The following is a 54496-nucleotide window of genomic DNA, read 5'->3' as shown; positions in this document are numbered from 1 at the left end:
CAAGCCGTTCCCTATTCGCCCCCGGCCAATTTCACGGTTCCGGGTGAGACAGCGATCGACCGCCTTGCCCTGGGGCTTCTGCAGGCCGAGACCGCCCTCCTACCGGCGACTGGCATCGTGCTGCATCCAACTGACTGGAGGCGCATTCTCGTCACCAAAGACGGGCAGGGTCGATACATTGTTGGCGACGTCTTTGGACAGAATGTTCCCATGTTGTGGGGTGTTCCAGTCGTAGCAACATTGGCGATGACTCCCAACAACTGGCTGGTCGGCGCATTCCAAGACGGGGCACAAATATTCGACCGGATGGAAGCCGAGCTCCAAATAGCTACAGAAAACGTGGACGATTTCGAGAATAACCTTCTGACAGTCCGCTGTGAGCGTCGCAGCGCGATGACGGTCCGCCGGCCGCAGGCGTTCGTCACCGGCATCTTCCCCTGATCGAGTTCCGCCGGAGTGCGCAACCATTGCGGCAGGATCCTCCGGGCGACCGGAGACCCGGCGGTCGGTGAGCATCTCATCGACGCGGCCGGCAGCATCGGATCCGCCGGTTTCCGCAGGAGACCGGTAGGGCAGTCGGGGCTCGTAACCCCGGCCGGGCCACTCGGCGGTGCCCGCATGAACACCGAGAGCCGGCGGACCCGTCATTTTCCCGGGGCGCGGCCGGCATTTTCTTCGGCGTCCGGTACTCAGGGCGTCCTGCCTCAGACGCCGGCCCCGACCGGTGACACCGCGGCGCCTGAGGCACCTTATCGCTAGCTCGGCAGGATCAGCGTGACCGCCATCAACGCCATAGCCTCTGGAGCCCGCGGCCGCCTGATGGTCGACGCCGCGGCCTACGATCGCGAAGGCGTCATGGTCGGCCTCGTCAACAAGGCTGTGGCCGTCCCGCATCTCGGTATGGCCTTCGCAACCCGGGGCGCGGTGGCCACGCGGCGGACCATGGCGGAGGAGCTTGAGGCCTACGTCAGCTTCGACGACGTTGTGGCCGGCGTTCCCGCGGCCCTGCGCGAGGCCTATGACGCTGGTGCGTTCTGGTCCGAAGACAGCGAGACCGAATTCGACTTGGTGCTGATGGGTTGGTCGACCGCCCGTCGATGCGTCGAGTTGCAGATCCTCTCGACGGTTGCCCATGGTGGCGTTCCACCATTCACGCTTCAGGCGATGGCCGTCACCCTGGCTCCCCTGCCGGACAATGAGGCTCTGCGCAGCATTGGCCTGAAGGTCGGCCGCACCTTCGATTTGAGCCGGCCGGCCGAGAAGCTGCTGGACGTCATCGAGCTGCAGCGGCGCACGCCCGGCCCGATCGGCACGCGGTCATCAGCGCCGACAGGCTTCGCGATTGGTGGAGCGGCCGTGCTCACCGAGGTGACCGAGGCCGGCATCGTGCAACGTGTGGTCCGCCGCTGGCCGGATCAGATCGGCACCAGGATCACGCCCGAGGGCGTCGAGGCGCCACGCCAGCCTCCGCAACTCCGCGTCGTCGCCTGAGAGGATCCCGCATGCCCGGACGATCGAACCTCGCCACCGCCGAGCCGCCCCGGCGCCAGCTGCCGCGCAATGCCTCCTGCCCCCTCGTGGGCGCGCTTGGAGGCGCTCTGACTGGCCTCATGACCGGCGATCCGCTCGGCGCCTGCATCGGCCGCGGTGGCCTGATGGGGCGGCCGACCACCGACGATGCCACCAAGGGAGATGAGCCGTGACCGCGATCAACACCATCCTGCAGCGCGACCGGGTGACGGTGATCACCGATACCGCCTTCTACGACGTCGGCGGCTACGTGCAGGGGTTCGCCCCCAAGGCCATGGTGATTCCGCATTGGCCCGGGATCGTGGCCATGCGCGGCGCCATCTTCGTGCACGCCCTCCTGGTGGCGAAGCTCAGCCTCCGGTTCGACAGCCTGGATGCCTTCGCGGACGAGGCCGAGACGTTCCTGGCCGAGTTCTGCGAGGAGCATTACGAGATGCTCCATTCCTCAGAGGCCGCGCCTGGGTTCCAGGTGACCGCGGCTGGTTGGTCTCACAAACGGGGCACCTGCCGCGCCTTCTCGATCGAGGCGGGCGATGTGGGGGACCTCAGCCTGTCGGACGGCGATACGTTCGGCGCCGAGGCAGTCGACATGCACAGCCGGGAATTGGTCGAGCTCCCGCTGAACCGCGCCATGATCCTGCCCCTACCGTCCGCCGAGGCGATGGAAGATGTCGGCCTCGATCCGCGCGTGAACATCGCGGCGCTGGACCTGCATGGAATTCGCCGGTTCGGAACACAGGTGCTTCGAGCACAGCGTCAGGTCTGCGATGTGCTGGCTGAGGACGAAGAGGCAACCTATGCCGTCGGGGGCCGGCCGGTGTTCCTGACCGTCACCAAGGACGGCGTCACTACCAGCACCGGCCCCGCGTGGCCGGACAAGATCGGCGAGCGGATCGACCCAACGCAGGATCTGCCGGTGGAACCCGGATCGGTCCCGGGCGGACTGAACCGCCAGGAGCGACGTGAGCTTGAACGTCAAAAGCGGCTCGCAGGGAAGCGCTCTGCAGCCTGAACTTGCAAAGCTCAACCATCGAACGAAAGCGCTGTGCCTCTCCGCGCTGCCGGTGGTCGATTGGTGCTCCTGACGTGCTTCAGTTCAGCAGATGAACGCTGTAGGCGCTTCCGCCAACCCTAGCCTAAACCAAGTCCCAACGGCGTCGAAGTTCCGCGAGTCGAGCATCTGAAGCCGTTTCAGGTGCTTGAGCGAGAAGCTCGAACGCTTGCTCAACTTGGTGCGGCCAAGTCGAGACATCCTCACCGAGAACGGCCCATAGCAGATCGAGGGTCGCCGCTGGGTAAGTTACCGCCGAATGCTCGCCTTCAGAACCAAATGTGCCTTCAAATCGCAACGGGGTGTCGCGGATCGGAACGAGACGAGGAAGTATCACCTCCAGTAGGTTTGGCATCAAATCCCCGCTAGCAAGGACAAAATTTGCCAGATGACCTGATAAATGCGAAGTGTGCAACGCCCTCTGTTTTGGCCAAACTTTAGTAAAAAATAGCAAAGTCCTCGCGCGCCACGGTCCTGCTTTATCCGATATCCACCGCTCCAACTGCCAGAGAAGGGCTACTCGTAGTTTATCGTCGGTTTGAATCAGGACCTCGCGGAGGTCCTCAGAAGAGAGAAGCCGATCGCCCTTCTCGTCTGCTCCCCAGCCTCCAAGAAGCATTTGAGCTAGGAAGCTGGTTCTTGGTCTGAGATCTTGAGGCAAAATAGATCGACTCAACAAGCTGGCCTTGATAAACGTAGCGAGCTCTTTTGATCGTACACCTCCTGGGAAACTCATTCCTTCCCAGATAGCTTCACCATCCGCACCCGCGTCGAGCAATGCTTCAATTAAGCGGCCTTTGACCCAAGCCGGAGCGACTTGAAAGAGCCAATTTATTTGCTGACCGAGCAAAGCTAGGACGTAGCGGCGCTGGTCACCTGTCAGCGAGAGCAGGTCGTCGAGTCGAGAAAGCCAAAGCGAAGGCAATTCGTCGTTAATCTTGCGGCCGGTTACCGAAGGATCTTTGACGAGTAGATCGAAGAGTCCCCCAACCGGCGCGTTCATGGCCCGGTCTGCCCATTTTCGACGTCGCGGGACTGCATCTTCGTCTTTCACAGCGCGCAGCGCTACAATCATCGCGGCCCATAGCTCCGGAAAAATCTCGGTTGCGTCGTCGTACAGACGTGCGCCGATACGATTCATCCATGCGGATACTGGGTAGGCGAGATCGCTCAGGCTGGCGGCCGGCAAACGCTGCAATCGCACAGCGATCGTCCGAATCATTCGCAACGGGTCGTTGGGTCGACGATCGGCGCGTAGAAAAACGGACCATGCTTCTTTCGGAGCTTCGCCGCTGCGTGCCGCGTGAGACAACGCCGCGAGCGCTCGCACGGGCTTCCGAGAAACTAAACCACTAAAAGGAGCGCGATCAATCAAGTTTCGTAGGTCTAAGCCTTCAATATTCTGAGAGTGCCGCAGGATCTCGGAAACAGGAATTGCAAGGAGTGGATCGTGACCATGATCCGATACTACGTCGAGAAATCCTCCCGACTTGGTGTCTGCAGCAGTCTCGCCGTCACGCGGCTCCCAACGCACCGCGACGGCACGCAGTGTTTCCATTGCCTGACCTAGGTCGAAACTGAAACTTACACCGGCATTGGATAGCCAATAAAGACGGTTAAGCCGCTCGTGAGCTACCAGTTCCTCGATCCGTTCAACCGCGTCGACTTCCCACGGATAAGACCCGTTTAGAAGTCTCTGTTCAATTCGCGTTCGATCTTCGTCATCAATTGTGCTCCAACGCGCAGCAAGAGAACGGAGTATGTCACTCTGATGCGCCGTTCCCCAAAAAATACGTTCCGATAGCCCCGCTAATAAAGATCCATTCTCAGTTGGCGTCAAATAACCAGATCCAGAAGCCCAAATTCTCAATCGGGCAAACACGTGCTCGTCATCTGCTGGCCAAGACCGAACTTGCTCGGCCGCACGATTTGGGTTGATAGCAGCAAATCTCTTGAAAAGCTTTTGAAATCTGACAATTAGTGAAACAATGCCATAATTATTATAAGAATCAGTCTCACCTTCCAGGCCGCCTGTAGAGCCGAGATGAATTGAGCTGTAGCCGCGAGTTTCAAATTCTAAGTCGATAGCGAGTTCGAGATGGGCTCGGAATTCGGCGATAGCCAACGCGACGAAGGTATCCGGGACATCAACTTCCTGATGAGGATTTGGATATTCGACATCCAGGCTAATTAGATCCGTAAGAGCATCATCAGGCGACCACAGCAGCGGATGCGAAAGAGCGAAGCCGGTCCTGACTATTATCTTTGGACGGTACACCTCTGCTAAGTCACGAATAAGCGATGCTGACCATCCTGATAGAGCCGCTTCCCGGCTCACTTCGTACACTTTTAGATCTGGATTAGGGCGCACGTCCGCCCACGCCTTAATGAGCATTCGCCACCCGCGCCGGATAGCTGAAGGGAAGCGGGTTGGTTCATGCTTGAGAACAGCTTCGAGTGCTCGCAATAGCTGCGGATGCAGCGCCGGTTGACGCGTTGCCCACCAGAGCGCGGTCGGCTGATGGGATATATTTGCGAGCCACCATCCAAGATCGCGCAAACGGGATGGGAGTTGGGCTTGGAACTCTTCTTCGCTTCCGTAAAGGGCAAGTAAAAAGGATGTGCGCGAGGAACTCTGGTCTAAAGCATTTGCTCTGAAGCCATTAAATATATTTGCAGGCACTTTCCGATTGTCTCGTATGTTCTCGGGATCGCCCGGATCAGGAAGCGGATCATTATCCAAATGGAGATGATCATATGGATCGAAGATAGCGGATGTACCATCGGTCGACGACGTGTTCTCTGGTTCATGGTAGCGCTGTGCCGGGTCGCACACGAGGATCCACTTAGCGTCGAGTAGATCCGACGAAGCGCTCAGGCGTCGCGCGCCTGCGCGCGTCGAAAGAATGTGGGCGACCTGGCCACGCTCGTGAGGAAGTAGGTGCTGTGGCCCTCGCCCGGCGCGCGCCAGAACCTCTCTGTGCCAGCCGTTGATGTCACGGGCACGCCGAGACCAGGCTGCTAGAGAATCCCAGAGCGGCGAGAAGCCGCTGCTGGCGTCAAACGGAATCGCTCTGACACCACGATGCTCCCATAAAGCAACTGCAGAGGCCTGCTCACCGTTCTGGAAGGCATATAACCGGTTGGGGGTGCCTGCCTTGAGATTCAATCCTTCCAAAAGGTACTGAACCGGTGGGTCGTCGGCACTGTAACCGACAAATACGATCTGGTATTTCGCAAGCAATTTTTGAATGAAATGAGTAGCCCACCCAAGTGAAAGATAAGCACGGCCGAAGTCAGCGCTTGAAATTACAAATTCTTCGTCTTGAGCTCGTCGATAAGTTGCGTCGACACGTCCGTGCAGATGTACAATGCCGCGAAATTCGCGATCGCTCCCTGGATCTGGCAAGTTGGGCGGCCCGGACTTTGAGAGTGACGGATCGCAGTTTTCAAACAGAAGATCAAAATTTGTAGTCACCAGCCGTGTGATTCCACGGGCGGTAGCTAAATCAAGTAGAACTCGATGCGCGCCCAAACCAGCATTGCTTTTCGGCTCAATAGCTTCGGCAACAGCCGAACGTACATCGGCAACTTCAAATTCGCGTTCTAGCAGCCCAAAGACCCTGTCGGCCGCGATGAGACCGCCGACACCAGGCATCGGACCGATATGCTTCATTCGTGATAGCAAGGACCGGGCGCGGCTGTCCTGTGCCGATCCCAGAATTTCGATGACGCTTTCCGCTAGTTCCACGAAATTGGGCAGATCTGCTTCGTGTTGGCTCACCCCGGCGCCACAGAAGAAGATGACGTTTCCGGCATCCCGCGCGACGAGGAGCTCATCCGGAATGTCGGGGCCGTTCGCTAGGAATCTCATGGTGCTGCGGCACTATCCTCGTTCGCTCTGCGTCCCAGCGCCAGCGTGGCACGACTAAGTTCGGGGGCTAAGCTCAAAGTCTTACAGAGCGTCGATTTTGAATTCGCTTCGTACGCATGTCACAGCACCTCCAAAGTGCGTGCAAGTTCATAAATCGATCTCCCCAGCCTGGATCAACGCCCGGCCGTCCGGATCCAGATCGCCGCGATCGAACTTCCCAGCGGCGCAGAGCAGGATCTTCCGGCGATAATGATCGAACACCTCGACCGGATCCTGATCCGCCGTGTCGCCGATCCCAATCGCTTCATACCTAACGAAGCCGGTCAGACGTTCGCCCTTATAGTCGAACGCGAAGGCTACCCACCGTCGGTGGTCGACGTCATCCCTACGAAACAGGCGGACGAATCGTGGCACAGGACGAATGAAGCGAGCGCCGTCGCCGCCGCCATTCTGCTCGATCAGCTCAACTCCGGCCTCCGTGAAGGCGGCTCTTAGGGCATCCTCGATCTTGGTTTGAAGCTGCCCTCGCCCCTCGCGCTCGAACTCGGCGATCGTTCGTTTCGCTACGCCTGAGCGCTTCTCAAGATCCTCCTGTGACCATGTGAGAAGAGCGCGGGCGGCTCTGCATTGCGCGGGTGAAATCATCATGTGCCTCAAGAATGCAAATCGGACGCATTGATTTTATGCGCTTTTGATGCATATTCAAGGCGGCCTAGGGATTGGGTGCAACCTTTCCCCAGGCCTAACCGCAACGTCGCTTGAGGACGTCATGGCTTCTTTCCTGATTACTCTTCGCCGCCTTTTCAGCAAGCCCGAACCACGGCAGGCCTGTGGGCCCGTCACGCTCGCCCTGCGCGCCCTCCACGCTGAATTCGGGGGGCACTGATGGGTCAGATCCTCGATTTCAGCGCGCCGATCGGACCGCGCCGGCAGCCCGGACAGCAGCGTAGCGCGGGCTATGAGTTCCGATATCAGACGAACCGTGGCCAGCCCGGCTTCATCTCCCTCGACGTGTTCGACGGCCCGAAGTTCATCGGATTCGTCACCTGTGAAAGGGTGCACGGCGATTTTGCGGCTTGGTCCTGGGATCGCGCAAGCATCATCGCCTGTCCAGACCTAGAGACGGCGCTCGCCACCGTGCGCGCTATGGATCAACGGGGACGGCAATGATCCGGTATCGGGGGGAACAAGCTGCGGAATGGCAGCTCGCAACATCAGAGGTCCGGCGGGCTTTGTTCGATGAACTCCATGATCGCCACGAGCTCGCCGAGCTTGCGGCGGCGGCCTACGGTGGACCCGTGCGGTTCGCTGATCGTCTCCGCAAGACAGCGTTCGGCAGCCGCGATCAGGATCCGTCAATGAGCCGAGAGCAGTACCTCGGCGTCATTTACGGCGAGGACGCGTGCTTCGGCGATCCCTATAGCAGCAGCTACCTGTATCACTTCCAGGCAGTCGCGCCGTTCGTCGCGTCGCTGCACTGATCGGAAAGCGTGGGCATCGCCCACAGTATGCGGCCGCTCCTCTGATGGGGCGGCCGTTACTGCGGCCTCGAAATTTCGACTGCCTGAAGCAGCGAAAGCTCGGAGGTGACGCGGCTGCAGAGCGTTGGCCACGTGATCTAGCGACTCAGCAGTTGACTTGATGCAGCCGCTTTAGGTATGCCTGGCTCAAGCGGTCGCTTTAGGTGCGCCATGCTCGACGATCCCAGATATACTCTTTCTGAAGTCGCTATCGCGTCAGGCGTCCAAGTTGGTACGCTTCGGTCTTGGTTGCAGCGCGGTCATTGGCGTGTCGATACGGCCGTTGGTGATAGCCCGGCAGCAATCGCTGGCAAGGCTCACCTCGTCACCCTCCGCCGCGCCTTGCACATTGGCGCAGCCGTTGAGTTGGTGCGCAACGATGTGGAACCGGCTCGCGCCTTTCGCGCCGCACGCAGTTTCGTGGATATCTTCGATCCGCACTGGGAGCATGAGGGACGACCACGAGATGAGGGTGGCCTCTTCGTAGCCGGCTGGACCCTGCTCGTTGTCTATCCTAGTCGAGAAGATGGCATTGTCATGTGGATCGATGACACACAGCCGCTAAGTAAAACTCCTCTACAAAGCATTCTATTTCCAAAAATTCAGCAATCGCAGCAAGTGTCCGGCACTTTTGTCTGGCTGAACCAGATAGACCGTCGGATACGGCTCGGTCTTAAGAACGCTGAGGGCTAATCATGCCCCGCCGCCAGATCATCACCCAAGCCGCAATTGCTCGCGCGGTAAGAGGCGCGCAGGCTGCTGGCCTCAAGGTAGGCCGCGTCGAGATCGACCCTAATACGGGCCGTATCATAGTCGTTTCCGGAAACGATCCGGTTCAGCCTCTGACAACGCTTGAGGCCTGGAGGGCGAGCCGTGGTGCGAGCTGACTATCCGGGCGTCTTCGCTACCTACAAGACCCTCAAAGACGGTACGCGGCGCGTCTACTGGTATCATCGCGCTACCGGGATGCGCATCGAGGGCGAGCCCGGCGAGCGCGCCTTCATCCTGAGCTATGCTGAGGCCGAGCGGGCGCTGAAGGCTCGACATTCAGGCGATACCTTCAACGGTTTGGCGCGCGAGTTCACCGCCTCACTGGAGTTCGAGACCAAGCTCTCGGCTGGGACGCAGCGCGAGTACAAGCGCATGCTGACCAAAGCCGAGCCTGAATTCGGCGATATGCCGATTGAGGCTTTGAACGAGCCCGGCGTTCGCCGCGATTTTCTCGACTGGCGCGCAAAGATCGCTCGCGCCTCGGGCGAGCGCGAGGCGGACAACCGATTGTCCGTCATCTCGGCCATGCTGACCTGGGCGCAAGAGAATGGCCGGGTCCAGGCCAACCACGTTCGCGGGTTCAAGCGCCTCTATCACGCCGACCGGTCCGAGATTGTATGGCTGCCCGAGCACATCGCGGCCTTCATGCGGGTCGCGCCGATCGAGCTGCAGCGGGCGCTCATCATCGCCCTGCACACCGGCCAGCGGCAGGCGGATATCCTGCGTCTGCCGTGGTCTGCCTACGATGGGTCCGCGATTTCGCTGCGGCAGGGCAAGAGTGCCCGCGGTGGCCGTGTGGCACCCCTGATCACTATCCCCTGCACGAGGGCGCTGCGGCGCATGCTGGACGGCATGCCGCGAGGGTCGCCACTGGTGCTGACCACCAAGACCGGGCGGGCGCTGCAAAAGCGCTACTTCGCCCGGCTCTGGGAGGAGGCCGCGGCTGAAGCGGGTCTCAGCCGGATCAGCCTGCCCGGCCTGGATGAGCCGGTAGCACTGCATTTCCACGACCTGCGCGGAACAGCGGTGACCATGCTGTCTGAGGCCGGATGCAACCCGCAGCATATCGCCACCATCACCGGCCACTCGCTCAAGACGGTGACCGTGATTCTGGACCGCTATCTCGCGCGAACTCGGGCGCTCGCGGACCAAGCCATCTTCAACTGGGAGAACTCACCGCGAACCGAATTTGCAAACCAACTGCAAACCGCACCTCCGAGGCCGAAGGCAGCAAAAGGAAAACGCGATGTGTAATAATAGGTTAGATGGCGCGCCCGAAAGGATTCGAACCTCTGACCCCCAGATTCGTAGTCTGGTGCTCTATCCAGCTGAGCTACGGGCGCCTGACACGGCGGCGGGGTCTCGGCCCGCCGGTGTGAGGGGGCTTCTAGAGGCTCGGATCGGGCTTGGCAAGACGCCGCGTCGGACGACCTTCACATCGCGCGAGCCCATCGGTCCGGCAGCCGCCGGGTCACAGCACCCGCGCGCTCGCCTTCACCCGCTCCTCCGCGGCCCGGATCGCCTCTGGCGTGCCGACATGCAGCCACTGGCCGTCGAGGCGCATGCCGAACAGCCGCCCGGCCGTGATCGCCCGGTCGAACAGGCGGTTCAGCGAGAAGGCCCCCTCCGGCGTGTCGGCGAACAGGCCGGGGTGCAGGATCGCAACCCCCGCGTAGATGAAGGGCGCCACCGCGCGCTCGCCGCGGCGCTCCAGGCGACCGTCCGCATCCATCACGAAGTCGCCCGCGCCCTCGTAGCCGAGGCTGGTGGTGGTGGGCGCCACCAGGAGCAGCCCGTCCATGCGCGCTCCCTCCCAGGTCTCGATCAGCCGGCGCAGGTTTGAAGCCGGGCCCTCCAGCCAGAACGAATCCGAGTTCAGAACTGCGAAGGGCGCGTCGCCGAGGAGCGGCAGCGCCTTGCGGATGCCCCCGCCCGTCTCCAGGAGCGCCCCGCGCTCGTCCGAGACGATCGTGGCCGGCCCGCGGCCCGGCTGCTCGGCCCGGCGGGCGAGATGGCCCTCGATCAGATCGGGGAGATAGTGGACGTTGACGATCGCGGTGCCGATCCCGGCCTCGGCGACCCGGTCGAGGGCGTGGTCGAGGAGTGCCTTCCCGGCCACCTCCACCAGGGGTTTGGGCACCGTGGCGGTCACCGGCCGCATGCGCTTGCCCAGGCCCGCGGCCAGGACGAAGGCGCGACTGACGGCTGGCTCGGTCTCGCTCATGCAGGGACGGGTCCGATGGTCAGGGTTCGGGATCCGGCGCGACGAGGCCCGGTAGATGCGCCGCGTGCCACGCCCGCAGCCCGGCGAGCGCCGGATGGGCGAGGTTGCGGGCGAGGTAGCCCTCGATCCGCGGCAGGTGGGCGAGATAGCCGGGCTTGCCGTCGCGCCGGTCGAGGCGGGCGAAGATGCCCAGGATCTTGGTGGCCCGCTGCGCGGCGAGCAGCGCGTAGGCGGTGGCGAAGGCACCGACATCGAAGGCCGGGTCCCGGCCCCGCCGCTCCCGCGCGTAGAGGCCGAGCAGCCGCAGCTCGAACTCGGCGCTGGCATCGACCCGGGCATCCTGCAGCAGCGAGGCGACGTCGTAGGCCGGGTGGCCCATCACCGCATCCTGGAAGTCGATCAGCCCGACCCGCTCCAGCCCGTCGCGCTCGGGCAGCCAGATCAGGTTGGGGGAATGATAGTCGCGCAGCGTCCAGGTCGGCCGGTCGGGGACCGCGCCCCGGAGCGCCGCCCGCCACAGGTCCCCGAAATCCGACCGCGCCGCCGCCGACAGGGTGACGTCCCGGATCGCCGGGGCGTACCATTCGGGCAGCAGCTCCGTCTCGAACAGCAGCGCGTCGCTGTCGTAGGGCGGCAGGACGTGGTCGATCCCCTCCGCCACCGGAAGGGTCGCGGGCAGCGGCGTGGCGTGGAGCTTGGCGAGCAGCCGCACCGCCTCGGCGTAGCGCTCGGGCCGCGGCGCGCCGGCCTCGACGACGGGCTCGCTGCCGAGATCCTCCAGGATCAGCAGGCCCTCGGCGAGGTCCTCGCCGTAGATCCTCGGCGCCGAGAAGCCCAGAGCCCGCAGGCCCCGGTCGAGGGCCACGAAGGCGTGGACGCTCTCGGCCAGGTGCACGATCGCGCTGTAGGGCTTGCCGTCGCGCACCGGCGGCCCGTCCGGCCGGGGCGGGGCAATCATCAGCACCGCGCTGGTGCCGTCGGGCTTGGTCAGGCGCTCGTAGGCGCGGGACGAGGCGTCGCCCTGCATCAGGACGCGCTCGGCGATGTCCCAGCCGCTGCGGTCGAGGAGGCGGCGCACCGCCCGGGCCCGGTCGAGACGGGCGCGCATGCCGCCGGACCCGTCGATCCGGGCCAGCCGCGCCCCGGGGCCGAACTCCGCCCGCAGGGACAGGTCGATGGTGAGCACCGGACCGTCGCGGGGCGGCATCCGCTCGGGCCACTCGACGAGCGTGATGGCCTCCTCGGCCATCTCGTCGAAGCCGAGTTCCACCAGCTCGTCGGCGTCGCGCAGGCGATAGAGATCGGCGTGGATGATCGGCCGCCCGTCCCGGGCCGCGTAGGGCTGGATCAGCGTGAAGGTCGGGCTCGGCACCTCTAGGCGCGGGTCGCCGGTCAGTTCGCGGATGATCGCCCGGGCCAGCGTGGTCTTGCCGCCGCCCAGGCCCCCCGAGAGCGCTACGACATCCCCCGGGCGCAGGAACTCGGACAGGAACAGGCCGAGATCCTCGGTGGCGGGCTCCTCCGGCAGCACGAATTCCCACGGCGGCGCGGATGCGCCCGCCGGCCCGCCGGCCGTCTGCCCGTCCCGATCGTCTCCGCCCAAAGCCGCCTCCGAGACCCGAAGACGCATGGTCCGAAAACACGCTCCGGATGCAAGGGTTTCCGGCCGCGGTTGTGCGCTTCCCGCCCATCCGGTGCACCGAAAGCACGCTCCTGAGCCATTTGCCGCAACGGTTGGCATACGGCTTGCCGAAGCGGCGCGGCGACAGCGCGGGCCGAGACCGGCCGAACCATTAAGACAGGGAGAGACCCATGAAGCGCGAGGACCTCACCGAGAAGCTTCTCGACATCAAGCGCGAGAAGGGCTGGAGCTGGAAGCACATCCACGAGGCGATCGGCGGGCTCTCGCCGTTCCTGATCACGGCGGCCTGCATGGGCCAGATGAAGCTGCCGAAGGCGCAGGCCAAGCGGGCGGCCGACCTGTTCGGCCTCTCGGCCGCCGAGGAGCGGATGCTCAACGAGGCCCCCTACCGGGGCTCGATCCCCACGATGCCGCCCACCGACCCGCTGATCTACCGGTTCTACGAGCTGGTGATGGTCTACGGCACGACCTTCAAGGAGCTGATCCAGGAGGAGTTCGGCGACGGCATCATGTCGGCGATCGACTTCAACATGGACATGGCCCGGGAGGCCAACAACAAGGGCGACCGTGTGAAGCTCACGATGTCGGGGAAGTTCCTGCCGTACAAGTATTACGGCAATGACGACGACACGCCGGAATATGGCTTCAAGGAGGGGTGAGCTTTTCCCCTCCCCCTTGTGGGGAGGGGTCAGGGGTGGGGGTGGTGCAGAAGGCACCGCCTCGCCCCATCCTGAACCACCCCCACCTCCAACTCCTCCCGACAAGGGGGAGGAGAGAGCGCCGCGCCCGACCCTCAGGCCGCCGCACCGCCCTCCGGCTCCAGATAATCCGCCACCGGCTGGGCCGGCCCATTGCGCATCAGCACGTAGAGGAACGGCACCAGCAGCAGCGTCGCCGGGGTCGCGAAGGCGATGCCGCCCATCACGGCGCGGGCGAGCGCCGCGTTCTGCTCGCCGCCCTCGCCGGTGCCGAGCGCCATCGGGATCAGCCCCAGGAACATCGCCGAGGCGGTCATCAGCACCGGGCGCAGCCGCGTCTCGCCCGCGGTGATCGCCGCCTCCAAGGCGCTGCAGCCCGTCGCCTCCCGATGCTCCTTGGCGAAGGTGACGAGCAGGATCGAGTTCGCCGAGGCGATGCCCACCGACATGATCGCCCCGAAGATCGACGGGATCGAGAAGGCGGTCCCGGTGATGAACAGCGCGAAGGTGATGCCGCAGAAGGCCATCGGCAGCGCCGCGATCACCACGAACGGGTCGCCCCAGCTCTGATAGTTCACCGCCATCAGGAGGTAGACGGCGATCAGCGCGACGCCGAGGCCGATCTCCAGGCGGAAGAAGGCCGAGCGCATGTTCTCGATCTGCCCGCGCACGGCGATCTTGTCGGGCGCTTCGAGATTCTTCTGCTCGTCCTGCATGATCGCGTCGATGTCGCGGGCGACCGCGCCGAGGTCGCGGTCCTGCACCGCGGCGTAGATGTCGAAGGTCGGCTGGATGTTGACGTGGCTGATCATGGTCTGCGTCGGCGTCCGGCGCAGGTCGGCGAGGCTGGAGAGCAGCGTCAGCACTCCGGGGCCGGAGCTGGACGTCGCGGCCGCGCGCACGAACATCGGCGTGTTGCGCAGGTCGGTGAGCGAGCTGTTGCGGTATTCGGGCGTCTGCACCCAAAGCTGGTAGGGGATGCCGGTCTTCGGATCGGGCCAGAAGTTCGGCGTGACCTGATAGCTGCCGGACAGCGAGATGTTCATGTTCTGCGCCACCTGCTGCTCGGTGAGCCCGAGTTCCGAGGCGAGGCGCCGGTCGACATCGACGTAGAATTGCGGCTCGTTGACGATCTGCTGCAGGTGGACGTCGACGAGGCCCTTGGTGTGCTTCAGCCGCTGGACGATGCGCTGAGCGACCTCCAGATCCTTCTCCGGGTGCCGGCCGGAGACCTGCACGTCGATCGGGGTGATGACGCCGAAGTTCAGGATCTGGGTGATCATGTCGGCGGGCTGGAAATACACGGTCACGTCGGGGAAGCGCTTCATCAGCACCGCGCGCAGGCGCTTCGTGTAGCCCGCCACCGAGCCGTGGCCCTCCTTGAGGCTGATCAGCATCTGGCCGTCGTTGTAGGAGACGAACGACCCGTCCGAGAACGCGAAGTTGTAGTTGTTCGACGGCAGACCGATATTGTCGAGGATCTGGTCGATCTCGCCTGCCGGGATGACCTCGCGGACCATGTCCTCCACGTCGGCGAAGACCTGCCGGGTGGTCTCGATGCGCATGCCGGTGCGGGTGCGCAGATGCATGGTCATCTGGCTTGCCTCGATCTGCGGGAAGTAATCCTGCCCGACGAAGACGAACAGCACGCCCGTCATCCCGAGCACACCACCGACCACGCCGAGCGTGACGATCCGGTGGCGCAGCACCACGTGCAGGAGCCCGACATAGCCCCGGTGAAACCGCGTGAAGCCGCGCTCGAAGGCGCCGTGGATCCGGCCGGCGAGCCGCATCACGGGCGCCCCGATGACGCCGACGGCGCGGGCGATGCGGCCCCGCCGGGGCGACTCATGCTGGTCCCGGTCCTTGGCGTGCTTCTGGCGGTATTCCGGCGCCACGATCACGTCGATCAGCAGCGGCACCAGGGTCCGCGACAGCAGGTAGGAGGTCAGCATCGCGAACACGACCGCGAGGGCCTGCGGCGTGAACAGGTATTTCGGCGTGTCGGTGAGCGCGAACACCGCCGTGAAGGCCGCGCAGATCGCCAGCGTCGAGATCAGCGCCGGCTTGGCGATGCCGGCGGCGCCGTGGACCACGCTCTCGCGGAATTCCTCGCCCTCCTCGAACAGCCGGTAGGTGTTCTCGATCGCCACCGTGGCATCGTCCACCAGGATGCCGACCGCGAGCGCGAGGCCGCCGAGCGTCATCACGTTGATGGTCTCGCCGAGCGCCGCCAGCACAGCCAGCGAGGTCATGACGCAGAGCGGGATCGAGATCAGCACGATGATGGTCGAGCGCCAGGAGCCGAGGAACAGGAGGATCGCGAGCCCGGTCAGGGCCGCCGCGGTCAGCGCCTCGTGCAGCACGCCCTCGATCGCGTTCGAGACGAAGACCGACTGGTCGAACAGCTGCTTGATCGACAGCCCGTCGGGCGCGGCGGCCCGGATCGTCGGCATCGCGGCCTTGACGTTGTTGACGACGTTCAGCGTCGAAGCGGTGCCGTTCTTGATGATCTGCATCAGCACGGCCTGCTGGCCGTCGGCGCTGACCACGTTGACCTGCGGCGGCCCGCCGTCGCGGACATAGGCCACGTCGCGCATCAGCACGGGCTGGCCGGCCACCACCTTGATCGGCGCGAGGTTGAGGGTCTCGATCGAGGGCGGGGTGGCGTTGAGCTGGACCGGGTATTGCTGCTCGCCGATCTTGGCGAGGCCGGACGGCACCGTCAGGTTCTGGGCCGTCATGGCGTTGGTGACGTCGAGCGGCGTCAGACCGAGCGCCTGGAGGGCGTTGAGGTCGAGATCGACCATGATCTGCCGCGGCGCGCCGCCGAACGGCGACGGCAGGGTCGAGCCCGGGACCTGCGCGAGCGTCTGGCGGATCCGGTACTGGGCGTAGTCGTAGACCTCGTTGAGGCTCTGCTTGGCCGAGGTCAGGGCGAGCTGGATCACCGGCACCGAGGAGGCCGAGTAGCGCACGATCACCGGCGGCTGCGTGCCGGGGGGCATCACGGCGCGGATCGAGTTGGTCGAGGAGACCACCTGGGCGATCGCGAGATCGAGGCTCACGGACGGGTCGAAGTAGATCCGCTGTACCGCCGTGCCCTGGAGGGTGGTCGATTCCGCGCGGCGGATGTTGTTGACGTTGTTGGAGATGCCGTATTCGGCATAGGTTGTGATGCGCTGTTCCATTTCCGGCGCCGACAGGCCGGTATAGGTCCAGACGACCACGACCACCGGGATGTCGACGACCGGCAGCACGTCCTTGGGCATGACCACGATGGCGCCGATGCCGCCGAGCATCATCAGCACCGCGAGCACGTAGGTCGTGATCCGGAACTTGAGGGCGTAGAGGACGAGGCCCATGCGGTCTCCGTCGGCCGGCGGCGAGCCAGACGCTTCGCATCGCGTGCCGGCGTATCGGACACCCGAAATGATTCGCTATCATGTCCGACCGGGCAAGGATCGCGCCGAGTCGCCGCAGGGTTGTCGTCTATCCCGGGGATTTGGGCGGGCGGATCAGCTCCGGGGCCGCCCAGCCCGCGGCGTCGCCGAGGGGCGCCCGCGCGCCGGACGGCGCCGGCTCAACCGCCGCCCGCGCCGGGATCGCGGCGATCCGCTCCAGGATGTCGGCGCGGGCGGCTTCGCCCCCGCGGGCTCGGTGCAGGCCGGCGGGCTGCCCGGCAGGTGCACGATCCGGCTCTCGGCCGTCGCGCCGTCGCGCCGTCGCGCGCCGCGACGGCCACACATGGAACGGACCCGTTCCCGATCGATTCAGCGCAGCAACGCCGTCTTGTCGACCTGCAGCGCCGCCGCGATCTCATCCAGCGCCTTGTGCTCGACCGCGCTGATCCCGTCGATATCGGCCACGTCGGCACCGATCAGGAACACGTCCTGGCGCTGATCGATCGGCCGCTCCGCGATGGCGCCGACGAGGCGCAGGTTCTCAAGGCGGCCGGCGCGCGTCTTGGCCCGGGCGATCGCCTCGTAGAGTTCCTGCTCGACCCGCAGGGTGTCGTAGGATTTTTCGAGGATCGGGTTGGCGCGGATCCCGCTGATCGCCGACTCGATCTCCTCCTCGGCCACGTCGCCGTCCGCCACGATGACGTTGGCGGCGGAGGAGACCGCGGCCTGCAGGAAGACCGCGTCGCCCGCATACGACATGATCGTGCGGCCGAACCGAAGGATGGCGTCCTGGAAAATGCTCATGCCGACCTCCTGTCTGGTCGGAGATGGCGGATATTGTGGCGGCCGAGTCAAGCTCCGGCCGAGCTTAAGGGCGGGGATGGCGCCGTCAGGTGGCGGGTTCGTGGCCCGGCCAGTCCCGCCCGAGATGGGCCGCCACCCGGGCCGGATCGTCGCCCACCGCCGCCACCGCGGCCTCGACCTGCTCCACCGGCACCATGAACCGGCGCGCCCAGTAGGCCCGCTCCCAGGCATGGGCGACGTTCACGGCCCGGGGCTCGGTCGGTTCCTGCGCGCTCTCGTCGGCCATTGGCCCTCCGCGTCTCGCGAGGGCTGATGACCCCCGGCGTGACAAACGCCGGTCGGGCTCGATCGGGTCCGGATCAGCAGCAGCGAAATCCCGAGGTGTTGCCCACCCCGAAGCGGGCATTCTCGCGATTGCGAAAGAACTCCACCTCGGTCATCGGCGCCCGGTCGGGGTGGGTGCGGCGGATATGCTCGGCATAGGCCGCGTAATCCCCCTGCCCCACCATCAGCCGGGCGCCGTCGCAGACGCATTTGGACAGCGTCCGGATGCGGTCCCGCAGGTTCGGCTGCTGCAGCATGGCGCGCCCTACTCCGCCGCGGCCAAGCGCGGCTCGGTCTCCAGCGCGGTCCAGCGATCGGCGCGCCACGCCTTCAGGCAGGCGGCGATGCCGAAGCCCGCGATGGCCACGACGAGGGCGATGAACAGGGCCGCCAGCACCGCGTCGATCCGGTCGTTGAGGATGATCTGGCTCATCTGGTCGGCATTCTTGGCCGGGGCCAGGATCTTGCCCTCGGCCGCGGCGGCGGCGTAGCGCTCGGCATGGGCCAGGAACCCGATCTTTGGGTCGGCGGACATGATCTTCTGCCAGCCGGCCGTGAGGGTGCACAGGCACAGCCACGCGGTCGGGAGGATGGTCACGAACGCGTAGCGCTCGCGCTTCATCTTGAAGATCACCACCGTGCACAGCGTCAGGGCCACCGCGGCCAGCATCTGGTTCGAGATGCCGAACAGCGGCCAGAGGGTGTTGATGCCCCCCAGCGGGTCGGTCACGCCCTGGTACAGGAAGTAGCCCCAGGCGCCCACCGAGATGGCGGTGGCGGCGATGCTCGGGCCCCACGACGTGGTGTTCTTGAACGACGGCACCGCCAGCGCGACGAGGTCCTGCACCATGAATCGGCAGGCGCGCGTGCCCGCATCCACGGCCGTGAGGATGAACAAAGCCTCGAACAGGATCGCGAAGTGGTACCAGAAGGCCATCATCGCCTTGCCGCCGATGGCCGACGAGATGATGTGGGCCATGCCGACCGCGAGCGTCGGCGCGCCGCCGGCCCGGGAGATGATCGTGCGCTCGCCGACATCGGCGGCGGTCTGGGTGATGATGTCGGGCGTCGTGGTGAAGCCGAGCTTGGTCACGGCGGCGGCCGCCGACTCCGGCGTGGTGCCGATGAGGGCGGCCGGCGAGTTCATGGTGAAATAGACGCCCGGGTCGATCACGCAGGCCGAGACCAGCGCCATGATGGCCACGAAGGATTCCATCAGCATGCCGCCATAGCCGATGAAGCGGGCATCGGCCTCGCTGGCGATCAGCTTTGGGGTGGTGCCCGACGCGATCAGCGCGTGGAAGCCCGAGACCGCGCCGCAGGCGATGGTGATGAACAGGAACGGGAACAGGCTGCCGGCCCAGACCGGCCCGGTGCCGTCCACGAACTTGGTGACCGCCGGCATCTGCACATGCGGAGCGACGACGGCGATGCCGAGCGCCAGCCCCACGATGGTGCCGATCTTGAGGAAGGTCGACAGGTAGTCGCGCGGGGCGAGCAGCAGCCAGACCGGCAGGATCGAGGCCACGAAGCCGTAGCCGATCAGCATCCAGCAGAGCTGCGGGCCCGTGAAGGTGAAGGCCGGGCCCCAGACCGGGCTCGCCGCCACGGAGCCGCCGGCCACGATCGCCAGCATCAGCAGCACGAAGCCGAGGATCGAGACCTCGCCGATCTTTCCGGGGCGGATATAGCGGGAATAGACGCCCATCAGCATGGCGATCGGGATCGTCGACATCACCGTGAAGGTGCCCCAGGGGCTCTCGGCCAGCGCCTTGACGACGATCAGCGCCAGCACGGCGAGCAGGATCACCATGATCAGGAAGGTGCCGAACAGGGCGATGATGCCCGGCACGGTGCCGAGCTCGGCCCGGATCAGCTCGCCGAGCGAGCGCCCGTCCCGGCGCATCGACACGAACAGGACCATGAAGTCCTGGACGGCGCCGGCCAGCACCACGCCGGCCAGGATCCAGAGCATGCCGGGCAGGTAGCCCATCTGGGCAGCCAGCACCGGGCCGACCAGCGGCCCCGCCCCGGCGATCGCCGCGAAATGGTGGCCGAACAGAACGCTGCGGTTGGTCGGTACGTAGTCGAGCCCGTCATTGTGGCGCATGGCCGGCGTCACGCGCTTGGGATCGAGGCGCATCACCTTGTCGGCGATGAACTGGGAATAGTAGCGGTAGGCGATCAGGTAGACGCAGACCGCCGCGACCACGATCCAGAGGGCATTGATCGTCTCGCCCCGCTGGCTCGCCACGATCGCCAGCGCCGCGGCGCCGAGCGCGCCCACGAGGGCCCATGGCCCATGCCTGCCGAGCGCCGTACCCATCTGTCCCCTCCCGGATCGCCGCCTCGAACTCGGAGGACCCGCGAGGCCCCCCGGCCGGGATTCGTGGATCCCGTGCGACAGGTCCGGTTTATCCTATTCACCTCCCGTTGACGCAAGCGATCCGAACTGTGATGCAGCGCTTGAGACCGCACGATAATCGCCCCGTGTAACAGCGGACATTCGTGACGGACCAGTCTTCCGCAGACGGGCCGAACCATGGAAACCCGACGCCGCTCGCCGCTGATGTGGCTCCTGCTGCTGCCCTTCCTGGGACTCCTGTGGGTGCCGTTCTACAACCAACACGACCCGGTCCTGCTCGGCTTCCCGTTCTTCTACTGGTATCAGCTGGCGTGGGTGCCGCTGACCTCCATCATCCTCTACGTCGTCTACCGGACCGTGCGCGATGACCGCTGATCTCGATATCCCGGCCCTGTCGGTCTTCGTCTTCTTCTTCCTGCTGGTGACCGTGATGGGCTTCGTGGCCGCGCGCTGGCGCCGGCCCGAGACACTCGCCCACCTCGACGAGTGGGGTCTCGGCGGGCGCCAGTTCGGCACCTGGATCACGTGGTTCCTGATCGGCGGCGACTTCTACACCGCCTATACGGTCATCGCGGTGCCGGCGCTGGTCTACGCGGTCGGCGCCTACGGGTTCTTCGCCCTGCCCTACACGATCATCGTCTACCCGTTCGTGTTCGCGGTGATGCCGGTCCTGTGGCAGGCCGCCAAGGACAAGGGCTACGTCACGGCGGGCGACGTCGTGTACGGCACCTACGGCTCGCGCACGCTCGAACTCGCGGTGGCAATCACCGGCGTGATCGCCACCATGCCGTACATCGCGCTCCAGCTCATCGGCATGGAGGTGGCCATCAAGGCGCTGGGCCTGCACGGCGAGATCCCGCTGATCCTCGCCTTCCTGGTGCTGGCCTTCTACACCTACTCGTCGGGCCTGCGGGCGCCGGCGCTGATCGCCTTCGTCAAGGACATCATGATCTACGTCGTGGTGCTGGTGGCGGTGGCGATCGTGCCCTCGAAGCTCGGCGGCTACGGCGCGGTGTTCGACGCGGCCGACGCCGCCTTCAAGGCCAAGGGCTCGGGCGGCACCCTGCTGAGCCCGGCGCAGATCCTGCCCTACGCCTCCCTGGCGCTGGGCTCGGCGCTCGCGGCCTTCATGTACCCGCACACGCTCACCGGCATCTTCGCGTCGTCCGGCGGCAACACGATCCGCAAGAACGCGGTGCTGCTGCCGGCCTACACGCTGCTGCTCGGCCTGCTCGCGATGCTCGGCTACATGGGCCACGCCGCCGGCCTCAAGGTGACCAGCAACAACGACGTGGTGCCGGCCCTGTTCAAGACCCTGTTCCCGGGCTGGTTCGCGGGCTTCGCCTTCGCGGCGATCGCGATCGGCGCCCTGGTGCCGGCGGCGGTGATGTCGATCGGCGCGGCCAACCTGTTCTCGCGCAACGTCTGGAAGGCCTACGTCAACCCGAACGTCAGCCCGTCCGGCGAGGCGCAGGTCGCCAAGATCACCTCGATGCTGGTCAAGATCGGCGCGCTGGTGGCGATCCTGGTGCTGCCGACGCAGTTCGCCCTCGATCTGCAATTGCTCGGCGGCCTGTGGATCCTGCAGACCCTGCCGGCCCTGGTGTTCGGCCTCTACGTCTCGTGGTTCCGGGCCCCGGCGCTGCTGGCGGGCTGGGCGGTGGGCTTCGTGGCCGGCAGCCTGATCGCGTGGTCGGACGGGCTGAAGCCCCTGCACACGCTCACCTTCGGCGACACGAAGCTCACGCTGTATACCGGGCTCCTGGCGCTCGCCGTGAACATCGTGGTGGCGGTGGTCGTGAACGCGGCGCTGACGCTCGGCGGCCGGAACCCGGCCGTCGCGGCCGGGCGCTGAGCCCCCCGGAACCCTGTTGAGGAGAACACGATGGCGAAGGTCGCATTCCTGGGCCTCGGCGTGATGGGCGGCCCGATGGCGGGCCACCTCGCCAAGAAGGGGGCCCACGACGTCACTGTCTACAACCGCACCACCCCGAAAGCGGAGGCCTGGGTGAAGACCTATGGCGGCGCCTCCGCGGCGACGCCCCGGCAGGCCGTCGAGGGCGCCGAGATCGTGTTCGCCTGCGTCGGCAACGACGACGACCTGCGCAGCGTCGTCCTGGGCGAGGACGGGGCGCTCGCCGGCATGAAGCCCGGCGCGATCTTCGTGGATCACACCACGGCCTCGGCCGAAGTCGCCCGGGAACTCGCCGCCGCCGCCGAAGCCAAGGGGGTGGGCTTCATCGACGCGCCGGTCTCCGGCGGTCAGGCGGGCGCCGAGAACGGCGTGCTCACCGTGATGTGCGGCGGCGACGCGGCGACCTACGCCAAGGTGGAGGGCGCGATCGGATCCTACGCCCGGGCCTGCCGCCTGATGGGCCCGGCGGGCGCTGGCCAGCTCACCAAGATGGTCAATCAGATCTGCATCGCCGGTCTGGTCCAGGGCCTGTCCGAGGGCGTCCACTTCGCCAAGCGGGCCGGCCTGGATGTCGAGGCGGTGCTCGACGTGATCTCCAAGGGCGCCGCCGGCTCCTGGCAGATGGAGAACCGCGGCAAGACCATGAACCAGGGCAAGTTCGACTTCGGCTTCGCGGTCGACTGGATGCGCAAGGATCTCGGGATCCTGCTCGACGAGGCCCGCCGCAACGGCGCGAAGCTCCCGGTCTCGGCGCTGGTCGATCAGTTCTACGCCGAGGTCCAGGCCATGGGCGGCAAGCGCTGGGACACGTCGAGCCTGGTGGCGCGACTGGAGCGCTGAGGGTTCGTTTCGCGCGTTGCGAAACGGCCCCCGCTGCGTCTCCCTCGCCCCTCTGCGGGAGAGGGTGGCCCGCGAAGCGGGTCGGGAGAGGGGAGCGACGGCGCAGAACAAAGCTCTGCCCCTCATGAAAGGCGCGCCTTTTCCGGAGCCCGCGCTCCCCTCTCCCGACCCCTGCTGACGCAGAGGGCACTCATTGGGCCACCCTCCCCCGCAGAGGGGGGAGGGAGAGATGCGGTAAGCTCACAGCGCGCTCTGAGCCACCTCCGGATCCATCCACCGCCAGCCCTCCCCCATCTGGTGGCGGAACCACGTGAGCTGGCGCTTGGCGTAGGCGCGCGTATCCGCCTGCCCCCGGACGATCGCGTCCTCAAGGCTGATCGCCCCGTCGAGATGGGCGATCAGGCCCGGCACGCCGTGGGCGCGCATCACCGGCAGCAGCGGATCGAGTTTTCGCGACCGCAGGCGGGCGACCTCGTCCAGCGCGCCCGCCGCGATCATCGCCCGGAAGCGGGCATCGATCCGGGCGCGCAGCACCGCGCGATCGGGCGCCAGGAAGATTTTTTTGAGAGGCCACCCGGCCAGGGGGCCAGGCACCGGGTCCCCGTAAAAGCTGGCGATCGGCCGGCCCGTGGCAAAAAAAATCTCGAGGGCGCGCATCACCCGCATCCGGTCGCTCGGGCGCAGGCGGGCCGCACCCTCAGGGTCGCGCCGGGCGAGGTCGGCGTGCAGCGCCTCGGTCGGGCGCCCCTCGGCCTCCTCCCGCACCCGCGCGCGCACCGCCTCGGGCACGGGCGGCAGCTCCGAAAACCCCTGCTCCAGCGCCCGGAAATACAGGCCGGTGCCGCCGACGAAGACCGGCAACCGCCCGTCGAGGGTCGCGAGCAGCGCCGCCGCGTCGCGGGAAAAGTGCCCCAGCGAATAATTCACGGCGCCGTCGACATGGCCGTAGAGCCGGTGGGGCACCCGGGCCTCCTCGTCCGGGTCGGGCCGGGCGGTCAGGCGGCGCAGATCGGCGTAGACCTGCATGGAATCGGTGTTGATCACCACGCCGCCGTGACGCTCCGCCAGCCGAGCGGCAAGCGCCGACTTGCCCGACGCGGTGGGCCCTGCGATGAGGATCGCCGCCGGGCGCCCCCCGGCCTCTCGGTCTGGCAAGGCGAACCTCCACGATGCTGGTCGCGGTTCTGATAGCAAACCCGGATCGGCCGTCCATCACCGACGCGGTCTTGGCCGAAGCGCGCGCCGTACTGCGAACGGAACACCAGCCCCGGATCCTGCACGGGGAGGTCGCGGCCGAACTGTTGGTATCGGGCGAACCTTCGGACGCCCTGTCCCTGACGGAGACGCTGCGGACGGCCTTTTCCGACGAGCCGATCGACCTCGCCGTGCTCCCCGCCGACGCCCACCGGCGCAAGCGCCTGTTCCTGGCCGACATGGACTCGACCATGATCGAGCAGGAATGCATCGACGAGCTCGCCGGGACGCTCGGCCTCAAGGACCACGTGGCGGCGATCACAGAGCGCGCGATGCGCGGCGAGATCGCCTTCGAGCCGGCGCTCCGCGAACGCGTGGCGCTGCTGAAGGACATCCCGGTCGGGGCGGTCGACGGGTTGATCGCCGAGCGGTTGAGCCTCACGCCGGGCGGACCCACGCTGGTGCGGACCATGCGGGCACACGGCGCTCAGACCTGCCTCGTCTCGGGGGGCTTCACCCTGTTCACCGGCCCGATCGCCGCGATGATCGGCTTCCACGAGCACCGGTCCAACGTGCTCGGCGTGTCGGACGGCCGCCTGACCGGGACCGTCGAGGATCCGATCGTCGGCAAGGCTGAGAAGCGCGCCACGCTGATCGAATTGCGGGGCACCCTCGGCCTCAGCCCCGCCGACACGCTCGCGGTGGGCGACGGCGCCAATGACCTCGACATGCTGGCCGAAGCCGGCCTCGGCGTGGCGTTCCGGGCCAAGCCGGCCGTGGCCGCCGCGGCGCAGGTCCGCATCGAGCATGGCGACCTCACCGCGCTCCTGTACCTCCAGGGCTACACGGCGGCGGAGCTCGTCGCTTAAGCGCTCAGTGGATGGTCCGGGTCAGGGCGACCACGGCGCCCAGCACCGCCAGCGTCTGAAAGCCGATCGCGCCGACGAGCCAGCGTACTGTCTCGACCTTGGCGGAGGCGATGGCGCCTTTCACGGTTTCGATGTCGGCCTTGGTCTCAAGTCGCAGACCATCGATGTCGGCCTTCGTAGATAGGCGCAGGGCTTCGATATCAGAGCTGGTCGATAGGCGCAGGGTCTCGATATCCGACTTGGTCGACAGACGCAGGGCCTCGATGTCCGAGCTGGTTGACAGGCGCAGGGCCTCGATATCCGACTCGGTCGACAGGCGCAGGGCTTCGATATCAGAGCTGGTCGATAGGCGCAGGGCCTCGATGTCCGACTTGGTTGATTGGCGAAGATTATCGAAGTCCGCTTTGGTTGATACGCGAAGGGATTCGATATCTGCCTGGGTTGTGAGCCGAAGGGCCTCGATATCGGCGCGCGTTTGAATCTTGAGGGCTTCGATATCCCCGCGGACGATCTGTATATCCGCCTGCACGTCGCGGATATCGGCCTTCGTGGCAAGGTTGCTGTCGAGGCACATCGACCAAGGCATCCGCCAAGCCCTCGGCCTGCTCGGGCGACAGCTTCGCCTTCTCGCGCAGGGCGCGGGCGAACTTCAGGGTATCGAAGGCGACGGCCGTCATAGGTCCAGGATCGTCCGAGCCGCACCGACTCGCCGTGCCAGTGTGACCGCCCGCGGCCCCGCGTCAATGCGCAGTCCAGATGACAGAAAGGCCGCCGCTCCTCGCGAAGCGACGGCCTGAGATCGTTCGTACGACGATACCGCTCAGTCCAGCCCGAGCGCCACGAACCGCACGTCGCCGGTGGCGCTCGCCACCAGCAGCAGCACCGACTTGCGCCCGTCCTTCTTCAGGGCATCGATCCGCTTGGTCACATCGGCCGGCGTGTTCACCGCCTCCTGGCCGACCTCCACGATCACCTCGCCGGGCTGGATCCGCTTGTCGGCCGCCGTCGAGTTCGGATCAACGCGGGTGACGACCACGCCCTTCACGGTGTCCTTGATCGAATACTTCTTGCGCAGATCGTCGGTCATGCCGGAGAGGTTGAGGCCCAGCGCCTGACGGGTCGCGCTCTCGGGCTCCGGCTGGCGCAGGTTGGCGAGCTGCGGCTTGTCGCTATCCTCCAGGCGGCCGAGGGTGACGGGCTTCGTCACCTCCTCGCCCTTGCGCATCACGAGCACGTCGACCTTCTGGCCCACCGGCGTCGAGGCCACGATCCGTGGCAGGTCGCCGGACGCCTTCACGGGGGCGCCGTTGAACTTCAGGATCACGTCGCCGACCTCGATGCCGGCGGCCTTGGCCGGGCCCTTCTCGTCGACTCCGGCCACCAGGGCGCCGCGCGCGCCGCCCTTGAGGTTCAGCGCCTCGGCGGCGGCGTCGTCGACGTTCTGGATGCGCACGCCGAGCCAGCCGCGGCGGACCTCGCCGTAATCGCGCAACTGGTCGATCACGGGCTTGGCCGTGTCCGACGGCACCGCGAAGCCGATGCCCACCGAGCCGCCGGTAGGCGATAGAATCGCCGTGTTGATGCCGATCACCTCGCCGTCCATGTTGAACAGCGGACCGCCCGAATTGCCCTTGTTGATGGCCGCGTCGGTCTGGATGTAGTTGTCGTAGGGGCCGGACTCGATGTTCCGGCCGCGAGCCGAGACGATGCCGGCCGAGACCGACCCGCCAAGGCCGAACGGATTGCCGATGGCGATGACCCAGTCGCCCGGCCGCATCTTGTCGGAATCGCCGAACGGCACAGCCTTCAGCGGATGATCGGCCGGGGGCTTCACCTTCAGCACCGCGAGGTCGATCTTCGAATCCTTGCCGACGATCTCGGCCTTCAGCTTGGTGCCGTCGTGCAGGATGACCTGGATGTCGTTGGCGTCGCCGATGACGTGGTTGTTGGTCACCACGAGCCCGGCGGAATCGATGATGAAGCCGGAGCCGAGGGAGTTCGACTTGCGCTGCTGGCGCGGCGCGTCGTTGTCGCCCCGTTCGCCGCCGCCGCGGCCCCCGCGGCGGTTGAAGAACTCCTCGAACAGATCCTCGAACGGGGTGCCGGGTGGAACCTGCGGCCCGGCGCGGCCGGCCCGGGCCTCGACCGTAGTGGAGGCCGAGATGTTCACAACCGCGTCGGTGACCTGATCGGTGAGGTCGGCGAGCGAGGCCGGGCCTTTGGCGAAGGCCGGGACCGGCAGCGCCGCGGTTGCCACGGACGCGCCGACGAGGATTGCCGCCATCAGGCCGCGGGCGCGGGAGCGAGGCTGCGCCTGGGCGCGGCCGAAGGGCGCCACGGAGGCGCGCGCGACGGGGTACATGATCGACCTCTTCAAGACCGCGTTTCCGGCTCCGCGGATCCCCGACCGGCGATCGGGGTCCGCGTGTTGTCGCACAAGGTAGTCCCCGGGGGCCGGGGCGCCAACACGCTCAGCGTGCGGCGCCTGCGGTGGACCCGGTGGTCGCGCTCGGATCGGCCGGCCCGCGCGGGGGACGCGCCGCCGCGGCGGCCCGGCCCTGCGGGTCGCTGAAGTAGCGGAAGAAGTCCGTGTTCGGGCTGATCACCAAGCGCGTGTCGGATCCCTTCAGCCCGACCTCGTAGGCCTGCATCGAGCGGTAGAAGCTGAAGAAGTCCGGGTCCTTGCCGAACGCCTCGGCGAGGATCCGGTTCTTGTCGGCGTCGCCCTGGCCGCGCAACTGCTCGGACTTCTGCGTCGCCTCGGCCAGGATCACCGTGACCTCGCGGTCCGCCTTGGCGCGGATCGTAGCGGCGATCTGGTCGCCGTTGGCCCGGACGTCGGCGGCTTCGCGCTCGCGCTCGGTCTTCATCCGCTTGTAGACCGCGGCCGAGTTCTGCGCGGGCAGATCGACGCGGGTCATGCGCAGGTCGACGATCTCGACGCCCAGCGCCTTGGCCTGCCGGTTCACGTCCTCCTGGATGTTGTGCATCAGCTGGCCGCGCTCTGTCTTGACGATGGCGTCGCGGGTCGAGCGGGCGAGCACGTTGCGCAGGCCGGAATTGGTGAAGCTCGCCAAGCGCTGGTTGGCCAGCCCGATATTGCCCACCGCCTGATAGAACCGCAGCGGATCGAGGATCCGGTAGCGGGCGAAGGCGTCCACCTCCAGGTTCTGCCGGTCGGCGGTGAGCACCGTCTGCACCGGCAGGTCGAGGTCGAGCACGCGCTTGTCGAAGATGATCACGTTCTCCATGAACGGGATCTTGAAGTAGAGGCCGGGCTTGTCCTCGCCGGTGGCGTTGAGGACGGCGCGGACGCGGCCGAACTGCAGGACGAGGGCCTGCTGCATCTGGCCGACGGTGAAGATCGAGGCGTAGAGCCCGATCGCGACGATCGCGGCGACCGCGATCAGGCCGGTGCGGAGCGCCTGTTTCATCGGCCGGCCCCCGTCTGGGTCTGGGCCCGGGCGCCGAACTCCGAGAGCGGCAGCACCGGCAGCACGCCGGCCGCGGTCGCGGTGCCCGGCTGCGCCCCGTTCTGGTCGATGATCACCTTGTTCACGGAGCCCAGGACCTTCTCCATCGTCTCCAGGAAGATCCGCTCGCGGCTGATCGCCGGGGCGGCCTTGTAGGAGGCGTAGACCTCGCTAAAGCGCGCCGCCTGTCCGGTGGCGTCGGCCGTCGCCTTGGTCCGGTAGGCCTCGGCCTGCTGGACGATCTGGGACGCCTTGCCGCGGGCCTGCGGCACCTCGCGGCTCGCGTAGGTCTTGGCCTCGTTCTGTGCCGTGTCGGCGTCCTGCTGGGCAGCGTTCACGTCGATGAAGGCGGGGCGCACCTCCGGCGGGGGGTTGACCGAGACGAGCTGCACCACCTCGATGCGCACGCCCGCGCCGTACTCGTCCAGCGCCTTCTGGACCATCTCCTTGACCTCCTGGGCGATGCTCGACTGCTCGTTGGTCAGGATCGCCTGGATGTTGCGGCGGCCGATCACCTCGCGCATCGCGCTCTCGGAGATCGCCTTGATGGTGCCCTCCGGGTTCTGAAGGTTGAATACGAAGTCGGAGGCCTTCAGCGGGTTGACCCGCCACTGCACCTCGAAGTCGAGATCGACGATGTTCTCGTCGCCGGTGAGCATCAGGCTCTCGTCCGGCACGTCGCGGGTGCGGCCCTGGCCGCCCGGGCCGTTGCGGAAGCCGATCTGGATCGCGTTCTGGGAGCCGACATCGGGCTTGACCACGCTGCCGATCGGGTAAGGGAAGTTGTAGCGCAGGCCCTCGCCCTTGGTGCCGACGTAGCGCCCGAAGATCGTCTCGATGCCGACCTGCCGCGGGTAGACGGTGTAGAAGCCGGTGGCGAGCCAGACCGCCACGGCGAGCGCCGCGATCACCGCGGCGCTGCGGCCGCCGCCGAGGCCGGTCGAGCCGCCTCCGCCGTAGCCGCCGGTGCCGCCGCCGCCCGGAATCAGGTTGCGCAGGCGGTCCTGCCCGCGCTTGAGCAGATCCTCGAGGTTCGGCGGGGTCTTGCCGCCGTTGCCCCACGGGCCGCCGCCGCCGTTGCCGCCGGGCCGGCCCCAGGGACCTCCGCCGCCGCTCTGATTGCTCCAAGGCATCCTAGCCGTCGTCTCCCGCCTGTCCGCGCCCGGCCCATACTGGCCGCGCCCCCTGCCTGAACGGCCACGCTCGCCCGGCTAGTCCCGACCAACCGGGCAAATGCCTAAGCGCTTGCACGGGCGCACCTTCCCGCAGGATGTGCAAGCCCGACGTGAACTCGCGCACCCGACAGGCACCTGCGGGCGCATGCGCCGTGCTGTCAAGGCTGGCAGGTGGGCATGCGGGGGGCCAAAGGCAAATGCGGCGGCGCGCCTCAGCGCACCCGTTCCCAATCCACGAACGCGAAGGCGTGCTCGTCGCGCGGGCCGACGGGGTGCGCCTCGCGGAACGTCTCGCGGAACCGCGCCCGGTCGAAGGCGGGGAATCGCACGTCGCCATCGGGCTCCGCCGCGACCTCGGTCAGGTGGAGGCGATCGGCCTGCGGCAGGGCCAGGGCGTAGATCGCGGCGCCGCCCACCACCATCAGCTCCGTGTCCGCGGCGGCCGCCAGCGCGGCCGCCCAGTCGTGGACCGCCTCGGCGCCCTCGGCCCGGAAGCCGCGGTCGCGGGTCAGCACCAGCGTGCGGCGGCCCGGCAGCGGCCGGCCGATCGAGTCCCAGGTCCGGCGGCCCATCAGCATCGGCTTGCCCATGGTGAGCGCCTTGAACCGCTTCAGGTCGCTGGACAGGTGCCAGGCGAGGCCGTTGTCGCGGCCGATCACCCCGTTGCGAGCGACGGCCGCGACCAGAGAGATTCTCGGGTTCATACCGCCACCGGCGCCGCGATGGCGGGATGGGGGTCATAGCCCGCGACGGAAAAATCCTCGTACCGGAAGGCGAACAGGTCGCGCACCGCCGGGTTCAGCCGCAGCTGCGGCAGCGGACGCGGCTCCCGGGCGAGCAGGGTGCGGGTCTGCTCCAGGTGGTTCCGGTAGAGATGCGCGTCGCCGAAGGTGTGGACGAAGTCGCCGACGCCGAGACCGGTCACCTGGGCGATCATGTGGGTCAGGAGCGCGTAGCTCGCGATGTTGAATGGCACGCCCAGGAAGGCGTCGGCCGAGCGCTGGTAGAGCTGGCAGGAGAGCCGCCCCTCGCTCACGTAGAACTGGAACAGGCAGTGGCAGGGGGCGAGCGCCATCCGGTCGAGGTCGGCCGGGTTCCAGGCCGAGACGATCAGCCGGCGGGAATCCGGGTTGCGCCGGATCTCGTCGAGCACCCAGGCGATCTGATCGACCGTGCCGCCGCCGGGCTTCTCCCAGGAGCGCCACTGCTTGCCGTAGACGGGCCCGAGGTCGCCGTGCGCGTCGGCCCACTCGTCCCAGATCGTCACGCCGTTGGCCTGCAGCGCCGCCACGTTGGTGTCGCCGGCCAGGAACCAGAGCAGCTCGTGGATGATCGAGCGCAGGTGCAGGCGCTTCGTGGTGACCAGCGGGAAGCCCGCCGACAGGTCGAAGCGCATCTGATGGCCGAACACCGACAGCGTCCCGGTGCCGGTGCGGTCGTCCTTGGCGGCGCCCGCGTCGAGGATCCGCTGGAGCAGGTCTTGATAAGCGTCCATCGCTCATTCCTGCGCGCGGCGGGGGCGCCGGGCAAGCGCGCCGTCGACATCTATGCACCGCCGTCGCGCATCATGGTGATCGGAGCCGTGTCCGATCGCCCCGCGCTCGGCTACCGCTCTGATTCTCTCATGTGACGCGCGCTCTCGCGCCGAACCGGGGTCCGATTCGGCGGAGAACGCTTCAACCCGGCCAGAGCAGGTAGGTCACGAGCGCGAGGTTCGACCAGCCGTGGAGGGCGATGCCCGGCCAGAGCCGCCCGGTCCGCCAGCGCAGCCAGCCGAGGGCGAAGGCGAGCGGCAGCAGCGAGACCGGCCGGGCGAGCCCCCAGGACGAGACATGGGCGGCCGCGAAGACGAGCGCGGTGACCAGAACCGCCCCCACGGGCCCGACGGCGGCCTGGGCGCGGGCAAAGGCCTCGCCGCGCAGCAGCAGCTCTTCCGCCACGGGGGCCAGGATCGTGAGGTAGGCGAGCCACGCCGCCACCGCGGCCCGGCTCATGAACGGCGACAGCCGGACGTGCTGGCCGAAGCTCGCACCGAACAGCTCCGCCGTGCCGGTCACCCAGGCGATGTGCAGCACCGGCCAGACGAGGAGGATCCCCAGCAGTGTCACGGGCCGCATCCCGTTCGGACGCTCCCGGTCGAGGGCGAGGCGGCGCCGCCAGCCGGCCCGGTCCCGCAGCCACGCCCCGCCGATGACCAGGAGGGCGAGGAAGACCTGCCGCAGGGCATCGACCGCGAAGGCCCGGTGGGCGAGTTCCACCGCGCCGAGGAACGGCCGCCGCTCCGGCGGCAGGAACGGGTCGATCCCGTTCCACAGGTCGAACCCGACGCGCACGGCGGCCAGCGAGAGCAGGCTCGCCGCGCCCAGGTAGAGGACGACGAGCCCGACCAGGACGCCGAGGCGCCAGATCGCGGACCAGATCCGGTCGAGACGGCCCCGCCCGTCCGGCGCGGCGGCGCCGGACTGCGCACTTCCGGCAACAGCCTCGGCCGGAGGCGCGAGAAGTGGCGATGGCGCGACACGATCGGGCTTCAAAACCGGACCGATCCCCTCTATATCTCGGGAGCCGGTCGCGAGGCCGGCTATGGCGATAAACGTTCTTCGCAATAAACCTATCGGACCCGGGGGCGGTACCCGGCGCCTCCACCCGAACCCAGGACATGCTGCCGCAAGGCGCATGATCGCGAGCCTGGGCTCCGGCGGGGGCGAAATAGGATCGACGAGGGCGTAAAGGTTGGACTTTCGCTCGGCATGGTTCCGCCGTTATCGGGCCTTTGCAAGAGTTGCCAACGACAACTTTGCTCCGGTGGCGGTGGCCGCGTAAGCGGTCCCCAATATCGACCTCAAGTCCTAGCGGGTAGCACCGCATAGGCGGGGTTCGGAGGCACCTGGCAACAGAAGCCTCCACTTCCTTCCTCGGTCCGGCCATCCGCGGCGGGGCGCCGGGTATCCGGGCGAGAGCGCGACCGCAGATGGCAGACGACCTGATCCGTTACGATCTTCTGGTGCAGGACGCCCTGCGCGGCGTGGTGCGCAAGGTGCTGACCGACGCGGCCCGCGAGGGGCTGATGGGCGAGCACCATTTCTACGTCTCGTTCCGGACGGAGGCGCCCGGCGTGCGGATGTCGCAGGCCCTGCGCGAGAAATACCCGCAGGACATGACGATCGTCCTGCAGCACCAGTTCTGGGACCTCAACGTCACCGAGCACGCCTTCGAGGTCGGCCTGTCGTTCTCGGGCGTGCCGGAGCGGCTGCTGGTGCCGTTCGAGGCCCTGTCGGGCTTCTTCGACCCCTCCGTGCAGTTCGGCCTGAAGTTCGATCTCAGCGAGGCCGGCGAGGCGCCCGAGGAGGCGAATGCCGCCCCGGCCAAGGCGGGACCGCGCGGCGCGGGCTCCGAGCCCGGCGAGGTCCGGCCCAAGGGCTCCGGGCTCGCCACGATCGCGCCGAAGGGCCTGCCGGCCCCCGCGGCGGCGAGCGACAAGGGCTCGCCGAAGCCGGACGAGAAGGCGCCCCGCCCCGCCGCCAAGAAGGAGGGCGAGGAGGCCGGCGCCGAGGTCGTGAGCCTGGACGCGTTCCGCAAGAAGAGCTGAACCCACCGGGCCGAATCGACGGCCCGGGGAGTCTCAGGTGGACGAGGGTGTCGCGCCGTTAGGGCTGTCGGCGAGCACGCGGAAGCACCGCGCGAAGCGCTTCAACGAGGGCGTCAAGCTGGCTGCGACGTTCTTCAACGCGACGGCAATCCTGACACTCGGTACAGCGTTCATTACGCCGCTCGTTCGACACCCGGCCGACGTGTTGACCAACAACGGCTGGGCTTTTCTCGTCGCTGCCTTACTCCTACATCTGATTGGACAAACCGCGATTCGGTTGTTCCTACGGGCCGAAGAGTAGCGGAATGCCTCAGACCTACGCGCTTCAGATCTTGGCCCTCGCCGTAGCCATGTCGGCCCTCGGCCTCGGCGGTCTCTTCATCGCGTCACGGCTCTACGACCGTAAAACGCGTCAGCTTGAGGCGCGGCGGGGCGATTAGCGTACGTTCAAACAAACGCCTGAAGACTTACCCGATCGCCGGTATCGATCGCTCAGGACGACCTGCTCGATGATCGCCCGGAGAGCCGGCACGCGACACCGGCCGGATTTTAGACCGTGCCGACGCCAATAGACTTGTCGTGTCCTGTAGCTGATCACGGGCTCAGCAATTTGACGAAGGCCGCGCCCGCACCGAAGAACGCGGCCGCAGCCGCCATCCCGGCGAAACCGATGGAGAGCGGGGCCAGGACCCGGTCCCGGCCGAGCTTCAGCGTCTCGGCGTGAAGCTTCGCCGCTTCGGCTTGGCGCTTGGTCTGCTCATCGATCAGCTTGCGCTGCTCGGCGACGAACTGTTCCGTCTCGGCATTGGAGCGCAGGACGCGGGCGACCTGCTCGGCGTAGTCCAGCGTGGCGGGAGCAATGGTATCGGCCATCGCGGTTCGTGCCTGAGTCCGGCCTGGACGACTCGTTCGCCCCGGTCGGCAATGTGAGAACGCACGGGGAACCCGTCAACCCGCTCAAGCTCGCCCCTCAGCCTCCATGCGCAATCCGTGCTCCGGCCGCAGCGTCACCCGGTGGAGCGGCGTGACCGGCGGGTGGTCGGCCGGCAGGTGGAACCGCACCGCCCGCACGATGTGGGCCAGCAGGATCACCGCCTCCTGCACCGAGAAGCTTTGCCCGATGCAGACCCGCGGCCCCGCCCCGAACGGCAGATAGGTGAAGCGCGCGATGCTGTCGCGATTCTCGGGCAGGAACCGCTCGGGCACGAAGGCCTCCGGGTCGTCCCACAGCAGCTGGTGGCGGTGAAGGACCCAGGGGGCCACCATCACCAGCGAGCCCCGCGGCACCTTGATCCGGCCGAACCGATCGTCCCGCACCGCCTGCCGGCTGAGGAACGGCACCGGCGGGAACAGGCGCATCGCCTCCTCGATCACCGCCCGCGTGAAGGGCAGCCGGTCCATGGAAAAGTCTCCCGGCCCGGCGGCGTCGACCTCGGCTTCAAGCCGCGCCTGGGCGGCCGGATCCTGCGACAGGCAATAGAGCGTCCAGGTCAGGGAATTGGCGGTCGTCTCGTGGCCAGCCGCGATGAAGGTCACGATGTTGGCCTTCACGGCGAGGTCCGAGAGGCCGGTGCCGGTCTCGGGATCCTGCGCGGCGAGCAGCAGCGTCAGCAGGTCGCGCGGCGCATCACCCTGCGCCATCAGCGCCTTGCGCCGGGCGATCAGTTCGTCGACCACCTCGGCGAAGAAGCGCCCCGCCGGCCGTGCCCGCAGGCGGCCGATCCGCGGCACGAAATCCGGCACGCCGAACACGTCGAGCGGATCGATCGGCCCCACGGCCTCCAGGAAGCGGGTGATGGCGCGCCCGAGGGCATCCGGATCGCTCGGCAACCCGTGCGTGAAGATCGTCCGCTCCAGCACGTCCAGCGTGACGCGGGTCATCTCCAGGGCGACGTCGACCGGCTTGCCGGCCCGGCGGGCGAGACGGCGCCCCAGCTTGGCCCCGGCCGCGTTCATCGCGTCGGAAAAACCCTGGACCGTACGGGCGTTGAAGATCGGCGCCAGGGTACGGCGCTGGAGCCGCCACTCGTCGCCCTCGGCGCTGAGCAGGCCGTTGCCCAGCCCCGGAGCGAGCACCCGGCGCTGGAGATCGTCTTTGCGGTAATTCTCGGCCTTCTCGATCAGCACGTGGCGGACCAGCGCTGGGTCGCTCACCAGGGTGATCCGGCCCATCGCGCCCTCGGCCGCCACCACCGGCAGCTTGAAATGCGCGTCCATCCAGGTGGTGATCGGGTTCTTGCGCGCCGCGCGGAGGAACTCGAACAGTCCGAGCGGCTCCTTCAGCGGCGGCGGCACGGTGGGGCGGAACCGGGTGGCGGCCTTCGGCTCGGGCAGATCGATCGTCGCGCTCATCGGCTCCTTCCGGCGGGGACAGAGCCCCGCCCTTGTCGGTGCGCCGCTGAAAACCGGCATCGCGATTCAGCCACGCCTCATTTAAGTAGGCACCGCACTGCACCAGACGTAGAGGCCACGATGTCGCCCACCGAGACCGCCACCCGCACCGAGTCCGATACCTTCGGTCCGATCGAGGTCCCGGCCCACCGCTACTGGGGCGCGCAGACGCAGCGCTCGATCCAGAACTTCAAGATCGGCACCGACCGGATGCCGGCGCCGCTGGTGCACGCGCTGGGCCTCGTGAAGCAGGCCGCCGCCCTGGTGAACAAGGATCTCGGCGCCCTCGATCCGAAGCTCGCCGACGCCATCGCGTCCGCGTCCGCCGAGGTGGTGGAGGGCCGCTACGACGACGAGTTCCCGCTCGTCATCTACCAGACCGGCTCGGGCACGCAGTCCAACATGAACGCCAACGAGGTGATCGCGAGCCTCGCCAACGAGCGGCTCGGGGGCCAGCGCGGCGGCAAGGCGCCGGTCCACCCGAACGACCATTGCAACCGCGGCCAGTCCTCGAACGACACCTTCCCGACGGCCATGCACATCGCGGTGGCCCGCGAGATCCAGGTGCGCCTGCTGCCGGCGCTGTCCCACCTGCACGGGGCGCTCGACGCCAAGGCCAGGGCCTTCGCGTCGATCGTGAAGATCGGCCGCACGCACCTGCAGGACGCGACCCCGGTCTCGCTCGGCCAGGAATTCTCGGGCTACGCCGCGCAGGTGGCGCTCGGCGGTTCGCGCGTCGCCGCGACCCTGCCGGGCGTCCTGGCGCTGGCCCAGGGCGGCACCGCGGTCGGCACCGGACTCAACGCCCATCCGGAATTCGCGGAGCGCTTCGCCGCCAAGGTCGCGGAGCTGACCGGGCTTGCCTTCACCTCGGCGGACAACAAGTTCGAGGCGCTGGCCACCCACGACGCCCTGGTGTTCACGCAGGGCGCGCTCGCGGCGCTCGCCGCCGGCCTGTTCAAGATCGCCCAGGACATCCGCTTCCTCGGCTCGGGCCCGCGCTCGGGCCTCGGCGAGCTGTCGCTCCCTGAGAACGAGCCCGGCTCCTCGATCATGCCCGGCAAGGTCAACCCGACCCAGTGCGAGGCGCTGACCATGGTCTGCGCCCAGGTGATCGGCAACGGCACCACGGTGAGCTTCGCCGGCAGCCAGGGCAATTTCGAGCTCAACGTGTTCAAGCCGGTGATCGCCAACGCGGTGCTGCAGTCGATCCGCCTGCTCGCCGACGCGGCGGTGAGCTTCACCGACAATTGCGTGGTCGGCATCAAGGCCAACGAGGACAAGATCGCCGACCTGATGAGCCGCTCGCTCATGCTGGTCACCGCGCTCGCCCCCTCGATCGGCTACGACAAGGCCGCCGAGATCGCCAAGACCGCGCACAAGAACGGCACAACCCTCAAGCAGGAGGCGCTGCGCCTCGGCTACGTCACCGAGGAAGAGTTCGAGCGCGTGGTCCGGCCGGAGACCATGCTGGCCCCCAGCGCCGAATAATTTTGCGACGTGGCCGGCGCGGACGTCACGCGCCGGCCGTCACTATCGGGAGGCGATCCGTGGCCGAGATCATCAACCTGCGTCAGGTTCGCAAGGGAAAGGCCCGCGCCGAGGCGGACGCGAAGGCCGAGTCGAACCGGATCGCCTTCGGCCAGCCGAAGAAGGCCAGGACCCTGCAGCAGCGGCGCAAGGCCCTGGAGACCGAGCGCCACGAGGGCCACCGGCTCGAACGGCCCGAGTCCGAGTCCGGGGAATGAGCCCATCGCGCCGCGACCGGCGTCTTTGCGCGCGCAGCCAAGCAACCCGGGAGCGGCGCGCTGACCGGCGTCGCGCTGCCCTGGATTGCTTCGCTGCGCGCGCAAGGCCGAGGGGCGCAGCCGGTCCCGCATGAGCGCCGGCCTCAGCAAGCACTCCGTGATGATCGCGGGCCATCGCACCAGCGTGTCCCTGGAGGATCCGTTCTGGACGGCCCTGCGCGAGGTCGCGGCGGCGCGGGGCCAGTCGGTCCAGGCGCTGATCGGTGCGATCGATGCCGGACGCGGCGGCCAGAACCTGTCCTCGGCGATCCGGGTGTTCGTGCTGGAGGCCATGCGCCGGCCGCCGATCCAGCAAACGTGAGCGTATGCCGGATTGACCTTCCGGTCCGCTGCGCTCTCTGACATTTGCGTGACAGAACCACGCAGGACTTGCGACTCATGACCACACGCGAACCGCTGCTCAAGCCCGTGCCGATCGACGAGCTGCGGCCGACCCAGATGACCGTCGGCTACCGGGAGGTGCAGGAGAAGCGCCGCCGCTGGCGCGCCTATGACGGCGACAAGAAGCGGGAATTCCTCGGCGCGCATCAGATCCCGACGGTGCTGGGCCCCAAGAAGCGCCACTACGTCGTCGATCATCACCACCTCTCCCGCGCCCTGCAGGAGGAGGGCGTCAAGGATGTGCTGGTGACGGTGATCGCCGACCTGCACCACTTGGAGAAGGATGCCTTCTGGACGGTCTGCGACCACAAGTCGTGGGTCTATCCCTACGATGCCGAGGGGGTGCGCCGGGACTTCAAGGACCTCCCGAAGACGATCACCGACCTCGCCGACGACCCCTTCCGCAGCCTCGCGGGCGAATTGCGCCGGGCCGGCGGCTTCGCCAAGGACACGACGCCGTTCAGCGAGTTCTTGTGGGCGGACTTCCTCCGGCGCAACATCAAGGAGAAGCGCGTCGAGCACGATTTCTCGGACGCGCTGGAGAAGGCCATGGCGCTGGCGAAATCCAAGGATGCCGGCTACCTCCCGGGCTGGTGCGGGCCCTCGGAGGGCTGATCAGATCCCCCAGTAGGGCGCCGCGTCGTAGTAGCGGTGGATCTGCTCCTCCCAGGCGCCGTCCGCGGCCGGATCGGTGCCCTCGGGGGTGCGGGCCGGGGCGGCGCGCAGGTGCTGCTCCGTGAGGTCGAGCACGTAGGCGTCCTGCCGGGGCTCGAACCGGAGCACCGACCAGGGCAGCGTATAGAAATCCTCGCCGAGCCCCAGGAAGCCGCCGAAGCTCATCACCGCGTAGGCAACCCGGCCGGAGACCTTGTCGAGCATCAGCCGCTCGATCCGGCCGACTCGGGTCCCGTCGGGCCGGCGCACATCGGTGCCGATGACCCGGTCGCTGGCGATCAGGCGGCGGGGTTCCCGCAGGGCGGGCTGGCCGGTCGCGGGCATGGGCGCCTCCGATCTGTCGCGCGCGTCTGCCCGAAAAACGCCCCGGGCGCGGGCCACGTTCCGACACGCACCCGCGCCCGCCCCCTCAGACGGACGAACACCCTCGCATGCCGATGCCGCGCCCCGCCCCGTCCCTCGCCCACGGCCTCGCGCTCGCCGCCCTGCTCCTGCCGGCCTCTGCGCAGGCCCAGGATCGCGGCAGCGTCAACCCGAAACCCCTGCCGCCCCTGGAGCATCCGGACGCGCCCGCGACGCCCGCCAAGGCCCTGTTCGGCCGGGTCACGAAGGGCGCCGCGGGGCCGGCCCACATCTACGGCTTCTACGCGAAGGGCTGCTTCGCCGGCGGCGAGGCCCTGCCGATGGACGGACCGAACTGGCAGGTCATGCGCCCGTCCCGCAACCGGATGTGGGGCACACCCTACCTCGTCGATTTCATCGAGCGGCTGTCGCAGAAGGCCGCCCGGGTCGGCTGGCCGGGGCTGCTCGTCGGCGACATGGCCCAGCCCCGGGGCGGCCCGATGATCACCGGCCACGCCTCGCACCAGATCGGCATCGACGCCGATGTCTGGCTGACGCCGATGCCCGACCACCGCATGAGCCGGGCGGAGCGCGAAGAGACCTCCGCCACCGACATGGTCCGGCCCGACCGCCTCGACATCGACCCGCAGGTCTGGACACCGACCCACCTGCAATTGATCAAGCTCACCGCCGAGCAGCCGGAGGTGGAGCGCATCTTTGTGAACGCGGCGATCAAGAAGGCGCTATGCCGGGACGCCGCCGGCAGCCGCTGGATGTCCAAGGTGCGCCCGATGTACGGGCACAACTACCACTACCATATCCGGCTCGCCTGCCCGGCCGGCCAGGAGGATTGCCAGCCGCAAGGTGCGCCCCCCGGCGGCGACGGCTGCGACGACCTCGGCTACTGGTTCTCGGATGCGGTGCTGCACCCGAAGCCCCCGAAGGTGCCGCCGAAGCCCAAGCCCGCCATGACCATGGCGGCGCTTCCGGCGGCCTGCCGTGCGGTGCTGAAGGCACCGTGAGGCGATCGGGGGCGGTTCGCGAACCGGCGCGATGTGCTAACGCCCCGGGATGCCCCGCTGGCTCTTCCTCATCCTCGCCACCGCCGTCGCCCTCTCGGTGCTGGGCAGCGTGCTGATCGTGCTGCGCAGCCCGAACAGCACCCCGTCCCTCCGGGGCGAGGCCGCCGCGCCCGGCCCTCAGCCGAAGCCTGGCGGCAGCCCGCAAGGATCATCTGGCGGCACCCCGTGAGGGCAGCCCTCTCAAGGTGTTGGGCCGCGCGCCCGTCGTGGGATCGGCGCCCCTGAGGCGATCACGCGCCCCCTTTCCCGGACCGGTGAAGCGCAGCGGACCCTGATCCGGGGCCCGGCACACGCAGCGCCGCGCCAGCGGCACGGGTTGATTCAGGTGGACGCTTCGCGACACCGTGCGCTGGATCCCGGGTTGCAGTCCGCTGGCGCTCCCTGCGCCCGCGACAGGGAGATCCGACGGACAGCGCCGAACCGGCTCGACGCGATGGCGTCGGATCTCATACACACCTCGAAAGGGCTGCCCGCGCGGGTCAGGCGGCGACGCCAGTTCCCGCCGGGCAACTGACCCCGGTGCCGCCGAGGCCGCAATAACCGCCCGGGTTCTTGGCGAGGTACTGCTGGTGGTAGCCCTCCGCGAAGTAGAAGTGCTCCAGCGGCTTGATCTCGGTGGTGAGGTCCGGGAAGCCGCGCTGCCGCAGCGCCTCGGCATAGGCCGCGCGCACCGCCCGGGCGGTCGCCTCCTGGGCCGGGCCGTTGGTGTAGATCCCCGACCGGTACTGCGTGCCGACGTCGTTGCCCTGGCGCATGCCCTGGGTCGGATCATGACTCTCGAAGAACGTCCGCAGCACCGAGTCGACCGGCAGGACCGCCGGATCGAAGGCGACCAGCACGACCTCGTTGTGGCCGGTCCGGCCGGTGCAGACCTCCTCGTAGGTCGGGTTCGGGGTGTAGCCGCCGGCATAGCCCACGGCCGTCACGAACACGCCCTCGGGCAGTCGCCAGAACCGGCGCTCGGCCCCCCAGAAGCAGCCGAGCCCCAGGACGATCGTTTCGGTGCCGGGCGGATAGGGACCCTTCAGCGGGTTGCCGTTGACAGGATGGGTCTCGGCGGTGCGGAGCGGCGTCGGACGTCCCGGCAGGGCCTCGGCGGGGCTCGGCATCTCGGGGCGCTTGCGGAACAGGAACATCGGCTCGCCTTCCGGTCTCGGGGGTACGTCCGATATGGGAAGCGTCCGGCCTGCGAGAAAGCTTTGGGCCGCGTCCGGGCACGAAACCTTGACGCAGGACTGGACGTCGCCGACGATTTACGTCTTGTAGCTCCGCAGAGGCGGCTCTCCGGCCGCGATATGAGAGTAGAGCCGGATGGAAACGGGCTGGACCGCCACGCGCCACGTGCCGGACAACCTGAAGCTGGACGCGCACCGGGGTGACCCGTTCGCCGCGGCGGTGCAGGCGACCCGGATGCCGATGATCATCACGGATCCGCGCCAGCACGACAATCCGATCGTCTTCGTGAACGACGCCTTCCTGAAGCTCACCGGCTACACGCGGCTCGACGTGTCCGGCCGCAACTGCCGCTTCCTGCAGGGGCCCGAGACCGATCCTGCCGCCATCGACCGCCTCCGTGCCTCGATCCGGCGGGAGGAGGACATCCGGATCGATCTGCTCAACTATCGCAAGGACGGCTCGACCTTCCACAACGCGCTCTATGTCGGGCCGGTGCGGGATGCCACGGGCAAGGTCGTCTATTTCTTCGCCTCGCAGCTCGACGTCAGCGGGCATTACGCCCTGACCGCCGAGATCGAGCGGCTGAAGGGCGAGTTGGCGGAGGCCAGGGCCGAGCGCGCCGGTCCGTAGGGTGCAGCGGGCCGCGCTCAGGGCTTCGTCAGGAATCCGATCGGCTCGCGGCCCGGCTGGCCGAGCCAGAGCAGCACCGCGCCGAGCCCCAGCCCGATCAGCGAGGCCGGCGCCAGGGTGAGCGGCAGGCCGAGCACGTGCCAGAGCCAGGGGGCCGCCCCTTCGACGCTGCCCTGCAGGGCGCCGGCCCGGTCCTTGAACAGGGCCGCGATCACCTCGGAGAGCGGCGTCACCCGCAGGCCGTTATTGGCGATGGCGCGGGCGCCGTCATAGACCAGCGCGACGAAGCCGCCGGCCATCAGCAGGAAGCCCAGGACGCGGACCAGGAAGCGGAACATCGCGGACGTCTTCGAAGCCTTGCGCGCCCGGCTGGCGCCCGCCACGGCAGTATGGGTCCGGGCCGCCCGTTGCAACCGTCGCGAACCCCCAGTTGCCGGTCCGGGACACCCGTGCCACAGGCAGCGGGCGGCGGCGGGCCGTGCGGGAACGGTCGGTCTTGGACGCGCGCGCGACGACACACAAGCTCGGCCTCGTCATCTTCGATTGCGACGGCGTCCTGGTCGACAGCGAGCCCCTGAGCCTCGCCTGCCTCACCGCCGGCCTCACCCGGATCGGCGTGCCGATCGACCTCGCCACCGTGCGGGCGCGCTTCACCGGTACGTCCATGCCGTCCATCATGGCGCATATCGCCCGGGATTACGGGGTCACGGCGCCCCCGGACTTCGTCGAGGCGGTGAAGGCCGAGACCCTGGCGCTGTTCGATGCCGAGTTGCGGGCGATGCGCGGCGTCGCCGAAGCCGTCGCCGCCCTCGGCCTGCCGACCTGCGTGGCGTCGAGCAGCGATCCGGTGCGGCTGCGCCATTCCCTGACGCTGACCGGGCTGCTGCCGCTGTTCGGCGCGCACGTCTTCTCTTCAACGCAGGTGCAGCGGGGCAAGCCCGACCCGGACCTGTTCCTGTTCGCCGCCGAACGGATGGGTGTCCCGCCCGAGGCCTGTCTGGTCGTCGAGGACAGCGTGCCGGGCGTCACGGCCGCCCGGAGCGCCGGCATGCGGGTCGCCGGTTTCACCGGCGGCGGCCATTGGGGCCACGACCCCGCGGGGACCGATCTCGTGCGCGCCGGCGCCGCCCGGATCTTTTCGGATTTCTCCGACCTCGCCGCGGTGATCGCGCAGGCCTGAACGATCCCGTCTCCGCGGAGCCGGACCGGCACCGTTTCCCTGCCGGACGCGGCCCTGAAAACGGAAACCGCTTCCGTTGACGGGCCGGAGCGGCATCGCCATCTTGGGTGGTGCCACCGCGGGACCGCTCCCGCGTCGGTCGCTGTGATGTGAGAAGCGTAGCTTGCGCCGCGTCATCAAACGCTAAAGCACTGCGACGGCCCCCGCGCCGCGCGGTCCTTCAGTCTGGAGGACATCCGATGTCGAAGCGACACCCTCTCGGCACTTCCGAACTCCCGAACGCGCCCGGCTGCCGCGCCCAAGATCGGCGCTGTCGACGCTAGCCCGTCGACCATCATCCAGCAGTCATCGCGATCCGGCATGGCTTCACGCCGGCTGAGGGAGTTCGAAGTGTATGCACAGTCTCTTTGCGGAACTTACGCCTGGAGACGGCCTGGCGGCGGCCGATCCGGCCCTCATCCCCACACCAGGCCCCGCCGGACCGCCGCGGGTGATCGAGATCGGTGAGATCACCGCCGGGATCGCCGTGCCCGAGGGGCGCGGGGTCCGGTTCTTCTCGTCCGCCCGCGATTTCGACGGCCTCGACGGCACCTTCTTCCGCACCGCCGAGCAGGCGGCCCGCGCGGCCCGGGAGCGCGTGCGCACCCGGCCCCGGGAGCGCGTGCGCGCCCGGCAGGACGGAGCCCGCCTCCGCCGCGCCTGAGCGGCGCATCGAAGCCCCGCCGAAGCAGCGGACGCTTCGGCGGGGGCGTGCGTCTGTTCCGAACGCCCTACCGCCCGCATTCCTCGCGGGTGCGCTTCATGGCCTCGGCGAAGCCGCCGAGCGCGTACTCGTCGCTCGTGGGATTGCCGCGCATAGACGTGGTCTTGATGACGAGCTTCGGGTTGCGGACGCTCATCTCGGAGACCACCCGGCTCTCCTCGGCCGGGTTCTGCAGCCACGCGTTCCCGTCCTTCACCACGAGGCCGTAGCGGCTGCTGCCGAGGTTGAGGCTCGGATCGGTCGGCGCGGCGGCCGAGCCGGGCTTGAGCTGGGAGGCCGCGGGCTTCGACGGGAAGCCCAGCATCACCGCCACCTCGTTCTGGACGTTCTCGCCCTTGCGCACGCTCACGAACAGGTAGGCGGTGTCGCGCTTCAGGGTCCTGGGCGATCGGGTCTGCGGCTGCGCGATGGCGTAGCAGAGCTTGTTGCGGCCGTCGCCGTTCACGAACACGTTCCAGTCGCCGAAGATCGCCACCGGCGTCGCCTGCTGCATGCCGGGGGGCGTCGCCGCCTTCTTCTCGGCGCGGGCCGCAGGCCGCTGGCGGCCGCGCCGACGCCCGCGCGAGGCCGGGGCCGCATCGTCGCCGCTCGTATCGACGGCCCCGTCCTGCGCCCGTGCGGCCGTCGCGGACAGGCCGGGCGCGCCGACGAGCCCCCCGAAGAGGCCGGTGACGAGACCGAAGGCGAGCAGGACGGGGATTCCAACCGGGAGCAGGCTTGGGACGCGGACCATCTTCACTTCCTGACGACGGGCAGCCCTCTCAAGGGTCGCACCGGGGATCAGGATTAGTGAAGCTTGCGTAAAGCGTCGGCAAGATGGCGAGCGAGCGCCGTCTACGTCAGATCGCGCGCGCTTCCGCGGCCTGGGCGGCGATGACGACCGCCGCGGGCGCCACCGGTTCGACCGCGTCGCCCGCGGGTGTGTCGACCGCGCTCGGTTGCGCCGGCGTGGCGCGCTGGCGCGGCGGATCGTTGTAGGGGGTGTTGTAGCCCTTGCGCACGGCAGCCCAGTAGGACTCCCGGGTCAGGCCGGAGCCGGTCAGGGCGGCGTCGATCATCGCCGTCGCCCGTGCCGCGAGATCCGGCACCTCTTCCGCCCGCAGCCAACTCTCGACAGGCATCCTGCGCACTCCGTTCGACACGGCGAAGCTTCTAGCGGATCGGACTTAGCCAGATGGTGAACGCGCGGCGTCTTGGATGGTTGCGCTGCACAATTCCGGGGCCGGCCTGTGGGAAAGCCCGATCCGGATGGCGGCGGAACGGGGCCGATCCAACGCCGACTCGGACGCGGTCCGGAGCCGCAACACCCGGCGAATGCCAGATCTCATGTCGAAAATCTGCCCGGATTCATTTTGGAAACGCATCGGATCATGATCCTGAGCCTTAAGGGCGGCTGAATTTCCGTCAGCTTCGTTCGAAACATTCGAAGCGATGGCCATTCTCATTTGCGCATGTCAAAAAAGTCCGGCACGTTTAGTTTCCGCACCGCGTGAGTCTCTGGTCGAACAGGGGCCGCTCGCGCGAGCGGGGGAGCCGCCATGGTGGGAGCCGTGAACAGGATCGCGCTGGCCCCGATGGCCCAGCGCCCAGCCGTGGCGGTCCGGGACCCGGCGCCGCCCGCCCGTCGCGCCCGCGTGGAGGACCGGGGTCCGGTCGATGCCGCCGCGGACATCCTGAGCCGCGCCAGACGGACCGAGATGGAGGCTCTGCTGGCCTCCATGGCGTCGGCGCCCCCCGGGGCCCACCAGATGGCGGCTCACGTCCTGCAGGAGGCGGAGCGGACGCTTCTCCGGCTGAAGGCGGAGGCCCGGGCGGCCGCGGCCTCCGGCGACCGGAGGACGGCCCGCGCCGTCGCGCGGGAACTCGCCGTGCTCGCCCGCCAGATCGCCGATGCCGCCCAGGATTACGCCGTCGCGCAGGCGCGGCCGGACGTGGTGTCGCCCGCCCTGGCCAAGGCCGCCGCGCGGATGAACGCCGCCAGCGCCCCGCCCGATTCCGGGAGCGGGATCGACGCGGGGGCCGTGCTCGGAGAGGTCACGGCGGCCGCGGTTGAAGTGGCACAGGTCGCGGCCGCGGCTGAGGATCCGGCCCCGGTGCGGCCGGACTCCACCGCACCGGATGCCGGGAGCGACCAGACCCAGCGACCGGCAGATCAAGGCCTTGCACCCGTCACCCCGCCTTCGGGCGGCACGCACGAGGAGGGTATCCTGGTCAAGGCCCACCGGCTGTTCGAAGACGCCGTGGACCTGCTGCGCGCCATGGAGGCGCTGATCAGCCGGCGGTCGTCCTGGGCCGGCCGCATCGGGCTCTCCGGTCCGACCGTGCTGCCGGTCTGGCCCGTCGCGATCGTCTCCGCGGGCGCAGCGCAGGCGGTCGTCAGCGCCGCGATCCCGGAGGCGGCTCACGGTCCGTGAACGACCAGCGCAAAACCTTCCTCCGGCATGGCCGGGACGAAGTCGCGGGTGAACGGATCGAGATCCGCCGCTATCTCGGTCAGGCCAGCCGCTCGATCCAGCCCTGTGCCTGCGCGCGCACGTTGTCGGGCGCGGTGCCGCCGTAGCTGGTGCGGCTCGCCACCGAGTTCTCGACGCCGAGCACCGCGTAGACCGCCTCGGTGATCCGCGGCTCGGCCTCCTGCATCTCGGGCAGCGACAGCGCCTCCAGCCCGACCCCCTTGGCGGAGGCCGCGCCGACGAGCCGGCCGGTTACGTGGTGCGCCTGCCGGAACGGCAGGCCGAGTTCGCGCACCAGCCAGTCGGCGAGGTCGGTGGCGGTGGCGTAGCCGGAGCCGGCGGCTTGGCTGAGCACCTCGGCGTTGGGCTCCAGATCCTTCACCATGCCGGTCAGGGCGGCCAGGCACAGGGAGAGCGCCTGGAGCGCGTCGAACGTGCCCTCCTTGTCCTCCTGCATGTCCTTCGAATAGGCGAGCGGCAGGCCCTTCATCACGATGAGCAGGCCGGTCAGCGCGCCGACGATCCGGCCGGATTTCGCCCGCACCAACTCGGCGGCGTCGGGGTTGCGCTTCTGCGGCATGATCGACGAGCCGGTGGTGAACCCGTCGGACAGGCGCACGAAGTTGAACTGGGCCGAGGTCCAGACCACCAGCTCCTCGGCGAAGCGCGAGAGGTGCACGGCGCAGATCGAGGCCGCCGCCAGGGCCTCCAGGGCGAAGTCGCGGTCGGCGACCGAATCCAGGGAGTTCGCGGTCGGCCGGTCGAAGCCGAGGGCCGACGCGGTGGCGTGCCGGTCGATCGGGAAGGAGGTGCCAGCGAGCGCCGCCGCGCCGAGCGGGCACTCGTTGAGCCGCGCCCGGGCGTCGCGGAACCGGCCCCGGTCGCGGGCCAGCATCTCGACATAGGCGAGGCAATGATGGCCGAAGGTGACCGGCTGGGCCGACTGGAGATGCGTGAAGCCCGGCATCACGGTGCCGGCATGGGTGCGCGCCTTGTCGGCCAGCGCCCGCTGCAGCTCGGCGGCCTGCTGGTCGAGGGAGTCGAGGGTGTCGCGCACCCAGAGCTTCATGTCGGTGGCGACCTGGTCGTTGCGCGAGCGCGCCGTGTGCAGGCGCCCGGCGGCCGGGCCGACGATCTCGGTCAGCCGGCTCTCCACCGACATGTGGATGTCTTCCAGCTCGCGCTTGAATTCGAAGCGCTCGGCCTCGATCTCGTCGCGCACGGACTTGAGCCCGGCCTCGATCGCGGCCACATCCTGTGCCGGCAGGATGCCGGCTTGGCCGAGCATCGCCACATGCGCCAGCGAGCCGCGGATATCCTGGGGCGCGAGGCGCTTGTCGAATCCGATGGAGGCGTTGATCTCCTCCATGATCTCCGCCGGGCCGCTCGCGAAGCGGCCGCCCCACATCCGGTTGCTCATGTCGATCCTTCCGCGCCCTGAACGCTCCGGCAGGCAAGCCTGATGCCCGGCCGCGCACCCATCCTGGCCGGCGCGGGCGTCGCCGCGCTCGCCGTCCTCGGGCTCGCCCTATACGGGAGCGGTCTCCTGCCCGGCAACACGGGCGGGGCGCTCCAGCCCTGCGCCGCCGCCAAACCCGCCCTCGCCCGGGTCGACGCGGCCTCGAAGGGCGAGGTCGCCGCCATGCAGGCGCTGCCGCAGGCCCGGCCCGCCCCCGAGATCCGGTTCAAGGGTCCGGACGGCGCCGAGACCGGGCTCGCCGAGTTGAAGGGGAAGCTGCTGCTGGTCAATCTGTGGGCGACGTGGTGCGCCCCCTGCAAGGCCGAGATGCCGGCGCTCGACCGTCTCCAGGCCCAGCTCGGCGGGCCTGACTTCCAGGTGGTCGCCATCAACGTCGACACCCGCAACCTCGAGAAGCCGCCGGCCTGGCTGAAGCAGGCCGGCATCCACGACCTCGCCTTTTATGCCGATCCGGGCGGGCGCGTCCTGCCGACGATCCAGCGCGACACCCAATCGCCCGGCCTGCCGACCACGATGCTGATCGACGCCCAGGGCTGCACGATCGGGGTGATGAAGGGGCCGGCGGCGTGGTCGGGTCCGGACGGGCTGGCGCTGATCCGCGCGGCGCTGGGGCGGACGTCGTAGAGGTTTCCGGCCAAGGTCGCTTGCCCCCACCCCCGAAGCGCGGCAAGCCCTGCCGCGATGACATCGCCCGCTCCCGACCGCCCGCCGCCGAGGCGGGGCCGACGCCCCCTCTCGGCCATCCGCACGCTGCTCGCCAGCGAGGCGGCGGGCGGGCTGATCCTGATGGGCGCGGCGGCGCTCGCCCTCGGCGTCGCCAACGGGCCCCTGGCCGAGGCCTACGCGCATGCCCTCCACGCCGCCCTCGGGCCGATGAGCGTGCAGCACTGGATCAACGACGGGCTGATGGCCGGGTTCTTCCTGTTAATCGGGCTCGAGATCAAGCGCGAGGCCCTCGACGGGCGGCTGCGCACCTGGCCGGACCGGATGCTGCCCGGCTTCGCGGCGCTCGGCGGCATGGCGGTGCCGGCCGGGGTGTACGCCCTCGCCAACCTCGGCAGCGATACCCTGCGGGGCTGGGCGATCCCGGCGGCCACCGACATCGCCTTCGCGCTCGGCGTCCTAGCGCTCCTCGGCCGCCGGGCGCCGGTCTCGCTGAAAATCTTCCTCAGCGCGGTGGCGATCATCGACGATCTCGGCGCCGTGCTGGTGATCGCGCTGTTCTACAGTTCGGGCCTCGATCTCACGATGCTGGGGCTGGCCGCCCTCGTGCTCGGCGGCCTCTACGGCCTGAACCGGGCCGGGGTGTCGTGGCTTCCGGCCTACCTTGTGCTCGGCCTCGTGCTCTGGGTGCTCGTGCTGCGCTCCGGGATCCACGCGACGATCGCGGGCGTGCTGCTGGCCCTGACGATCCCGATCCGGGTCAGCCCCGGCCGGCCCGAGGATGCGGAGTCGCCCCTGCACCGGCTGGAACACGCGCTGGCGCCCTGGATCACCTATGCGGTGGTTCCAATCTTCGGCTTCGCCAATGCGGGGGTGAACCTGACCGGCCTGACCGGCGATGCGCTGCTGGAGCCCGTGACGCTCGGCATCGCGGCCGGCCTGTTCCTGGGCAAGCAGGCCGGCGTGTTCGCGAGCCTGCGTCTCGCGGTCGCGCTCCGGTTGGGGCAGCGCCCGGCCGGAGCGAGCTGGGAGCAGGTCTACGGCGTCGCCGTGCTGTGCGGCATCGGCTTCACCATGAGCCTGTTCATCAGCGGCCTCGCCTTCGCGGACCCGCAGCACGAGACCGCCGTGAAGCTCGGCGTGCTCGCGGGCTCCGCCCTGTCGGGGCTCGTCGGCGCGGCGATCCTGCTCCTCGCCCGGCCCCGTGCCGCCAGGGCCTGACCCCGGCTTCGCCGCACGCGGAGAAATGCGCTACCCCGCCTGGCATGCGCTTCTATCTCGGCCTCGCCACCACCTTCCACGATCCCGCCCTCGCCCTGGTCGGGCCCGACGGCGGTTTGCTCTTCGCCGAGGCCGCCGAGCGCCACCTCCAGTACAAGCGCGCGCCGAACTGCGAGCCGGACGCCCCGTCCCGGATGGCCGCGCTGCTGAAGGAGCACGTGCCGCCGGGCTCGGACCTCGTCATCGCCTCGACCTGGGGCCCGCAATTCACCGATTTCCTGCGGGGCCAGGCCGGCGCGGGCGCCTTCGACCTGATGGCGCTGTCCGCCCACACCACGGCGCTCAACCGCTCCTTCGTGCCCGAACAGGCCGAGCGGGTGTTCATCGCCGATCTCCACGGCGCGCAGGCGCGGGCCGGCCACGGTACGCTGCTCGCCCTCAACCAGGAGGCGCGGATCACCGGCGAAGCGCCCCGGGCGACGATCGCCGGGCAGCGGCGCTATCCGCACCACCTCTGCCACGCCGCCTACGGCCTCTGGGGCAGCCCGTTCGCGGAGGCCACCGCCCTGGTGGTCGACGGCATGGGCGAGACCGGCGCGGCCGCGATCTACCGCCTGGAGGGCGGCCGGATCAGCGAGCTGCGCCGCCACCGCGGGCGCGGGTCGCTCGGCTTCCTGTACGGGCTCATCACCGACCTCGCGGGCTTCGATCAGGTGAAGGGCGAGGAGTGGAAGATCATGGGGCTCGCCCCCTACGGCAGCCCCGATCCCGACCTAGCCGCCCTGCTCGGCCGCCTCTGCACGGTCGCGGACGGCCGCCTGCGCTACGCCGACGCGCAGACGATCCGGGACGTCGCCGAAGCGATCCGCGCGCGCCGCCCGGCCGATGCCCTGGAGAACGGCTGGGCCGACCTCGCCCGCTGCGGCCAGGATTGTTTTGGGACTTTGATGGACGCCCTTGTGGCCGAGGCCTGGGCGCTGGCGCCCTCCGACAACCTCGTGATCGCCGGGGGCTGCGGGCTGAACTCGTCCTATAACGGCCGGGTGCTCGGCCGGTCCGGGTTCCGACGGCTGCACGTCCCCTCGGCCCCGGCCGACGACGGCAACGCCATTGGCGCCGCCTGGCTCGCCTACGCGGAGGACCATCCGGACTGGTCCGGGCCGCCGTCCGACATGCGCCCGCTCACGCCCTATCTCGGCTCGCGGGTCTCCACCGCCCCGATGGAGCGGCTCGCCGAGCAGGAGCCGCGGGCCAGACGCGTCGGCCACGCGGAGGCGACGCAGGCGGCGGCGCGGATCCTGGCGGAGGGCGGCCTCGTCGGCTGGGTGCAGGGGCGGGCCGAGTTCGGGCCGCGGGCGCTCGGCAACCGCTCGATCCTGGCCGATCCGCGGCCGGAGGGCGCCAAGGACGCGCTCAACGCAAAAGTGAAGTATCGGGAAGCCTTCCGGCCCTTCGCGCCCTCGATCCTGGCGGAGGCTGGGCCGGACTGGTTCGAGGACTACGCCGACAGCCCCTACATGGAGCGCACCCTGGTCTGGCGGGCGGCGGTCCGCGCCCGCGTGCCGGCGGTTGTGCACCAAGACGGAACGGGCCGGCTTCAGAGCGTCACGGCCGCGCGCAACCCGGCCTACGCGGCCCTGATCGAGGCTTTCGCGGCGCTCACGGGCGTGCCGATCCTGCTCAACACCAGCTTCAACGTGATGGGCAAGCCGATCCTCGACAGTGCGGAGGATGCGATCCTGATGTTCTACACCACCGGCCTCGACGCCCTCGTGGTCGAGGATTGGCTGGTGGTGAAGTGAAGCATCGATGAAACCGGGCCGCGCGTCCCCCTCCCCCCTCTGCGGGGGAGGGAGAGACGCGGAACCCGTTGCGCCTCTTACTCGCAGACCTCGACGCGGCGGTAGGTGAACTCGCCGCCGCCGAGCCACTCCTTACGGCGCTCGTAGTGGCAGATCGGCCCGCGGCGCTCGCGGATCACGACGGGCTCGGGCTCCTCGACCACGACGCGGCGCGGGCGGTACTCCGGCGGCGGCGGCGGGGGCGGGTTGTTGGCGCCGTTGACGAGGGCGCTGCCCACGATGCCGCCGACCACGCCGCCGGCGAGGCCGCCGACGATCGCGCCGGTCTGGTCGCGGGCGGTGGCCGGGGCGACGGCCCCGAGCACCAGGGTCGCGGCGAGGGCGGCGGCCCCGGCGCGGATCATCGTGAAGGAACCGTTGAAGGACACGCGCAACATCTCCCGTTCGTGTTGATGACGATCCAACACCGGGAGGATTAAAAATCCCCGAAGCTGCCCAATTCGATCGTGTGCCAGACGAATGGGTCGATCCGGGGCGCGGACCGGATCAGAGCAGCCTGTCGAGGCTCTCCACTACCAGAGCCGGGGCGAGGTCGGCGTATTCCTCCGGCAGCCCCTTGCGGTTCACCCAGACGGTGCGGAACCCGAAGGCGGCGGCCCCCGCCACGTCCCAGCGGTTCGAGGAGCAGAACAGCACGTCGCCCGCGCCGACCGCCAGCCGGGTCAGGGCGCTCCGGTAGGCGTCGGGGTGGGTCTTGAACACCTGCGCGTCGTCCACCGACAGCACCGCGTCGAGGTGATCGGCAAGCCCCGCCGAGGCCACCGCCCGGTCGACCATGGCGGCGTTGCCGTTGGTCAGGATCGCGGTGCGGATGCCGCGCTTGCGCAAGGACGCCAGCACGCCCGGCACCTCCGGATAGGCGTCGAGGTCGCGGTAGGCGTCGAGCAGCCGCTCGCGCAGGCTTGGATCCACCCCGGGATGGACCGCGAGCGCGTAGTCGAGCGCCCGCACGGTGAGGTCCCAGAAGGCGGCGTAGCGGCCCATCAGCGACAGGGTCCAGCTGTATTCGAGCTGCTTGTTGCGCCAGACCTCGGACAGGTGGGCGGCATCCGGCCCCACCGCCCCGGCGTAGCGCTGGACCGCGGCGTTCACGTCGAACAGCGTGCCGTAGGCGTCGAACACGGCGGCCTTCACCCCCGCGAGCGGTCCTGATGCGTCGGTCATGGCGTTCCTCTCTGGGTGCTCCCGCCCGATTTGGGGCCGGGACCGCGCCGCGGCGAGCCCGGCCGATTCGTCAGGCCCGGCGCAGGCGCAGGCCGAACAGGTGCAGCAATCCTGCCAGCAGACCGCCGTAGACCGCCGCGCCGGCGAGCCCGAGCAGCGCCAGCACGGCGAGTTCGCGCCCGTGCGGCAGGGCCGGCACCAGCGCCTGGGCGAGATCCTGGCCGTAGACGGCGACCACCGCCAGCCCGAGACAGGCGAGCGCCACGCCCGCGACGGTGACGCCGAGGGTCCGCCCCGGCGCCGTCCAGTTCCGGCGCTTGGCGAGCACCAGCAGCAGGATCAGGTTGACCCACTGGGCGACCGCCGTAGCCAGCGCCAGCCCCATGACGCCGTAGGGGCCGGTGAGCCAGAGCTTGAGCGCGACGTTCACCGCGATCGCGGTGAGCGAGGCCCAGAGCGGGGTCTTGGTGTCCTGGCGGGCGTAGAAGCTCGCCGTCGCGCTGCGCACCAGCACCACGGCGGGCAGCGCGAAGCCGTAGGCGGCGAGCACCGAGGCCGCCCGGGCGGCATCCTCCGCGCTGAAGGCGCCGCGCTGGAACAGCGCCGCCATGATCAGGCCCGGGATGGTCAGGAACGCCACGGTGAACGGCGCCGAGAGGGCCAGGGAGAACCCCGCCGCCCGGTTCTGCGCCGCGTGCGCCCCGGCCACGTCCCCCGCGGCGATCCGGCGGCTCATCTCGGGCAGCAGCACGGTCCCGGCCGCGATGGCGATGACCCCGAACGGGAGCTGGTAGAGCCGGTCGGCGTAGTAGAGCGCCGAGACCGCCCCGGTGGGCAGCCAGCTCGCGATGATCGTGTCGGCGAAGGCCGCGATCTGGAACCCGGCCGAGCCGATCACCGCCGGCCCCAGCACCGCGAAGAACCGCTTCAGGGCCGGGTCGGCCCGGGGCACCGCGAGGTCCGGCATCACCCTGGCGCGGCGGCAGCCCCACCAGAGCAGGCCGAACTGGAGCACGCCCGAGACGGCGACGCCCCAGGCGGCCGCGTAGGCCGCGTTCGGGAACAGGAAACTCAACCCCAAGGCCGCCAGCATGGCGAGGTTGAGCAGCACCGGGGCGCCCGCCGCCACGGCGAAGTGCCGGTGGGCGTTGAGGATGCCCGACAGCAGCGTCACCAGCGTCATGAACAGCAGGTACGGGAAGGTGATGCGCGTCAGCGCCACCGCGAGCCGGAAGCGCTCGCCATCCTCGGCGAAGCCCGGCGCGAGCGCGTGCACGACCCAGGGCATCGCCGGCAGGGCGAGGTTCAGCAGCACGAGCTGCACGATCAGCATCAGGGTGAAGACCCGGTCGGCGAAGCGGTGCGCCTCCCCGGGCGTGCCGGACTCGGCGAGCCCGGCATAGGCCGGCACGAAGGCGGTGTTGAACGCGCCCTCGCCGAAGATCGCGCGGAAGTGGTTCGGCAGGCGGAACGCCACCACGAAGGCGTCGGCCATCGGCCCCGCGCCCATCACGGCGGCCATCACCACGTCGCGGGCGAAACCGGTGACGCGCGAGACCAGGGTCCAGCCGCCGACCGAGAGGATGGAGCGGATCATGGGCGGGGATGCCGCCTTAACGGCTGCCGTAGCAGACTGCCGGAAGTACCCGACGTTGAGGAATAGGAGCGACCGGCTCCGTGCCTCTCCCTCCCCCCTCTGCGGGGGAGGGTGGCCCCCGAAGGGGGTCGGGTCGGGACGAAGTCCCCCGCGAGGGGAGCGACGGCGCAGGACAAAGCTCTATGCTGCGGGAAGGTCGCTCGCTTTGCGGAAGCCGGGTTCCCCTGTCCAGACCCTCGCTGACGCGAGGGCCACCCTCCCCCGCACAGGGGGGAGGGGGTGAAGCCGTGAGCGTCTCGCAACAAAGGAATGGCCGAACCCTGTTCCACCGGGGACTCCGGCTCCGGGCGCAGCAACAGCCAGGTT

57 protein-coding genes, 1 tRNA gene and 1 other RNA gene (1 of these 59 cut by a window edge) are annotated in these 54496 nt (G+C 68.5%); 30 read left to right on the top strand and 29 right to left on the bottom strand.

Annotated features, from left to right (window positions below):
• From MKK75_RS17580 to MKK75_RS17565, 4 genes are all read left to right on the top strand, one after another.
• Nucleotides 1-441: the 3' end of a phage major capsid protein gene (locus MKK75_RS17580; RefSeq protein ID WP_244043827.1), read on the top strand. 816 nt of this gene lie to the left of the window's left edge; only the last 441 of its 1257 coding nucleotides appear in the window; its start codon lies beyond the left edge, outside the window; its stop codon occupies nt 439-441.
• Nucleotides 442-819: 378 nt separating this feature from the next.
• Nucleotides 820-1491 (top strand): hypothetical protein, encoded by a 672-nt coding sequence (locus tag MKK75_RS17575; RefSeq protein WP_244043826.1) that lies wholly within the window; start codon nt 820-822, stop codon nt 1489-1491.
• Between the two features lie 11 nt (nt 1492-1502).
• Nucleotides 1503-1703 carry a hypothetical protein gene (locus MKK75_RS17570; protein ID WP_244043825.1) on the top strand — a complete coding sequence of 67 codons (201 nt, stop codon included), beginning with the start codon at nt 1503-1505 and terminating at the stop codon, nt 1701-1703.
• On the top strand, nt 1700-2542 hold the full coding sequence (locus tag MKK75_RS17565; RefSeq protein ID WP_244043824.1) for a hypothetical protein: 843 nt from the start codon (nt 1700-1702) through the stop codon (nt 2540-2542). The genes MKK75_RS17570 and MKK75_RS17565 overlap by 4 nt, the downstream gene beginning before the upstream one ends.
• A gap of 124 nt (nt 2543-2666) precedes the next feature.
• On the opposite strand, the gene MKK75_RS17560 is transcribed toward MKK75_RS17565, so the two are convergent.
• Both MKK75_RS17560 and MKK75_RS17555 read right to left on the bottom strand, forming a co-directional pair.
• On the bottom strand, nt 2667-6455 hold the full coding sequence (locus MKK75_RS17560; protein WP_244043823.1) for an SIR2 family protein: 3789 nt from the start codon (nt 6453-6455) through the stop codon (nt 2667-2669).
• 147 nt (nt 6456-6602) lie between these two features.
• Nucleotides 6603-7103 carry a helix-turn-helix domain-containing protein gene (locus MKK75_RS17555; RefSeq protein WP_244043822.1) on the bottom strand — a complete coding sequence of 167 codons (501 nt, stop codon included), beginning with the start codon at nt 7101-7103 and terminating at the stop codon, nt 6603-6605.
• A gap of 237 nt (nt 7104-7340) precedes the next feature.
• Between MKK75_RS17555 and MKK75_RS17550 the strand changes: the two genes are divergently transcribed.
• The 4 genes from MKK75_RS17550 (at nt 7341) to MKK75_RS17535 (ending at nt 10000) form a co-directional block, all read left to right on the top strand.
• Nucleotides 7341-7625: a hypothetical protein gene (locus MKK75_RS17550; protein WP_244043821.1), complete on the top strand. Its 285-nt coding sequence runs from the start codon at nt 7341-7343 to the stop codon at nt 7623-7625.
• 62 nt (nt 7626-7687) lie between these two features.
• Nucleotides 7688-7936, top strand: a complete 249-nt coding sequence (locus tag MKK75_RS17545) for a hypothetical protein (protein ID WP_244043820.1) — start codon at nt 7688-7690, stop codon at nt 7934-7936.
• Between the two features lie 210 nt (nt 7937-8146).
• A complete protein-coding gene (locus MKK75_RS17540; RefSeq protein WP_244043819.1) occupies nt 8147-8668 on the top strand; it encodes a hypothetical protein in 522 nt (173 codons plus the stop codon).
• 180 nt (nt 8669-8848) lie between these two features.
• Entirely contained in the window at nt 8849-10000 is a 1152-nt protein-coding gene (locus MKK75_RS17535; protein ID WP_244043818.1) for a tyrosine-type recombinase/integrase, read from the top strand.
• A 12-nt stretch (nt 10001-10012) separates the two neighbouring features.
• Here the strand turns inward: MKK75_RS17535 and MKK75_RS17530 are convergent.
• From MKK75_RS17530 to tsaE, 3 genes are all read right to left on the bottom strand, one after another.
• Nucleotides 10013-10089: transfer RNA gene (locus MKK75_RS17530), tRNA-Arg, on the bottom strand.
• A 128-nt stretch (nt 10090-10217) separates the two neighbouring features.
• Entirely contained in the window at nt 10218-10970 is a 753-nt protein-coding gene (locus MKK75_RS17525; RefSeq protein WP_244043817.1) for a nucleotidyltransferase family protein, read from the bottom strand.
• 19 nt (nt 10971-10989) lie between these two features.
• A complete protein-coding gene (gene tsaE / locus MKK75_RS17520) occupies nt 10990-12600 on the bottom strand; it encodes a tRNA (adenosine(37)-N6)-threonylcarbamoyltransferase complex ATPase subunit type 1 TsaE (RefSeq protein ID WP_244043816.1) in 1611 nt (536 codons plus the stop codon).
• A 182-nt stretch (nt 12601-12782) separates the two neighbouring features.
• Between tsaE and cynS the strand changes: the two genes are divergently transcribed.
• Nucleotides 12783-13271, top strand: coding sequence for a cyanase (gene cynS, locus MKK75_RS17515; protein WP_244043815.1), 489 nt, complete (start codon nt 12783-12785; stop codon nt 13269-13271).
• A 134-nt stretch (nt 13272-13405) separates the two neighbouring features.
• Here the strand turns inward: cynS and MKK75_RS17510 are convergent, their stop codons facing one another.
• From MKK75_RS17510 to MKK75_RS17490, 5 genes are all read right to left on the bottom strand, one after another.
• Nucleotides 13406-16675, bottom strand: a complete 3270-nt coding sequence (locus MKK75_RS17510; RefSeq protein ID WP_244043814.1) for an efflux RND transporter permease subunit — start codon at nt 16673-16675, stop codon at nt 13406-13408.
• 408 nt (nt 16676-17083) lie between these two features.
• Nucleotides 17084-17518, bottom strand: a complete 435-nt coding sequence (locus MKK75_RS17505) for a tellurite resistance TerB family protein (RefSeq protein ID WP_244043813.1) — start codon at nt 17516-17518, stop codon at nt 17084-17086.
• Nucleotides 17519-17603: 85 nt separating this feature from the next.
• Nucleotides 17604-17804: a DUF3606 domain-containing protein gene (locus tag MKK75_RS17500; RefSeq protein WP_244043812.1), complete on the bottom strand. Its 201-nt coding sequence runs from the start codon at nt 17802-17804 to the stop codon at nt 17604-17606.
• 73 nt (nt 17805-17877) lie between these two features.
• Nucleotides 17878-18099, bottom strand: coding sequence for a YbdD/YjiX family protein (locus MKK75_RS17495; protein ID WP_244043811.1), 222 nt, complete (start codon nt 18097-18099; stop codon nt 17878-17880).
• An 8-nt stretch (nt 18100-18107) separates the two neighbouring features.
• Nucleotides 18108-20168, bottom strand: a complete 2061-nt coding sequence (locus tag MKK75_RS17490; RefSeq protein ID WP_244043810.1) for a carbon starvation CstA family protein — start codon at nt 20166-20168, stop codon at nt 18108-18110.
• Nucleotides 20169-20384: 216 nt separating this feature from the next.
• Here MKK75_RS17490 and MKK75_RS17485 point away from each other — a divergent pair, with 216 nt between their 5' ends.
• The 3 genes from MKK75_RS17485 to MKK75_RS17475 are packed head-to-tail and all read left to right on the top strand — an operon-like array spanning nt 20385 to nt 22962.
• A complete protein-coding gene (locus MKK75_RS17485; RefSeq protein ID WP_244043809.1) occupies nt 20385-20582 on the top strand; it encodes a DUF3311 domain-containing protein in 198 nt (65 codons plus the stop codon).
• On the top strand, nt 20572-22062 hold the full coding sequence (gene mctP / locus MKK75_RS17480) for a monocarboxylate uptake permease MctP (RefSeq protein WP_244043808.1): 1491 nt from the start codon (nt 20572-20574) through the stop codon (nt 22060-22062). Before MKK75_RS17485 ends, mctP begins: the two co-directional genes overlap by 11 nt.
• A gap of 30 nt (nt 22063-22092) precedes the next feature.
• Nucleotides 22093-22962, top strand: coding sequence for an NAD(P)-dependent oxidoreductase (locus MKK75_RS17475; protein WP_244043807.1), 870 nt, complete (start codon nt 22093-22095; stop codon nt 22960-22962).
• A gap of 240 nt (nt 22963-23202) precedes the next feature.
• On the opposite strand, the gene miaA is transcribed toward MKK75_RS17475, so the two are convergent.
• Nucleotides 23203-24117, bottom strand: a complete 915-nt coding sequence (gene miaA / locus MKK75_RS17470) for a tRNA (adenosine(37)-N6)-dimethylallyltransferase MiaA (protein ID WP_244043806.1) — start codon at nt 24115-24117, stop codon at nt 23203-23205.
• A gap of 14 nt (nt 24118-24131) precedes the next feature.
• Between miaA and serB the strand changes: the two genes are divergently transcribed.
• Nucleotides 24132-25025: a phosphoserine phosphatase SerB gene (gene serB, locus MKK75_RS17465; RefSeq protein ID WP_244043805.1), complete on the top strand. Its 894-nt coding sequence runs from the start codon at nt 24132-24134 to the stop codon at nt 25023-25025.
• A gap of 4 nt (nt 25026-25029) precedes the next feature.
• Here serB and MKK75_RS17460 read toward each other — a convergent pair whose 3' ends face one another.
• From MKK75_RS17460 to MKK75_RS17430, 7 genes are all read right to left on the bottom strand, one after another.
• Complete coding sequence (locus MKK75_RS17460) at nt 25030-25599, bottom strand: CCDC90 family protein (protein ID WP_244043804.1); 570 nt, start codon at nt 25597-25599, stop codon at nt 25030-25032.
• Nucleotides 25600-25845: 246 nt separating this feature from the next.
• Nucleotides 25846-27387 (bottom strand): DegQ family serine endoprotease, encoded by a 1542-nt coding sequence (locus MKK75_RS17455; protein WP_244043803.1) that lies wholly within the window; start codon nt 27385-27387, stop codon nt 25846-25848.
• 109 nt (nt 27388-27496) lie between these two features.
• Nucleotides 27497-28459, bottom strand: coding sequence for a protease modulator HflC (gene hflC, locus MKK75_RS17450; protein ID WP_244043802.1), 963 nt, complete (start codon nt 28457-28459; stop codon nt 27497-27499).
• On the bottom strand, nt 28456-29631 hold the full coding sequence (gene hflK / locus MKK75_RS17445) for an FtsH protease activity modulator HflK (protein WP_244043801.1): 1176 nt from the start codon (nt 29629-29631) through the stop codon (nt 28456-28458). The genes hflC and hflK overlap by 4 nt, the downstream gene beginning before the upstream one ends.
• 254 nt (nt 29632-29885) lie before the next feature.
• The gene (locus tag MKK75_RS17440) at nt 29886-30377 is read right to left on the bottom strand and encodes a dihydrofolate reductase (protein WP_244043800.1); all 492 of its coding nucleotides are present in this window, start codon (nt 30375-30377) and stop codon (nt 29886-29888) included.
• On the bottom strand, nt 30374-31168 hold the full coding sequence (locus MKK75_RS17435; protein ID WP_244043799.1) for a thymidylate synthase: 795 nt from the start codon (nt 31166-31168) through the stop codon (nt 30374-30376). The genes MKK75_RS17440 and MKK75_RS17435 overlap by 4 nt, the downstream gene beginning before the upstream one ends.
• Before the next feature lie 181 nt (nt 31169-31349).
• The gene (locus MKK75_RS17430) at nt 31350-32207 is read right to left on the bottom strand and encodes a CPBP family intramembrane glutamic endopeptidase (RefSeq protein ID WP_244043798.1); all 858 of its coding nucleotides are present in this window, start codon (nt 32205-32207) and stop codon (nt 31350-31352) included.
• Between MKK75_RS17430 and ssrA the strand changes: the two genes are divergently transcribed.
• The 4 genes from ssrA to MKK75_RS35775 all read left to right on the top strand — a co-directional run bounded on the left by ssrA (nt 32199) and on the right by MKK75_RS35775 (nt 33702).
• Nucleotides 32199-32581: a transfer-messenger RNA gene (gene ssrA / locus MKK75_RS17425) on the top strand. The genes MKK75_RS17430 and ssrA overlap by 9 nt on opposite strands.
• Nucleotides 32582-32644: 63 nt before the next feature.
• On the top strand, nt 32645-33262 hold the full coding sequence (locus tag MKK75_RS17420) for an SspB family protein (RefSeq protein ID WP_244043797.1): 618 nt from the start codon (nt 32645-32647) through the stop codon (nt 33260-33262).
• A gap of 37 nt (nt 33263-33299) precedes the next feature.
• A complete protein-coding gene (locus tag MKK75_RS17415) occupies nt 33300-33563 on the top strand; it encodes a hypothetical protein (protein ID WP_244043796.1) in 264 nt (87 codons plus the stop codon).
• Nucleotides 33564-33567: 4 nt separating this feature from the next.
• The gene (locus tag MKK75_RS35775) at nt 33568-33702 is read left to right on the top strand and encodes a hypothetical protein (RefSeq protein WP_279593960.1); all 135 of its coding nucleotides are present in this window, start codon (nt 33568-33570) and stop codon (nt 33700-33702) included.
• A 154-nt stretch (nt 33703-33856) separates the two neighbouring features.
• Here the strand turns inward: MKK75_RS35775 and MKK75_RS17410 are convergent, their stop codons facing one another.
• Together MKK75_RS17410 and MKK75_RS17405 are read right to left on the bottom strand one after the other, a co-directional pair.
• Entirely contained in the window at nt 33857-34135 is a 279-nt protein-coding gene (locus MKK75_RS17410) for a hypothetical protein (RefSeq protein WP_244043795.1), read from the bottom strand.
• Nucleotides 34136-34219: 84 nt separating this feature from the next.
• Nucleotides 34220-35614, bottom strand: coding sequence for a cytochrome P450 (locus tag MKK75_RS17405; protein WP_244043794.1), 1395 nt, complete (start codon nt 35612-35614; stop codon nt 34220-34222).
• A gap of 120 nt (nt 35615-35734) precedes the next feature.
• Between MKK75_RS17405 and fumC the strand changes: the two genes are divergently transcribed.
• The 4 genes from fumC to MKK75_RS17385 all read left to right on the top strand — a co-directional run bounded on the left by fumC (nt 35735) and on the right by MKK75_RS17385 (nt 38457).
• On the top strand, nt 35735-37144 hold the full coding sequence (gene fumC / locus MKK75_RS17400) for a class II fumarate hydratase (protein WP_244043793.1): 1410 nt from the start codon (nt 35735-35737) through the stop codon (nt 37142-37144).
• Between the two features lie 59 nt (nt 37145-37203).
• Nucleotides 37204-37401, top strand: coding sequence for a DUF4169 family protein (locus MKK75_RS17395; RefSeq protein ID WP_244043792.1), 198 nt, complete (start codon nt 37204-37206; stop codon nt 37399-37401).
• A gap of 130 nt (nt 37402-37531) precedes the next feature.
• A complete protein-coding gene (locus MKK75_RS17390) occupies nt 37532-37762 on the top strand; it encodes a ribbon-helix-helix domain-containing protein (protein WP_244043791.1) in 231 nt (76 codons plus the stop codon).
• 77 nt (nt 37763-37839) lie between these two features.
• Complete coding sequence (locus MKK75_RS17385; protein WP_244043790.1) at nt 37840-38457, top strand: ParB-like protein; 618 nt, start codon at nt 37840-37842, stop codon at nt 38455-38457.
• Here MKK75_RS17385 and MKK75_RS17380 read toward each other — a convergent pair whose 3' ends face one another.
• Nucleotides 38458-38841, bottom strand: a complete 384-nt coding sequence (locus tag MKK75_RS17380) for a PRC-barrel domain-containing protein (RefSeq protein ID WP_244043789.1) — start codon at nt 38839-38841, stop codon at nt 38458-38460. It lies immediately after the preceding gene.
• Between the two features lie 107 nt (nt 38842-38948).
• Here MKK75_RS17380 and mepA point away from each other — a divergent pair, with 107 nt between their 5' ends.
• Both mepA and MKK75_RS17370 read left to right on the top strand, forming a co-directional pair.
• Nucleotides 38949-39881: a penicillin-insensitive murein endopeptidase gene (gene mepA / locus MKK75_RS17375; protein WP_244043788.1), complete on the top strand. Its 933-nt coding sequence runs from the start codon at nt 38949-38951 to the stop codon at nt 39879-39881.
• A 49-nt stretch (nt 39882-39930) separates the two neighbouring features.
• The gene (locus tag MKK75_RS17370; RefSeq protein ID WP_244043787.1) at nt 39931-40110 is read left to right on the top strand and encodes a hypothetical protein; all 180 of its coding nucleotides are present in this window, start codon (nt 39931-39933) and stop codon (nt 40108-40110) included.
• 310 nt (nt 40111-40420) lie between these two features.
• Here MKK75_RS17370 and msrA read toward each other — a convergent pair whose 3' ends face one another.
• A complete protein-coding gene (gene msrA / locus MKK75_RS17365; RefSeq protein WP_244043786.1) occupies nt 40421-41077 on the bottom strand; it encodes a peptide-methionine (S)-S-oxide reductase MsrA in 657 nt (218 codons plus the stop codon).
• 175 nt (nt 41078-41252) lie between these two features.
• On the opposite strand from msrA, the gene MKK75_RS17360 reads away from it, so the two are divergent.
• The gene (locus tag MKK75_RS17360; protein WP_279593959.1) at nt 41253-41747 is read left to right on the top strand and encodes a PAS domain-containing protein; all 495 of its coding nucleotides are present in this window, start codon (nt 41253-41255) and stop codon (nt 41745-41747) included.
• 17 nt (nt 41748-41764) lie between these two features.
• On the opposite strand, the gene MKK75_RS17355 is transcribed toward MKK75_RS17360, so the two are convergent.
• A complete protein-coding gene (locus MKK75_RS17355; protein WP_244043838.1) occupies nt 41765-42085 on the bottom strand; it encodes a PetM family of cytochrome b6f complex subunit 7 in 321 nt (106 codons plus the stop codon).
• A 158-nt stretch (nt 42086-42243) separates the two neighbouring features.
• Between MKK75_RS17355 and MKK75_RS17350 the strand changes: the two genes are divergently transcribed.
• On the top strand, nt 42244-42927 hold the full coding sequence (locus MKK75_RS17350; protein ID WP_244043785.1) for an HAD family hydrolase: 684 nt from the start codon (nt 42244-42246) through the stop codon (nt 42925-42927).
• Nucleotides 42928-43321: 394 nt separating this feature from the next.
• Nucleotides 43322-43630, top strand: coding sequence for a hypothetical protein (locus tag MKK75_RS17345; RefSeq protein ID WP_244043784.1), 309 nt, complete (start codon nt 43322-43324; stop codon nt 43628-43630).
• Between the two features lie 67 nt (nt 43631-43697).
• On the opposite strand, the gene MKK75_RS17340 is transcribed toward MKK75_RS17345, so the two are convergent.
• Together MKK75_RS17340 and MKK75_RS17335 are read right to left on the bottom strand one after the other, a co-directional pair.
• On the bottom strand, nt 43698-44423 hold the full coding sequence (locus MKK75_RS17340) for an invasion associated locus b family protein (protein WP_244043783.1): 726 nt from the start codon (nt 44421-44423) through the stop codon (nt 43698-43700).
• 106 nt (nt 44424-44529) lie between these two features.
• On the bottom strand, nt 44530-44811 hold the full coding sequence (locus tag MKK75_RS17335) for a hypothetical protein (protein WP_244043782.1): 282 nt from the start codon (nt 44809-44811) through the stop codon (nt 44530-44532).
• Between the two features lie 417 nt (nt 44812-45228).
• On the opposite strand from MKK75_RS17335, the gene MKK75_RS17330 reads away from it, so the two are divergent.
• Nucleotides 45229-46104 (top strand): hypothetical protein, encoded by an 876-nt coding sequence (locus MKK75_RS17330; RefSeq protein WP_244043781.1) that lies wholly within the window; start codon nt 45229-45231, stop codon nt 46102-46104.
• Nucleotides 46105-46183: 79 nt separating this feature from the next.
• Here MKK75_RS17330 and argH read toward each other — a convergent pair whose 3' ends face one another.
• Complete coding sequence (gene argH, locus MKK75_RS17325; RefSeq protein ID WP_244043780.1) at nt 46184-47563, bottom strand: argininosuccinate lyase; 1380 nt, start codon at nt 47561-47563, stop codon at nt 46184-46186.
• A gap of 42 nt (nt 47564-47605) precedes the next feature.
• Here argH and tlpA point away from each other — a divergent pair, with 42 nt between their 5' ends.
• Genes tlpA through MKK75_RS17310 form a run of 3 tightly spaced genes read left to right on the top strand, consistent with a single transcriptional unit; the run spans nt 47606 to nt 51309 of the window.
• The gene (gene tlpA / locus MKK75_RS17320; protein WP_244043779.1) at nt 47606-48247 is read left to right on the top strand and encodes a thiol:disulfide interchange protein TlpA; all 642 of its coding nucleotides are present in this window, start codon (nt 47606-47608) and stop codon (nt 48245-48247) included.
• A gap of 57 nt (nt 48248-48304) precedes the next feature.
• Nucleotides 48305-49507: a Na+/H+ antiporter NhaA gene (nhaA, locus tag MKK75_RS17315; RefSeq protein ID WP_244043778.1), complete on the top strand. Its 1203-nt coding sequence runs from the start codon at nt 48305-48307 to the stop codon at nt 49505-49507.
• A 44-nt stretch (nt 49508-49551) separates the two neighbouring features.
• A complete protein-coding gene (locus tag MKK75_RS17310; RefSeq protein ID WP_244043777.1) occupies nt 49552-51309 on the top strand; it encodes a carbamoyltransferase in 1758 nt (585 codons plus the stop codon).
• Between the two features lie 77 nt (nt 51310-51386).
• Here the strand turns inward: MKK75_RS17310 and MKK75_RS17305 are convergent, their stop codons facing one another.
• The 3 genes from MKK75_RS17305 to murJ all read right to left on the bottom strand — a co-directional run bounded on the left by MKK75_RS17305 (nt 51387) and on the right by murJ (nt 54130).
• Nucleotides 51387-51746 (bottom strand): hypothetical protein, encoded by a 360-nt coding sequence (locus MKK75_RS17305; RefSeq protein ID WP_409567582.1) that lies wholly within the window; start codon nt 51744-51746, stop codon nt 51387-51389.
• Nucleotides 51747-51855: 109 nt separating this feature from the next.
• Entirely contained in the window at nt 51856-52533 is a 678-nt protein-coding gene (locus MKK75_RS17300) for a haloacid dehalogenase type II (RefSeq protein ID WP_244043776.1), read from the bottom strand.
• A 70-nt stretch (nt 52534-52603) separates the two neighbouring features.
• Nucleotides 52604-54130, bottom strand: a complete 1527-nt coding sequence (gene murJ / locus MKK75_RS17295) for a murein biosynthesis integral membrane protein MurJ (protein WP_244043775.1) — start codon at nt 54128-54130, stop codon at nt 52604-52606.
• Nucleotides 54131-54496: the final 366 nt, after the last annotated feature.

Origin of the sequence: Methylobacterium sp. J-030 (assembly GCF_022829545.1) — a bacterium.
GTDB lineage: Bacteria > Pseudomonadota > Alphaproteobacteria > Rhizobiales > Beijerinckiaceae > Methylobacterium.
Note: the sequence above shows the minus strand (reverse complement) of the source record. Positions and strands in the feature narration are given on the sequence as shown.

Excerpts from the sequence above, each read along its gene's own strand:
- MKK75_RS17575 (WP_244043826.1), top strand. The coding sequence starts at position 820 with ATGGTCGACGCCGCGGCCTACGATCGCGAAGGCGTCATGGTCGGCCTC.
- MKK75_RS17570 (WP_244043825.1), top strand. The coding sequence starts at position 1,503 with ATGCCCGGACGATCGAACCTCGCCACCGCCGAGCCGCCCCGGCGCCAG.
- MKK75_RS17560 (WP_244043823.1), bottom strand. The coding sequence starts at position 6,455 with ATGAGATTCCTAGCGAACGGCCCCGACATTCCGGATGAGCTCCTCGTC.
- MKK75_RS17555 (WP_244043822.1), bottom strand. The coding sequence starts at position 7,103 with ATGATGATTTCACCCGCGCAATGCAGAGCCGCCCGCGCTCTTCTCACA.
- MKK75_RS17550 (WP_244043821.1), top strand. The coding sequence starts at position 7,341 with ATGGGTCAGATCCTCGATTTCAGCGCGCCGATCGGACCGCGCCGGCAG.
- MKK75_RS17540 (WP_244043819.1), top strand. The coding sequence starts at position 8,147 with ATGCTCGACGATCCCAGATATACTCTTTCTGAAGTCGCTATCGCGTCA.
- MKK75_RS17525 (WP_244043817.1), bottom strand. The coding sequence starts at position 10,970 with ATGAGCGAGACCGAGCCAGCCGTCAGTCGCGCCTTCGTCCTGGCCGCG.
- tsaE (WP_244043816.1), bottom strand. The coding sequence starts at position 12,600 with ATGCGTCTTCGGGTCTCGGAGGCGGCTTTGGGCGGAGACGATCGGGAC.
- cynS (WP_244043815.1), top strand. The coding sequence starts at position 12,783 with ATGAAGCGCGAGGACCTCACCGAGAAGCTTCTCGACATCAAGCGCGAG.
- MKK75_RS17510 (WP_244043814.1), bottom strand. The coding sequence starts at position 16,675 with ATGGGCCTCGTCCTCTACGCCCTCAAGTTCCGGATCACGACCTACGTG.
- MKK75_RS17505 (WP_244043813.1), bottom strand. The coding sequence starts at position 17,518 with ATGAGCATTTTCCAGGACGCCATCCTTCGGTTCGGCCGCACGATCATG.
- MKK75_RS17500 (WP_244043812.1), bottom strand. The coding sequence starts at position 17,804 with ATGGCCGACGAGAGCGCGCAGGAACCGACCGAGCCCCGGGCCGTGAAC.
- MKK75_RS17495 (WP_244043811.1), bottom strand. The coding sequence starts at position 18,099 with ATGCTGCAGCAGCCGAACCTGCGGGACCGCATCCGGACGCTGTCCAAA.
- MKK75_RS17490 (WP_244043810.1), bottom strand. The coding sequence starts at position 20,168 with ATGGGTACGGCGCTCGGCAGGCATGGGCCATGGGCCCTCGTGGGCGCG.
- MKK75_RS17485 (WP_244043809.1), top strand. The coding sequence starts at position 20,385 with ATGGAAACCCGACGCCGCTCGCCGCTGATGTGGCTCCTGCTGCTGCCC.
- mctP (WP_244043808.1), top strand. The coding sequence starts at position 20,572 with ATGACCGCTGATCTCGATATCCCGGCCCTGTCGGTCTTCGTCTTCTTC.
- MKK75_RS17475 (WP_244043807.1), top strand. The coding sequence starts at position 22,093 with ATGGCGAAGGTCGCATTCCTGGGCCTCGGCGTGATGGGCGGCCCGATG.
- serB (WP_244043805.1), top strand. The coding sequence starts at position 24,132 with ATGCTGGTCGCGGTTCTGATAGCAAACCCGGATCGGCCGTCCATCACC.
- MKK75_RS17460 (WP_244043804.1), bottom strand. The coding sequence starts at position 25,599 with ATGTGCCTCGACAGCAACCTTGCCACGAAGGCCGATATCCGCGACGTG.
- MKK75_RS17455 (WP_244043803.1), bottom strand. The coding sequence starts at position 27,387 with ATGTACCCCGTCGCGCGCGCCTCCGTGGCGCCCTTCGGCCGCGCCCAG.
- hflC (WP_244043802.1), bottom strand. The coding sequence starts at position 28,459 with ATGAAACAGGCGCTCCGCACCGGCCTGATCGCGGTCGCCGCGATCGTC.
- hflK (WP_244043801.1), bottom strand. The coding sequence starts at position 29,631 with ATGCCTTGGAGCAATCAGAGCGGCGGCGGAGGTCCCTGGGGCCGGCCC.
- MKK75_RS17440 (WP_244043800.1), bottom strand. The coding sequence starts at position 30,377 with ATGAACCCGAGAATCTCTCTGGTCGCGGCCGTCGCTCGCAACGGGGTG.
- MKK75_RS17435 (WP_244043799.1), bottom strand. The coding sequence starts at position 31,168 with ATGGACGCTTATCAAGACCTGCTCCAGCGGATCCTCGACGCGGGCGCC.
- MKK75_RS17420 (WP_244043797.1), top strand. The coding sequence starts at position 32,645 with ATGGCAGACGACCTGATCCGTTACGATCTTCTGGTGCAGGACGCCCTG.
- MKK75_RS35775 (WP_279593960.1), top strand. The coding sequence starts at position 33,568 with ATGCCTCAGACCTACGCGCTTCAGATCTTGGCCCTCGCCGTAGCCATG.
- MKK75_RS17410 (WP_244043795.1), bottom strand. The coding sequence starts at position 34,135 with ATGGCCGATACCATTGCTCCCGCCACGCTGGACTACGCCGAGCAGGTC.
- MKK75_RS17405 (WP_244043794.1), bottom strand. The coding sequence starts at position 35,614 with ATGAGCGCGACGATCGATCTGCCCGAGCCGAAGGCCGCCACCCGGTTC.
- fumC (WP_244043793.1), top strand. The coding sequence starts at position 35,735 with ATGTCGCCCACCGAGACCGCCACCCGCACCGAGTCCGATACCTTCGGT.
- MKK75_RS17390 (WP_244043791.1), top strand. The coding sequence starts at position 37,532 with ATGAGCGCCGGCCTCAGCAAGCACTCCGTGATGATCGCGGGCCATCGC.
- MKK75_RS17385 (WP_244043790.1), top strand. The coding sequence starts at position 37,840 with ATGACCACACGCGAACCGCTGCTCAAGCCCGTGCCGATCGACGAGCTG.
- MKK75_RS17380 (WP_244043789.1), bottom strand. The coding sequence starts at position 38,841 with ATGCCCGCGACCGGCCAGCCCGCCCTGCGGGAACCCCGCCGCCTGATC.
- mepA (WP_244043788.1), top strand. The coding sequence starts at position 38,949 with ATGCCGATGCCGCGCCCCGCCCCGTCCCTCGCCCACGGCCTCGCGCTC.
- MKK75_RS17370 (WP_244043787.1), top strand. The coding sequence starts at position 39,931 with ATGCCCCGCTGGCTCTTCCTCATCCTCGCCACCGCCGTCGCCCTCTCG.
- msrA (WP_244043786.1), bottom strand. The coding sequence starts at position 41,077 with ATGTTCCTGTTCCGCAAGCGCCCCGAGATGCCGAGCCCCGCCGAGGCC.
- MKK75_RS17360 (WP_279593959.1), top strand. The coding sequence starts at position 41,253 with ATGGAAACGGGCTGGACCGCCACGCGCCACGTGCCGGACAACCTGAAG.
- MKK75_RS17355 (WP_244043838.1), bottom strand. The coding sequence starts at position 42,085 with ATGTTCCGCTTCCTGGTCCGCGTCCTGGGCTTCCTGCTGATGGCCGGC.
- MKK75_RS17345 (WP_244043784.1), top strand. The coding sequence starts at position 43,322 with ATGCACAGTCTCTTTGCGGAACTTACGCCTGGAGACGGCCTGGCGGCG.
- MKK75_RS17340 (WP_244043783.1), bottom strand. The coding sequence starts at position 44,423 with ATGGTCCGCGTCCCAAGCCTGCTCCCGGTTGGAATCCCCGTCCTGCTC.
- MKK75_RS17335 (WP_244043782.1), bottom strand. The coding sequence starts at position 44,811 with ATGCCTGTCGAGAGTTGGCTGCGGGCGGAAGAGGTGCCGGATCTCGCG.
- MKK75_RS17330 (WP_244043781.1), top strand. The coding sequence starts at position 45,229 with ATGGTGGGAGCCGTGAACAGGATCGCGCTGGCCCCGATGGCCCAGCGC.
- argH (WP_244043780.1), bottom strand. The coding sequence starts at position 47,563 with ATGAGCAACCGGATGTGGGGCGGCCGCTTCGCGAGCGGCCCGGCGGAG.
- tlpA (WP_244043779.1), top strand. The coding sequence starts at position 47,606 with ATGCCCGGCCGCGCACCCATCCTGGCCGGCGCGGGCGTCGCCGCGCTC.
- nhaA (WP_244043778.1), top strand. The coding sequence starts at position 48,305 with ATGACATCGCCCGCTCCCGACCGCCCGCCGCCGAGGCGGGGCCGACGC.
- MKK75_RS17310 (WP_244043777.1), top strand. The coding sequence starts at position 49,552 with ATGCGCTTCTATCTCGGCCTCGCCACCACCTTCCACGATCCCGCCCTC.
- MKK75_RS17305 (WP_409567582.1), bottom strand. The coding sequence starts at position 51,746 with ATGTTGCGCGTGTCCTTCAACGGTTCCTTCACGATGATCCGCGCCGGG.
- MKK75_RS17300 (WP_244043776.1), bottom strand. The coding sequence starts at position 52,533 with ATGACCGACGCATCAGGACCGCTCGCGGGGGTGAAGGCCGCCGTGTTC.
- murJ (WP_244043775.1), bottom strand. The coding sequence starts at position 54,130 with ATGATCCGCTCCATCCTCTCGGTCGGCGGCTGGACCCTGGTCTCGCGC.